Raw genomic sequence first — 57,671 nt, 5'->3', positions numbered from 1 at the left:
AGATAATACGGAGAGTACGGAAAAGGCGTTGTTAGAAATCTATGAACGTTTACGTCCAGGTGAACCTCCTACAGTAGAAAATGCAAAAAGTTTATTAATATCACGTTTCTTTGATCCAAAACGCTATGATTTAGCAAATGTTGGACGCTATAAAATTAATAAAAAGCTACATTTAAAAAATCGTCTTTTCGGTCAGAGATTAGCAGAAACGCTAGCGGATCCTGAAACAGGTGAAATTATCGCAGAAGAGGGAACTACTCTTGACCGCCGTACATTAGATAAAATCTTACCTAATTTGGAAAATGGAACTGGTTTTAAAGTCTACCCACAAGTTGGTGGTGTGGTAGAAGATGATATCGTTCTTCAATCCATAAAAATTTATGCTCCGATTGACGATGGAGAAAAGGTAATAAATGTAATAGGTAATGCTAACGTAGATGCAAGTGTAAAAAACATTACACCTGCAGATATTATTTCTTCCATTAGTTATTTCTTTAATTTACTACACGGGGTTGGTATTACTGATGATATTGACCATTTAGGAAACCGTCGACTACGCTCTGTTGGCGAATTGTTGCAAAATCAATTCCGTATCGGATTATCGCGTATGGAAAGAGTTGTTCGTGAAAGAATGTCCATCCAAGACATAAACACGATAACACCACAGCAATTAATTAACATTCGCCCAGTCATTGCTGCTATTAAAGAATTCTTTGGTAGCTCGCAGCTTTCACAGTTTATGGACCAAACCAATCCGCTAGCAGAATTAACGCATAAACGAAGACTTTCTGCATTAGGACCTGGTGGTTTAACTCGTGAACGTGCAGGAATGGAAGTACGTGACGTTCACTATTCGCATTATGGTCGTATGTGTCCGATTGAAACGCCAGAGGGTCCAAACATTGGGTTGATTAACTCACTTTCGTCATATGCGAAAGTAAATCCATATGGATTTATTGAAACACCTTATCGCCGCGTTGATCCTGAAACTGGTAAGTTAACAGATCAGATTGATTATTTGACTGCAGATGAAGAAGATAATTACGTTGTAGCACAGGCAAATTCTAGAATTGCTGAAGATGGTTCATTTGCCGATGAAGAAGTTATTGCTCGTTTTAGAGGTGAAAATACTGCGTTTAAGCGTGACCGCATCGACTATATGGATGTATCACCTAAGCAAGTAGTTTCTGCCGCAACTGCATGTATTCCATTCTTAGAAAATGACGATTCAAACCGTGCATTAATGGGAGCGAACATGCAACGTCAAGCAGTACCTCTAATGCAGCCGGAAGCTCCAATTGTTGGAACAGGTATGGAACATGTTTCAGCTAAAGACTCCGGAGCAGCGGTAATTTGTAAACATGATGGAATTGTTGAGCATGTTGAAGCGCGAGAAATTTGGGTGCGTCAAGTTAAAAATATTGATGGCCAAGAAGTTAAAGGTGATTTAAATAAATATCGCCTACAAAAATTTATTCGTTCAAACCAAGGAACATGCTACAATCAACGTCCAATTGTTAGTGTTGGCGATCGTGTTGTAAAAGGTGAAGTACTTGGTGATGGACCTTCCATGGAGAAAGCGGAACTAGCACTAGGTCGAAATGTACTAGTAGCATTTATGACTTGGGATGGCTATAACTATGAAGATGCCATTATTATGAGCGAAAGACTTGTTAAAGATGATGTTTACACATCTATCCATATAGAAGAATATGAATCGGAAGCCCGAGATACAAAACTAGGGCCAGAAGAAATGACACGTGATATCCCGAATGTTGGGGAAGATGCTCTACGTAACTTAGATGAGCGTGGAATAATCCGTGTTGGTGCAGAAGTAAAAGACGGAGATCTGCTTGTCGGTAAAGTAACGCCAAAAGGTGTGACAGAACTTACAGCTGAAGAACGTTTGTTGCATGCAATCTTTGGTGAAAAAGCGCGTGAAGTCCGTGATACTTCACTACGAGTACCACATGGCGGTGAAGGAATTGTCTTAGATGTTAAAGTCTTTAACCGTGAAGATGGAGATGAACTTCCGCCGGGTGTTAATCAACTCGTACGTGTATACATTGTGCAAAAACGTAAAATTCACCAAGGGGATAAAATGGCGGGACGCCACGGTAACAAAGGGGTAATTTCCCGTATTCTCCCTGAAGAAGATATGCCATTCTTACCTGATGGTACACCGGTAGATATTATGTTAAATCCACTAGGGGTTCCTTCTCGTATGAATATCGGTCAGGTTCTTGAATTACATTTAGGTATGGCAGCAAGGTATCTTGGTATACATGTAGCAACACCAGTTTTTGACGGTGCAACAGAAGAAGATGTTTGGGAAACAATTGAAGAAGCCGGTATGGCGAACGATGCGAAAACAATCCTCTATGATGGTCGTACAGGGGAACCGTTTGATAATCGTGTATCAGTTGGTATCATGTATATGATTAAATTGGCACACATGGTAGACGACAAGCTCCATGCTCGTTCAACAGGACCATACTCACTTGTAACTCAACAGCCGCTCGGTGGTAAAGCACAATTCGGTGGACAACGTTTTGGTGAGATGGAGGTATGGGCACTTGAAGCATATGGTGCTGCATATACACTACAAGAAATCCTAACAGTTAAGTCTGATGACGTTGTAGGACGTGTGAAAACTTATGAGGCTATTGTAAAAGGTGAAAATGTTCCTGAACCGGGTGTTCCTGAATCATTTAAAGTATTGATCAAGGAATTACAAAGTTTAGGTATGGATGTCAAGATTCTATCTAGCGATGATCAAGAAATTGAAATGCGAGACTTAGAAGATGAAGATGATGTAAATCAAGCTGACACTTTAAACATCGCACCTGAGTCTAGAGAAGAATCAGAAATTGTTGCCTCAAAGGAATAAGTCCTTTTAGACAGTTAGAAATATATATTCAATTGATTAATGTTGCTCTAGCGCCAAGCCCCTTAGGTTTCGTCTCATGGAGGTAGGCCTAAGCGAAAAGGCGCTAGTTGTATTTCTTCGGGTAAAACTTGTAGACGAAAAGGGAGGTAGACCCTTGATAGATGTAAATAATTTTGAGTATATGAAAATTGGTCTTGCTTCACCAGATAAAATCCGCTCTTGGTCTTTTGGCGAAGTAAAAAAACCAGAAACAATCAATTATAGAACTTTGAAGCCTGAAAAAGACGGTCTATTTTGTGAACGTATATTTGGTCCACAAAAGGACTGGGAATGTCATTGCGGAAAGTATAAACGTGTACGATATAAAGGCGTAGTATGTGACCGCTGTGGTGTTGAAGTTACTCGTTCAAAAGTCCGTCGTGAACGTATGGGTCATATTGAACTTGCTGCACCAGTTTCGCATATTTGGTATTTCAAAGGAATTCCAAGTCGTATGGGTCTTGTATTAGACATGTCCCCACGCGCATTAGAAGAAGTCATCTATTTCGCTTCCTATGTAGTAACTGAAACAGGAGATACACCATTAGAAAAGAAACAACTTCTTTCTGAAAAAGAATATCGTGCATATCGCGAAAAATACGGTAATAAGTTCCAAGCATCAATGGGTGCGGAGGCTGTGAAAAAACTACTCCAAGATATTGATGTAAACAAAGAAGTAGATATGCTAAAAGAGGAGCTTAAAACAGCTCAAGGACAACGTCGTACAAGAGCGATTAAACGACTAGAAGTTTTAGAAGCATTCCGTCACTCCGGAAACGAACCTGACTGGATGATTTTAGACGTTCTACCTGTTATTCCACCTGAATTAAGACCGATGGTTCAATTAGAAGGTGGACGTTTCGCTACTTCCGATTTAAATGATTTATATCGTCGAGTGATTAATCGTAATAATCGCTTAAAACGACTTTTAGATTTAGGTGCTCCTAGCATTATTGTGCAAAACGAAAAACGTATGCTTCAAGAAGCTGTAGATGCCTTAATTGATAATGGACGTCGTGGTCGTCCTGTAACAGGGCCGGGAAATCGCCCGCTTAAATCTCTTTCACATATGTTAAAAGGAAAGCAAGGACGTTTCCGTCAAAACCTTCTTGGTAAACGTGTAGATTACTCTGGTCGTTCTGTAATCGTCGTTGGACCAAGTTTGAAAATGTATCAATGTGGTCTTCCAAAAGAAATGGCCCTTGAATTATTCAAGCCTTTTGTAATGAAAGAGCTTGTTGAAAAAGGTTTGGCTCATAATATTAAAAGTGCAAAACGAAAAATTGAACGTGTTCAACCTGAAGTTTGGGACGTTTTAGAGGAAGTAATCAAAGAACACCCGGTATTATTGAACCGTGCACCAACTCTGCATAGATTAGGTATTCAAGCGTTTGAACCAACACTTGTTGAGGGTCGCGCAATTCGCCTGCATCCACTTGTTTGTACTGCATATAATGCAGACTTTGATGGAGACCAAATGGCGGTTCACGTACCTCTTTCTGCTGAAGCACAAGCAGAAGCACGACTATTAATGCTGGCTGCTCAAAACATTCTTAACCCGAAAGATGGTAAGCCGGTTGTAACACCTTCTCAAGATATGGTATTAGGTAACTACTATCTAACATTAGAACGTGAAGGTGCGGTTGGAGAAGGTAAAATCTTCAAAGATATAAATGAGGCTTTACTTGCTTATCAAAATGGGTACGTTCATTTGCATACGCGTATTGCCGTACATGCAAGTTCGGTGAATAATCAAACATTTACTGAAGAACAAAAATCGAAACTTCTTATCACAACTGTAGGTAAATTAATTTTCAATGAAATATTACCTGAGTCATTCCCTTATATGAATGAACCAACAAAAATGAATTTGGAAGAAAAAACTCCGGAGAAATACTTTGTTGATACAGATGTCGATGTGAAAGAACATATTAGTAAACAACCAATTATCAAGCCATTTATTAAAAAGTTTCTTGGAAATATCATCGCGGAAGTCTTTAAACGTTTCCAAATAACTGAAACATCAAAAATGCTTGACCGTATGAAGGATTTAGGATTTAAATATTCTACCAAAGCCGGGATCACGGTTGGTGTCGCTGATATCGTTGTATTAGGCGAAAAAGAGCATATTTTAGCAGATGCTCAAAGCAAAGTTGATAATGTTATGAAACAATTCAGACGTGGTCTAATTACTGAAGATGAACGTTATGATCGAGTTATCTCTATTTGGAGTGCTGCGAAGGATACTATTCAAGGAAAACTAATGGAATCACTCGATAAACGAAATCCAATCTTCATGATGAGTGACTCAGGTGCCCGTGGTAACGCATCTAACTTTACACAGTTAGCGGGTATGCGTGGATTGATGGCCAACCCGGCAGGTCGTATCATTGAGTTGCCAATTAAATCAAGTTTCCGTGAAGGATTAACTGTATTGGAATACTTTATCTCCACTCACGGTGCGCGTAAAGGTCTTGCTGATACAGCATTAAAAACAGCTGACTCAGGTTACTTAACACGTCGTCTTGTTGATGTTGCACAGGATGTAATTGTTCGTGAAGATGATTGTGGTACCGATAGGGGATTATTAGTTGGTTCACTAAAAGAAGGTACAGAAATAATCGAAACATTAGAAGAACGATTAATTGGTCGCTATGCAAGAAAAGCGATTAAACATCCTGAAACTGGGGAAGTACTTGTTGCTGAAAATGGTTTAATTACGGAAGACTTATCGAAAGAAATTGTTAATGCGGGAATTGAAGAAGTATGGATTCGTTCAGCATTTACATGTAATACACGTCACGGTGTTTGTAAAAAATGTTATGGACGTAACTTAGCGACTGGTCAGGAAGTTGAAGTAGGTGAAGCGGTTGGTATTATCGCCGCGCAATCGATCGGGGAACCAGGTACACAGTTAACGATGCGTACATTCCATACTGGTGGGGTTGCCGGAGACGATATTACACAAGGTCTGCCTCGTATTCAAGAGCTATTTGAAGCTCGTAATCCAAAAGGACAGTCGATTATTTCAGAAATTGATGGTGTTGTCGTTTCGATTACTGAAGGAAGAGACCGACAACAAGAAATTTCAGTTCAAGGTGATGTCGAAACGAGGACATACAATGCTCCATATACTTCACGCCTAAAAGTGGCTGTAAATAGTAAAGTAGAACGCGGACAAGAATTAACAGAAGGTTCAATTGATCCGAAAGAATTACTTAAAGTTCGTGATGTTAATTCTGTTCAAGAGTATCTCCTTAAAGAGGTACAGAAGGTTTATCGTATGCAAGGGGTAGAAATTGGCGATAAGCATATCGAAGTAATGGTTCGCCAAATGCTTCGTAAAGTAAGAGTAATCAACGCTGGAGATACAGATGTATTACCAGGATCATTACTTGATATCCATCAGTTTACCGATGCAAACGAAAAGGTTATTTTAGAAGGGAAATTACCAGCTACAGGTCGTCCTGTATTACTTGGTATTACGAAAGCATCGCTTGAAACGGATTCCTTCCTTTCAGCGGCGTCATTCCAAGAGACAACACGTGTACTAACAGATGCAGCGATTAAAGGAAAACGTGATGAACTACTTGGATTAAAGGAAAATGTTATTATCGGAAAACTTGTTCCTGCAGGTACTGGTATGCAACGTTACCGTAGAGCAGAACCCGTTGTTCCTTTAGAAGAAGATGAACATGCTATCGTAGAATAATAAAGGTAAGTAGGATGGCAAAATTGGAAGAAAGGTATATATTCCTGATATCTTTCAATAGTAGTAGTCCTTTCTATGAACTCAGATTGTGCTGCCGGTAGAAATTACCGGCGCACGTTTGATTTTTATTTTTTAACTGTGTTGACATTAATATTTGAAAATGATACTATATTCAAGGTGCTCCTATCATACACCTGTTGCTTTGGAGGATATGATAAATGTCTTATGAAAAAGTAAAGCAGGCTAAACAAATTGTTGTAGGAACAAAACAAACAGTAAAAGCTCTTAAAAATAACAACATGGATGAACTGCTTGTAGCTGAGGACGCTGATCCTGCAGTTGTTAAAAATGTAATTCAGGTTGCAAACGATATGAACGTACCGATTACGATGGTTGATTCAATGAAGAAACTCGGAAAGGTATGCGGAATAGAAGTTGGGGCTGCTGCTGTTGCGGTTATTTATTAAAACTGTTTTTGCAGAACAAACTGCAGAAACTTTGTTTTTGCTTTAAAATGAACCACCTGGATGTGTGGGCTTAAACAAAATCGGAAGGGAGGATATATTAATGCCTACTATTAATCAATTAGTACGTAAACCTCGTAAATCAAAAATTACAAAGTCTAAGTCTCCAGCACTTAATAAAGGTTATAATAGCTTTAAAAAAGTGAACACAGACATAACTTCACCACAAAAACGTGGTGTATGTACACGTGTCGGTACAATGACACCGAAAAAACCGAACTCAGCGCTTCGTAAATATGCCCGTGTTCGTTTAACAAACGGTATTGAGGTAACTGCTTATATTCCTGGTATTGGCCATAACTTACAAGAACACAGCGTTGTATTAATTCGCGGTGGACGTGTAAAAGACTTACCGGGGGTACGTTATCATATCGTACGTGGTGCGCTAGATACAGCTGGTGTTGACAGCCGTAGACAAGGCCGTTCAAAATACGGTACTAAGCGTCCGAAAGAGAAAAAATAATAACATTTAACTATAAACCTTTCTGAAAGGAGGAAATACAATGCCACGTAAAGGCCCTGTTGCAAAAAGAGATGTATTACCAGATCCGATTTATAAATCAAAATTAGTTACACGTTTAATTAACAAAATGATGGTAGATGGTAAGAGAGGTAAGTCTCAAACTATTCTTTATTCATCTTTTGATATCATTCGTGAACGTACTGGTAAAGATCCAATGGAAGTGTTTGATCAAGCACTTAAAAACATCATGCCTGTACTTGAAGTTAGAGCGCGTCGTGTAGGTGGTGCTAACTATCAAGTTCCTGTAGAAGTTCGTCCTGAACGTCGTACTACATTAGGTTTACGTTGGTTAGTAAACTACGCTCGTCTTCGTGGAGAAAAAACGATGGAAGAGCGTTTAGCTAACGAAATTTTAGATGCAGCTAATAATACTGGTGCTGCTGTTAAAAAGCGTGAAGATACTCATAAGATGGCAGAAGCAAACAAAGCGTTTGCTCACTATCGTTGGTAATCTAACCTTCAATCAAAAAATACTATTCTCATATTAGGAAGGAGAAAAAACCAATGGCAAGAGAGTTCTCCTTAGAAAATACTCGCAATATCGGTATCATGGCACACATCGATGCTGGTAAAACGACAACAACTGAGCGTGTCCTTTATTACACTGGTAAAATTCATAAAATCGGTGAAACACATGAAGGTGCATCTCAAATGGACTGGATGGAGCAAGAACAAGAACGTGGTATCACAATTACATCTGCTGCAACAACTGCACAATGGAAAGGTCACCGCGTAAACATTATCGATACACCAGGACACGTAGACTTCACAGTTGAAGTTGAACGTTCACTTCGTGTACTAGATGGTGCGGTAGCTGTTCTTGATGCCCAATCCGGGGTTGAACCTCAAACAGAAACTGTTTGGCGCCAAGCAACAACATATGGAGTACCACGTGTTGTATTCGTTAATAAAATGGATAAAATCGGTGCGGATTTCTTATATTCTGTAGGCACTTTACATGACCGTTTACAAGCAAACGCTCATGCGATCCAATTACCAATTGGAGCCGAAGATCAATTCGAAGGTATTATTGACCTCGTTGAAATGAAGGCTATTATGTATGGTAATGATTTAGGGACTGAGATTGAAGAAACTGAAATCCCTGCTGAATACAAGGATCAAGCTGAAGAATATCGTGAAAAATTAATCGAAGCGGTTGCTGAACTTGATGAAGAATTGATGGAAAAATACCTTGGCGGTGAAGAAATCACTGTTGAAGAGCTAAAAGCGGCTATTCGTAAAGGTACTGTTAATGTAGAATTCTACCCAGTTATCTGTGGATCAGCATTTAAAAACAAAGGTGTTCAATTAATGCTTGATGCGGTTATTGACTATCTTCCATCTCCGTTAGATGTGCCTGCTATTAAAGGTACTGCACCTGATTCAGATGAAGTAATCGAAAAGCATTCAAGCGATGATGAACCATTTGCGGCGTTAGCATTTAAAGTAATGACTGACCCTTATGTTGGTAAGTTAACGTTCTTCCGTGTATATTCTGGTACATTAAGCTCTGGTTCTTATGTACAGAACTCTACTAAAGGAAAACGTGAACGTGTTGGTCGTATTCTTCAAATGCACGCAAATCACCGTGCTGAAATTACTGAAGTTCATGCTGGGGATATCGCAGCTGCTGTTGGTCTTAAAGATACGACAACAGGGGACACTCTATGTGATGAAAAAGATCTAGTTATCTTAGAATCAATGGAATTCCCTGAACCAGTTATTCAATTATCTGTAGAGCCGAAATCTAAAGCTGACCAAGATAAAATGACGACAGCATTACAAAAACTTCAGGAGGAAGATCCTACATTCCGTGCACATACTGACCAAGAAACTGGACAAGTTATCATTGCGGGTATGGGTGAGCTTCACTTAGACATTCTAGTTGATCGTATGAAACGTGAATTCAAAGTTGAAGCGAATGTTGGTGCACCTCAAGTTGCTTACCGTGAAACTTTCCGTTCAAGCGCGCAAGTACAAGGTAAGTTTGCTCGTCAATCTGGTGGACGCGGTCAATATGGTGACGTTTGGATCGAATTCTCTCCAAACGAAGAAGGAAAAGGTTTTGAATTTGAAAACGCAATTGTTGGTGGTGTTGTTCCACGTGAATACATCCCGGCTGTTGAAGCTGGACTAGTAGACGCACTAGAACGCGGTGTACTAGCAGGCTATCCATTAGTTGATATCAAAGCAAAACTTTATGATGGTTCTTACCATGATGTTGACTCAAGTGAAATGGCGTTCAAAATTGCTGCATCTCTAGCACTTAAAAATGCAGCATCAAAATGTAACCCAGTAATCCTTGAACCGACTATGAGAGTTGAAGTTGTAATCCCTGAAGAATACCTAGGTGATATTATGGGTCAAATTACAGCTCGTCGTGGCCGTGTTGAAGGTATGGAAGCTCGCGGAAATGCACAAGTAGTTCGCGCGATGGTTCCACTTTCAGAAATGTTTGGTTATGCAACAGCACTTCGTTCTAGTACACAAGGTCGCGGTGTGTTCACAATGCACTTTGATCATTACGAAGAAGTACCAAAAGCAATTGCTGAAGAAATTATCAAAAAAAATAAAGGTGAATAATTGATTTCTGATCCTTTATAAAGTATAACTACATTATATGAAATGATTGCTTTAAAGATGAGCGCTCATCTTTAAAGCGTCATATATATACTTAAATAAAATTAAAAATTGAGGAGGATTTTCCTAATGGCTAAAGCTAAATTCGACCGTTCTAAAACACATGCTAACATTGGTACAATCGGACACGTTGACCATGGTAAAACAACTTTAACTGCTGCAATCACTACTGTTCTTGCAAAATCTGGTGGTGCTGAAGCACGTGGATATGATCAAATCGATGGTGCTCCAGAAGAACGTGAACGTGGTATTACAATCAATACTTCACACGTAGAATATGAAACTGCTACTCGTCACTATGCACACGTTGACTGCCCAGGACATGCTGACTATGTTAAAAACATGATCACTGGTGCTGCACAAATGGATGGCGGTATTTTAGTAGTATCTGCTGCTGATGGTCCAATGCCACAAACTCGTGAGCATATCCTACTTTCTCGTAACGTAGGTGTACCATACCTAGTTGTATTCTTAAACAAATGTGATATGGTAGATGACGAAGAATTATTAGAATTAGTAGAAATGGAAGTTCGTGACCTTCTTTCTGAATATGGTTACCCTGGAGACGATGTTCCAGTAATCAAAGGTTCTGCTCTTAAAGCACTTGAAGGAGACCCAGTTTGGGAAGAAAAAATCACTGAGTTAATGGCTGCAGTTGACGAATTCATTCCAACTCCAGAACGTGACAATGAAAAACCATTTATGATGCCTGTTGAGGATGTATTCTCAATCACAGGTCGTGGTACTGTTGCTACAGGCCGTGTAGAACGTGGCCAAGTTAAAGTTGGTGATGTAGTTGAAATCATCGGTTTAGCTGAAGAAGCAAAATCTACTACTGTAACAGGTGTTGAAATGTTCCGTAAGCTTCTTGACTATGCAGAAGCTGGAGATAACATCGGTGCACTTCTTCGTGGGGTTGCTCGTGAAGAAATTCAACGTGGTCAAGTTCTTGCTAAACCAGGAACAATTACACCACATACTGAGTTCAAAGCTGAAGTTTACGTTTTATCTAAAGAAGAAGGTGGACGTCACACTCCATTCTTTTCTAACTATCGCCCACAATTTTATTTCCGTACTACAGATGTAACTGGTATCGTTCATCTTAACGAAGGTACTGAAATGGTAATGCCTGGTGATAACACAGAAATGAACGTTGAACTTATCTCTCCAATCGCGATTGAAGAAGGAACTCGTTTCTCAATCCGTGAAGGTGGACGTACAGTTGGTTCAGGTGTTGTAACTACAATCATTAAATAATAATTTCAAAAGATAGATAAAGCAGGCGGTGACGATCGCCTGCTTTTTTCTGTGTTCTAGTGAATCGAAACAATCATTATTTTACAACAATTACAGATACACTTGAACAACATGAAATAAGTATGTATAATGTAAAAAGTGTTAAAAACCAAACAAATAACTATTATAGTATTGCATAGTTTCTATGTTTTATGTATAATAGAGAATGTTGGTCTTTGACTGCGATGATGTGGGAGGTTGCTGACACACCCGGCCGCTTTGCCATGGCGCGTGTGTGGGAAATTTCCACGGAGAATGTCTATTCTAAAAATAGGCGATAAAGGAGGGAAAATAATGGCAAAACAAAAAATTCGTATTCGTTTAAAGGCTTATGATCACAGAATCCTTGATCAATCTGCAGAGAAAATTGTTGAAACAGCGAAAAGATCTGGTGCTAGCGTATCTGGTCCGATTCCGCTTCCAACTGAAAAATCTGTATACACAATCTTACGTGCGGTGCACAAATATAAAGATTCTCGTGAACAATTCGAAATGCGCACACATAAGCGTCTAATCGACATCGTAAATCCTACTCCACAAACAGTAGATTCATTGATGCGTTTGGACTTGCCATCTGGTGTAGATATCGAAATTAAACTTTAATAAATAAAATAGTTAATTAATATTAGGAGGTGTGACTCATGACCAAAGGAATCTTAGGAAGAAAAATCGGTATGACGCAAATATTTGCTGAAAATGGTGATCTTATCCCAGTAACTGTTGTTGAAGCAACTCCAAACGTTGTTCTTCAAAAGAAAACAATTGAAAATGATGGCTACGAAGCGATCCAATTAGGTTTCGAAGACAAACGTGAACAGTTATCAAACAAACCGGAAAAAGGTCATGTATCAAAAGTAAATACTGCTCCTAAGCGCTTCATTCGCGAATTCGACGCAGTAAACTCTAATGAGTATGAAATTGGTCAAGAAGTCAAGGTTGATATTTTTGCAGAAGGTGACATCATTGATGTAACTGGAATTTCTAAAGGTAAAGGTTTCCAAGGTGTTATTAAACGCCACGGACAATCTCGTGGTCCAATGGCTCACGGTTCCCGTTATCATCGTCGCCCAGGATCAATGGGTCCTGTAGCTCCAAACCGCGTTTTCAAGCAAAAAGCGTTGCCTGGCCGTATGGGTGGAGAGCAAATTACGATTCAAAACCTAGAAGTTGTTAAAGTAGATGCAGAACGTAATCTTATCCTTATTAAGGGTAATGTTCCTGGTCCTAAAAAAGCATTGCTTAAAATCAAATCTGCGATTAAAGCAAAGTAATTTAATTAGAAAGAAAGGAGGAAACAGGAATGCCGAAAGTAGCTCTATATAACCAAAACGGATCTCAAGTTGGTGATATCGAACTTAATGACTCCGTATTTGGTATTGAACCAAATAACAATGTAATCTTTGACGCTGTAGTTATGCAAAGAGCATCATTACGTCAAGGAACAAGCAAAGTGAAAAATCGCTCCGAAGTACGCGGTGGTGGTCGTAAGCCATGGCGTCAAAAAGGTACTGGTCGTGCTCGTCAAGGTTCTATCCGTTCACCACAATGGCGTGGCGGTGGTACTGTATTTGGTCCGGTTCCACGTAGCTATAGCTATAAATTACCTAAGAAAGTTCGTCGCTTAGCAATTAAGTCAGCATTATCTAATAAAGTGCTTGAAGAGAAAATTCTAGTATTAGAAACTTTAACTTTCGATGCACCGAAAACAAAAGAATTTGCTGCTGTATTAAAAAACCTTTCTGTAGGCAAGAAAGCTCTTGTAGTTACAGATGGTTCAGACGTAAACGTTGCTCTATCTGCTCGTAATATCCCTGGTATTACTGTTGTAGATGCAAACGGAGTAAATGTATTAGATGTGGTTTCACATGATCAATTGATCATTACAAAAGCCGCTGTTGAAAAAGTAGAGGAGGTGCTTGGTTAATGGATGTACGTGATATCATTAAGCGCCCTGTCATCACTGAACGTTCAACGGACGTAATGGCTGATAAAAAATACACTTTTGAAGTTGACGTAAGAGCAAACAAAACGCAAGTTAAAGATGCTGTTGAAGAAATCTTTGATGTAAAAGTAGCGAAAGTAAATGTTATGAACTACAAAGGTAAATTCAAACGCATGGGTCGTCATGCTGGTTATACTAACAAGCGCCGTAAAGCTATTGTTACATTAACTGCTGACAGCAAAGAAATCGAATTCTTCGAAGTTTAATTCACAAAACTAACGTAAATTGAAGAGGAGGGAAAAAAATGGCGATCAAAAAATACAAACCTACCTCTAACGGACGTCGTGGTATGACTGTATCTGATTTTGCGGAAATCACAACTGATCAACCGGAAAAATCATTACTTGCACCAGTTAAAAGAAAAGGCGGCCGTAACAACCAAGGTAAGTTAACAGTTCGTCATCAAGGTGGCGGTCATAAGCGTCAATACCGCATTATCGACTTCAAACGCGACAAAGATGGTATACCAGGACGCGTTGCTACAATTGAGTATGATCCAAACCGTTCATCAAACATTGCTTTAATCAATTATGTTGATGGAGAAAAGCGCTATATCTTAGCACCGAAAAATTTAAAAGTTGGAATGGAAGTTGAATCTGGTCCTGAATCAGATATTAAAGTAGGTAATGCACTTCCTTTAGCTAACATTCCTGTAGGTACAGTTATCCACAATATCGAATTAAAACCTGGTAAAGGTGGACAATTAGTTCGTTCTGCTGGTACTTCTGCACAAGTACTTGGTAAAGAGGGTAAATATGTACTTGTTCGTTTGAACTCTGGTGAAGTTCGTATGATTCTTGCTACTTGCCGTGCTACTGTCGGTCAAGTTGGTAATGAACAACACGAATTAATCAATATCGGTAAAGCAGGTCGTTCTCGTTGGTTAGGCAAACGCCCAACTGTTCGTGGATCTGTAATGAACCCTAATGACCATCCACATGGTGGTGGTGAAGGACGCGCTCCAATCGGACGTAAATCACCAATGACTCCATGGGGTAAACCGACACTCGGTTACAAAACTCGTAAGAAGAATAATAAATCTGATAAATTTATTGTGCGTCGTCGCAAAAAATAACGCGGTTGAACTACGGTTCACGTTAAGGGCCGTAGCACAATCACGAAAGGAGGTTCGACCATGGGTCGCAGCTTAAAAAAAGGACCTTTTGTTGATGAACATTTAATGAAAAAGGTTGAAGTTCAAAACGAGTCTGAAAAAAAACAAGTAATTAAAACTTGGTCTCGCCGTTCTACAATCTTCCCAGCATTTATCGGAAATACGATTGCTGTTTATGATGGACGTAAACACGTGCCTGTATACATTACAGAAGATATGGTAGGTCACAAGCTTGGTGAATTTGCACCAACTCGTACTTATAAAGGTCACGCTAGTGATGACAAGAAAACAAGACGTTAATGAGAGGAGGGCATCCTGATGCAAGCTAAAGCTGTTGCAAGAACAGTTCGTATTGCTCCTCGTAAAGTACGCCTAGTTGTCGATCTAATACGAGGTAAGCAAGCAGGAGAAGCAGTAGCAATTTTAAACTTAACACCAAAAGCTGCTTCACCAGTTGTAGAAAAAGTTTTAAAATCTGCCATTGCTAATGCAGAACATAATTATGATATGGATATTAATAACTTAGTTGTAACTGAGGCTTATGTGAACGAAGGACCAACACTTAAACGTTTCCGTCCTCGTGCGCAAGGACGTGCAAGCCAAATCCTTAAACGTACTAGCCACATTACAATCGTGGTATCAGAAAAGAAGGAGGGATAATTCGTGGGTCAAAAAGTACATCCAATAGGTTTACGTATCGGAGTTATTCGTGACTGGGAATCTAAATGGTACGCTGAAAAAGACTATGCAGATCTTTTACACGAAGACTTAAAAGTACGTGAATACATCGCAAAGCGCCTTATTGATGCATCTGTATCTGGCGTAGAAATCGAACGTGCTGCGAATCGCATCAACATTACTATCCGTACTGCAAAACCAGGAATGGTTATCGGTAAAGGTGGTACTGAAGTTGAAGCACTACGCAAAGCATTGAATTCTTTAACAGGCAAACGCGTACACATCAATATTGTTGAAATTAAAAAAGCTGATATCGATGCGAAGTTAGTAGCTGAAAACATTGCTCGTCAATTAGAAAATCGTGTATCTTTCCGTCGTGCACAAAAACAAGCGATCCAACGTGCTATGCGTGCAGGTGCAAAAGGTATTAAAACACAAGTTTCTGGACGTCTAGGCGGAGCAGATATTGCCCGTGCTGAACACTATAGTGAAGGAACAGTTCCGCTTCATACTTTGCGTGCAGATATCGATTATGCTCATGCAGAAGCAGATACAACTTACGGTAAACTTGGCGTAAAAGTATGGATTTACCGTGGAGAGGTTCTTCCAGCGAAGAAAAAATCTGAGGAAGGAGGAAAATAATCATGTTATTACCTAAACGCGTTAAATATCGCCGTGAACATCGCGGAAAAATGCGTGGACGTGCAAAAGGTGGCACTGAAGTTGCATTTGGTGAATACGGTTTACAAGCTGTTGAGGCATCTTGGATTACAAACCGTCAGATCGAAGCTGCACGTATCGCCATGACACGTTATATGAAACGTGGTGGTAAAGTGTGGATTAAAATCTTCCCTCACAAGCCATATACTGCTAAGCCATTAGAAGTACGGATGGGTTCCGGTAAAGGGGCGCCAGAAGGTTGGGTAGCAGTTGTAAAACCTGGTAAAATTATGTTTGAAATTGCTGGTGTGTCTGAAGAAGTAGCACGTGAAGCACTTCGTCTTGCAGCACATAAACTTCCAATCAAATGTAAATTTGTAAAACGAGAAGAAATTGGTGGTGAAACAAATGAAGGCTAATGAAATTCGTGATTTAACCACTGCCGAAATTGAACAAAAAGTAAAGTCTTTAAAAGAAGAATTATTTAACCTACGTTTCCAGTTAGCTACTGGACAACTTGAAAATACAGCTCGCATCCGTGAAGTACGTAAAGCGATTGCTCGTATGAAAACGGTGATCCGTGAAAGAGAGATCGGCGTAAATAATCGATAACGATAGGAGGTCTTGCGAAAATGAGTGAACGGAACCAACGTAAAGTTTATACAGGACGTGTTGTTTCAGACAAAATGGATAAAACAGTTACAGTTCTTGTAGAAACATATAAAAAACACTCACTTTACGGCAAACGCGTGAAATACTCTAAGAAGTTTAAAGCACACGATGAGCAGAATGAAGCAAAAATCGGCGATATCGTTCGCATTATGGAAACACGCCCATTATCAGCGACAAAACGTTTCCGTCTTGTTGAAGTCGTTGAAAAGGCCGTTATTATCTAATAGAATGTTTCGGATTAGTTTTTCCGAAGGGAGGTAAACCATAATGATTCAACAAGAATCTCGTTTAAAAGTTGCTGACAACTCTGGTGCAAGAGAAGTTTTAACAATTAAAGTTTTAGGTGGATCTGGTCGTAAAACAGCTAACATCGGTGATGTTATCGTTTGTACAGTGAAACAAGCAACACCAGGAGGCGTTGTTAAAAAAGGTGAAGTTGTTAAAGCTGTAGTTGTTCGTACTAAGAGTGGTGTCCGCCGTCCGGATGGATCATATATTCGTTTTGATGAGAATGCATGTGTAATTATCCGTGATGATAAGAGCCCTCGTGGAACTCGTATCTTCGGACCAGTTGCTCGTGAACTTCGTAATAACAATTTTATGAAAATCGTATCCTTAGCTCCGGAAGTTCTTTAATTATAATTGATTCGTAAACCAAGGAGGTGCGATTAAGATGCATGTTAAAAAAGGCGATAAAGTAATGGTTATCACTGGTAAAGATAAAGGGAAAACAGGTGTTATTTTAGCAGCTTTTCCTAAAAAAGACCGTGTAATCGTTGAAGGTGTTAACATCGTGAAAAAACACTCAAAGCCATCACAAGCTAATCCACAAGGTGGAATTGTTAACTTTGAAGCAGCTATTCACGTATCTAATGTTATGTTATTAGATCCTAAAACAAACGAACCGACTCGTGTTGGTTATCAAGAAGTTAATGGTAAAAAAGTACGTGTAGCAAAAAAATCTGGTGAAGTTTTAGATAAATAGTTTTTAGAAGAAGGGAGGTACACGACATGAACCGCCTAAAGGAAAAATTTGAAAAAGAATTAGCTCCTGCATTAGTGAGCAAATTCAATTATAAATCTGTAATGCAAGTACCAAAAATTGAAAAAATTGTTATCAACATGGGTGTTGGTGATGCTGTTCAAAATGCTAAAGTTTTAGACAATGCGGTTGAAGAACTAGCAATCATCACTGGACAAAAACCGGTTGTAACAAAAGCGAAAAATTCTATTGCAGGATTCCGTCTTCGTGAAGGAATGCCTATCGGTGCGAAAGTTACACTTCGCGGCGAACGCATGTATCAATTCTTAGATAAACTAATTTCAGTTTCTCTTCCACGTGTACGTGACTTCCGCGGTATTTCAAAGAAAGCATTTGATGGTCGTGGAAACTATACACTTGGTGTAAAAGAACAGCTTATCTTCCCTGAAATTGATTACGATAAAGTGAGCAAAGTACGTGGTATGGATATCGTTATCGTAACAACTGCAAACACAGACGAAGAAGCTCGTGAATTATTAACTCAACTCGGAATGCCATTCCAAAAGTAATCGCTAAAAAAGGGAGGCGAAAACGTGGCTAAAAAATCTATGATCGTGAAACAAAAGCGCACACCAAAGTTTGAAGTGCAAGCTTATACACGTTGCGAACGTTGTGGCCGTCCACATTCAGTCATTCGCAAATTCAAACTTTGCCGTATTTGTTTCCGTGAACTTGCATATAAGGGTCAAATTCCTGGCGTTAAAAAAGCTAGCTGGTAAACCCCGAAATTGGGAAGGAGGTTAATATAATGGTAATGACAGATCCAATTGCAGATTTGCTTACTCGTATTCGTAATGCAAACATGGTGCGTCACGAAAAACTAGAAGTTCCTGCTTCTAAAATCAAGAAAGAAGTTGCTGAAATTCTTAAGCGCGAAGGTTTTATTCGTGATGTTGAATTCATCGAAGATAATAAACAAGGTATCATTCGGATCTTTTTGAAATATGGTGCGAACAATGAACGTGTAATCACTGGTATTAAACGTATTAGTAAACCAGGTTTACGTGTATATGCAAAAGCAAACGAAGTTCCAAAAGTATTAAACGGTCTTGGAATCGCAATCGTTTCTACTTCTCAAGGCGTTCTTACTGATAAAGACGCTCGTAACAAACAAGTTGGCGGAGAAGTACTAGCGTACGTTTGGTAATACTAAGGTATGAATGGAGGTGCAATAGAATGTCACGTGTAGGTAAAAAACCTATTGAAATTCCTTCTGGTGTAACTGTTACATTAGATGGAAACAACGTTACTGTTAAGGGACCTAAAGGCGAACTTACTCGCAGCTTCAGCCCTGACATTACAATTAATATTGAAGAGAACGTAATTAACATCACTCGTCCATCTGATGCAAAAGAACACCGTGCGTTACACGGTACAACTCGTGCATTATTAGCTAATATGGTTGAAGGTGTTTCTAAAGGATTTGAAAAATCTCTAGAATTAATCGGGGTTGGATATCGTGCTCAAAAACAAGGAAGCAAACTTGTTCTTAACGTAGGTTATTCACATCCGGTTGAATTCGAAGCAGAAGAAGGACTTGAAATCGAAGTTCCTTCAAATACAAAAGTTATTGTAAAAGGTACTAGCAAAGAGCGCGTTGGTGCATTAGCTGCCAATATTCGTGGTGTTCGTCCACCTGAACCTTATAAAGGTAAAGGGATTCGTTATGAAGGCGAATATGTACGTAGAAAAGAAGGTAAAACTGGTAAATAATGCGGCTTAAGGCTAATAGAAAGGAGTGACCTCGGGTGATCACTAAGCCAGATAAAAATAAAGTACGTAAAAAAAGACATGCTCGTGTACGTGCTAAATTAAGTGGTACAACGACACGTCCTCGTTTAAACGTATATCGTTCTAATAAAAACATTTATGCTCAGTTGATCGATGATTTAAATGGTGTAACTTTAGCTAGTGCTTCTACATTAGATAAAGAACTTAACCTTGAATCAAACAGCAACATTGATGCAGCGCAAAAAGTTGGCGAATTAATCGCAAAACGTGCGGTCGAAAAAGGCATTAAAGCTGTAGTATTTGACCGTGGTGGATATCTTTACCATGGACGTATTAAAGCACTTGCTGATGCTGCCCGTGAAAACGGCTTAGAATTTTAATAAAAAAGGAGGGACATATACATGCGTCACATTGATCCTAACAAACTTGAATTAGAAGAACGCGTTGTTACTGTTAACCGTGTTGCGAAGGTTGTTAAAGGTGGACGTCGTTTCCGTTTCTCTGCACTTGTAGTTGTAGGTGATAGAAATGGTCATGTTGGCTTCGGTACTGGTAAAGCTCAAGAGGTACCTGATGCGATCCGCAAAGCAGTAGAAGATGCGAAGAAAAACTTAGTAGAAATAGCGATTGTCGGAACTACAATTCCACATGAAGTAATTGGTCGATTCGGAGCTGGCCAAATTCTTATGAAGCCAGGTTCTCCAGGTACTGGAGTAATTGCCGGTGGTCCTGTACGTGCGGTACTAGAATTAGGTGGAGTAGCTGATATTACATCTAAATCACTTGGTTCTAATACACCAATTAATATGATTCGTGCAACTATCGATGGTATTAAGCAATTAAAGCGTGCGGAAGATGTTGCTAAATTACGTAATAAATCAGTAGAAGAACTGTTAGGATAAGGAGGGAATTTTAATGGCAAACAAATTAGCAATTACCCTCACTCGCAGTTTGATTGGACGTCCGGAAAATCAACGTGAAACAGTTAAAGCTCTTGGTTTGCGTAAAGTGAATCAAACTGTTGAGCATGAAGATAATGCTGCAATCCGTGGTATGGTCAATAAAGTTGCTCATCTCGTAACAGTAAAAGAACAGTAATAGAACTTACTAATACAAGGAGGTGCCGACAATGAAACTTCATGAATTAAAACCTGCTGAAGGATCACGAAAAGAACGAAATCGTGTAGGTCGTGGTATTGGTTCCGGTAACGGTAAAACTGCTGGTAAAGGTCATAAAGGTCAAAACGCTCGTTCTGGCGGTGGCGTACGACCTGGTTTTGAAGGTGGTCAAACACCTTTATTCCGTCGTCTACCAAAACGCGGTTTTACAAACATTAACCGTAAAGACTATGCGATCGTAAATCTTGATGCATTAAATCGTTTTGAAGATGGTACTGAAATTACTCCGGTCCTTCTTATTGAAACAGGAGTAATTAGCAAAGAGAAAGCAGGAATTAAAGTTCTTGCAAAAGGTAAGCTTGAGAAAAAATTATCTGTCAAAGCTCACAAATTCTCCTCTGCTGCTAAAGAAGCTATCGAAGCTGCTGGCGGATCTATTGAGGTGATTTAATGATTAAGACAATCTCCAATTTTATGCGTGTGGGTGATATAAGAAAAAAGATTATATTCACCCTATTAATGTTAATTGTGTTTAGAATAGGAGCTTACATTCCTGTTCCTGGCGTTGATGCTCGTGCATTAGAAGCAAATGATCAATCTGGTTTCTTTAGTATTCTAAATACATTTGGTGGTGGCGCACTTTATCAATTCTCTATTTTTGCAATGGGAATTATGCCTTATATCACCGCATCAATTATTATCCAGTTATTGCAAATGGATGTAGTTCCGAAATTCACAGAATGGTCGAAGCAAGGTGAAGTTGGTCGACGTAAGTTAGCACAATTTACTAGATACTTCACAATCGTTCTTGGTTTTATAGAAGCGATTGGAATGTCATATGGTTTTAACTCAATGACACAAGGTCAGCTGATACAAAATCCAGGGATCGGTACTTATTTAACCATTGCTATCGTGTTGACAGCAGGTACCGCATTTTTAATGTGGGTTGGTGAAGAAATTACTGCTAAAGGTGTAGGAAACGGTATCTCAATTCTTATCATGGCTGGGATTGTTGCTCGAATTCCAACGATCGTTGGACAAATTTTTGAACAACAATTAAAAAATGCGGGTCAACAATTATTTATTAAAATTGTTATCTTATTACTGATTGTATTAGTGGTAATTGCAATTGTTGTTGCTGTCGTATTTATTCAACAAGCATTAAGAAAAATTCCTATTCAATATGCACAACGTTTAGCAGGAAAAAATCCTGTTGGCGGCCAATCAACACACTTACCATTAAAAGTAAATGCAGCAGGTGTTATTCCGGTTATCTTTGCTGTATCGTTTATTATCGCTCCAAGAACAATTGCATCCTTCTTTGGATCAAATAGTGTCACAGACACGATCACTTGGATCTTTGATTATACGAAACCAGTTGGAATGATCATTTATGTTGCATTAATTATAGCTTTCACATATTTCTATGCGTTTGTACAAGTAAATCCCGAACAAATGGCTGATAACCTCAAGAAACAAGGTGGTTATATTCCTGGAATTCGACCTGGTAAAAATACTAAGGAATACTTAACATCTGTTCTGTATCGATTAACATTTGTTGGTTCAATTTTCTTAGCCGTTATTTCTATTCTTCCAGTGTTGTTTACGAATTTAGCTGGGTTACCACCATCTGCACAAATTGGTGGAACTAGCTTGCTAGTTGTTGTGGGGGTTGCACTTGATACGATGAAACAATTAGAATCACAACTTGTGAAACGTCATTATAAAGGTTTTATTAAATAATTGTTAGTTTTAGGGACAGTCAATTTGTTCCTAAAACTAAAATGAGTCTTGAGGGGGAAGTACTAATGAATTTAGTCTTAATGGGCCTTCCCGGTGCCGGTAAAGGAACACAAGCCGAACGAATCGTAGATAAGTATGCAATCCCTCATATCTCAACTGGAGATATGTTCCGTGCTGCTATGAAAGAAGGAACAGAACTCGGCTTAAAGGCGAAATCGTTTATGGATAAAGGCGAACTTGTCCCTGATGAAGTGACAATTGGTATTGTTCGTGAACGTTTAAGCAAAGACGATTGCGAGAAGGGGTTCTTATTGGACGGTTTCCCAAGAACAGTTCCACAAGCAGAAGCGCTTGAAGCAATCCTTAGCGATCTGAATAAAAAAATTGACTACTGTATAAACATTAATGTGGATAAAGAAATTTTGATGGGAAGACTTACTGGACGCCGCATTTGTAAAAATTGTGGGGCAACGTATCATCTCGTATTTAATCCACCTAAAGAAGCCGGTACTTGTGATCGATGTGGCGGTGAGCTATATCAACGTGCCGATGATAATGAAGAAACGGTTCAAAATCGTTTAGATGTTAACATCAAACAAACAAAACCCCTTCTTGATTTTTATGCAGGAAAAGGCTATTTACAAACGATTGATGGTGAACAAGATATTAACAAAGTGTTTGCTGATATCGATAAATTGCTTGCTACAATCAAGCACTAATTGAAATTACTTCTAATACTCTTAAGAATTGGATGTAATTACTGAAAAATTTATTCGCAAGTTTGATGCAATTCCTTCATATTAAGGGTATAATGGATTTCGTGGCTTTTGTCATTAAAGTAATTCTCGGAAATCTACCATAAGATGAAGGGAACATTTTAACAATAGATATTTATATTTTATTGTTAAAATATATGAAGAGACGCGAAAAGGCTCGCGGATGTGAAAGAGATCTCTCTCTATCATGGCTGAAATGATTGAAGGCCTGGTGTGCGTCTTTCGAACATCTCTCATGCGATTCAAATCTTTGAAAAAAATCATGGCTTTTCTATCGTTCGCGAGTATGCAGGACATGGGATTGGTCAAGAATTACATGAAGACCCACTAATATCTCATTATGGACCGCCTACCATAGGCACTCGCGTAAAAGTGGTATAAGTTTGTAGTCCATAAATGTAAGAAGAAGGGAGATGGGTACAGGTGGCGAAAGACGATGTTATCGAGGTTGAAGGTACTGTTAGTGAAACATTGCCTAATGCAATGTTTAAGGTAGAATTAGAGAATGGCCATACTGTTCTTGCACATGTTTCCGGAAAAATTAGAATGCATTTCATTCGTATTTTACCGGGGGATAAAGTAACAGTTGAACTTTCTCCATATGATTTAACGCGCGGAAGAATTACGTATCGTTTCAAATAATAATGCACTCCGTACTATTAAGGAGGTAAAAGAGATGAAAGTCAGACCATCAGTAAAACCAATTTGTGAGAAATGCAAAATCATTCGCAGAAATGGTAAAGTAATGGTTATTTGTGAAAACCCAAAACATAAACAAAAACAAGGATAATCTTTAAAGGAGGTGCGCTCTTAATATGGCACGTATTGCAGGTGTAGACATTCCACGTGATAAACGTGTAGTGATCTCTTTAACATATATCTTTGGGATTGGAAAGCCAACAGCCCAAAAGATTTTAGCTGAAGCAGGCGTATCTGAAGATACTCGTGTTCGCGACTTAACTGAGGATGAATTAAATAAAATCCGTGATATCATTGACAAATTAAAGGTTGAAGGTGACCTTCGCCGTGAAGTTTCTTTAAACATTAAACGTTTAATGGAAATTGGATCATTCCGTGGTCTTCGTCATCGTCGTGGTTTACCAGTTCGCGGTCAAAATACAAAGAACAATGCTCGTACACGCAAAGGTCCTCGTAAGACTGTAGCAGGTAAAAAGAAATAATTAGTAAAGGAGGTTTCATAGTAGTATGGCACGTAAAACAAACACTCGTAAACGTCGTGTGAAAAAGAATATAGAAACAGGTATTGCACACATTCGTTCTACATTCAATAATACAATTGTAACGATTACAGATTCTCATGGTAATGCTCTTGCATGGTCTAGTGCCGGTGCTCTTGGTTTCAAAGGCTCACGTAAATCTACTCCATTTGCAGCGCAAATGGCGGCAGAAACTGCAGCTAAAGCATCTATGGAACATGGAATGAAAACTCTTGAAGTAACTGTTAAAGGACCTGGTGCAGGTCGTGAAGCTGCTATTCGTGCGCTTCAAGCTGCTGGTCTAGAAGTAACAGCTATTAAAGATGTTACACCGGTACCACATAATGGTTGCCGCCCACCTAAACGCCGTCGTGTTTAATTTTTTCTGTATAGAATTTGTATCCATGTCAATAATGGGATATGATATGACAACAAATACAAGACAGAAATGATTAATCCAGTTGTTGTGCACAAATGGGAATGTAAACATGGGGAATTTCGGTTAGATCGATTAAATTTTCTACCGGGGTTTCGACGTTTTGAAGGAGGGTAAATTTGAATGATTGAAATCGAAAAGCCAAAAATTGAAACGGTTGAGGTCAACGATGACGCAAGTTTCGGAAAGTTCGTCGTAGAACCACTAGAGCGTGGATATGGTACAACTTTGGGTAACTCCTTACGTCGTATCCTATTATCCTCACTTCCAGGTGCAGCTGTCACTTCTATACAAATAGATGGGGTCATGCATGAGTTCTCAACAATTGAAGGCGTCGTAGAAGATGTAACATCAATTATTCTTAATATTAAAAAGCTAGCATTGAAAATCTACTCTGACGAAGAAAAAACGTTAGAAATTGATGTGCAAGGAGAAGGAGTTGTCACTGCTGCTGACATAACACATGACAGCGACGTGGAAATTCTTAATCCAGATCTTTACATCGCAACATTAGGGAAAAATGCTCACTTCCGTATGCGTATGTCAGCTGTAACAGGTCGTGGCTATACACCTGCTGAACAGAATAAACGTGAAGATCTTCCGATTGGGGTTATTCCAATTGATTCTATTTATACACCGGTTCAACGTGTAAACTATCAAGTTGAAAATACTCGTGTTGGTCAAGTATCAAACTTTGATAAGCTATCACTAGATGTATGGACTGATGGAAGTATTGGACCAAAGGAAGCTATTTCTCTAGGTGCAAAGATTCTAACAGAGCACTTAAATATATTCGTAGGTTTAACTGATGAAGCACAAAATGCTGAAATCATGGTTGAAAAAGAAGAAGATCAGAAGGAAAAAGTTCTTGAAATGACGATTGAAGAACTAGATCTCTCCGTTCGTTCTTATAATTGCCTAAAACGTGCCGGAATCAACACTGTTCAGGAATTAGCGAATAAGACTGAAGAAGATATGATGAAAGTTCGTAATTTAGGTCGTAAGTCTTTAGAAGAAGTTAAAGCGAAGTTAGAAGAACTTGGCTTAGGCTTAAGAAAAGACGATTGATTATAAAACTTAATAATATTCAACAAGGGAGGGAAACTTCATGGGATACAGAAAACTAGGACGTACTAGTGCCCAACGTAAAGCGTTGCTTCGTGACTTAGCAACTGACCTTATCATCAATGAGCGCATCGAAACTACTGAAGCTCGTGCGAAAGAGTTACGTTCAGTTGTTGAAAAAATGATCACTCTAGGTAAACGTGGTGATTTACACGCACGTCGTCAAGCAGCTGCATTCATCCGTCATGAAATTGCTGATGCTGAAACGAAACAAGATGCTGTTCAAAAATTATTCTCTGACATCGCTACTCGTTATCAAGAGCGCCAAGGTGGATATACTCGTATCATGAAACTTGGACCTCGTCGTGGTGACGGTGCACCGGTAGTAATTATTGAATTAGTTTAATAGGTATTTACAATGAGGGCAGGACAGTTAGTTATAACTGCTTCTATGCCCTTTTTTTGTAAATACAGGCCATCATTTATAAATGTAAGGCCAGCGTAAGCGCAATTGAAATTTTTATATATGTGATGTATTGAAGCTAATAGAGTGTTACGATGGGTAGTATATTATTATCTATCCCGTCTAGCTCCTTGCATCCCTCTCCAACTCTAATGACTAGAGGATTTTGTGACCAGGGAACGTACTTACTTCCCCAGGAGAGGGGTGCAGGCTTTTTTGTTTTATACGTTTGTTGAAAAGTAGCATGATTACTCGCTTTGCATAGAGGAGGCTTGGAGATGCCGGAGGAGATTATTTCGATAGAGCATGTATATTTTCGTTATCCGGGACAAGATCCATATGTCTTAAATGATATTTCGTTATCGGTTCAAAAAGGGGAGTGGCTTGCCATTGTTGGTCACAATGGTTCAGGGAAATCCACTTTAGCAAAAATGTTAAATGGTCTACATTATCCGGAAAAGGGGAATGTAACGGTTGACCAACTTCCATTATCGGAAGAGACTGTTTGGGAGATTAGAAAAAGAATAGGAATGGTCTTCCAAAACCCTGATAATCAGTTTGTAGGAACAACCGTACAAGATGATGTGGCTTTTGGTTTGGAAAATAGCGGAGTCCCACAAGAAATTATGGCTGAGCGTGTGAAAGATGCCTTGGAAAGAGTGAATATGCTCTCGTTTCTCGATCAAGAGCCGCACCATTTATCCGGAGGTCAAAAGCAAAGAGTTGCCATCGCGGGTATAATTGCAATCATGCCGAAAGTTATTATTTTGGATGAGGCAACATCAATGTTAGATCCAAAAGGTCGTCAAGAGGTTTTAGAAACAATAAGAGAATTAAAAGATAAACTTGGTTTGACCGTGATTTCTATTACTCATGATTTAGAAGAAGCATCAAGAGCAGATCGAATGATTGTATTAAATAAAGGCGAAGTTTTCAAAAAAGGTAAGCCCATTGAGATTTTTCAATTGGAAGATGAATTAGTTGAACTAGGTCTAGATATTCCTTTTACGATAAAAATGACGAAAAAACTTACACAATTAGGGTTTAATTTTCCAAATACGTACATAACAGAAGAAGAATTGGTGGATGCATTATGGACATTACACTTAAACAAGTAGAATATCGATACCAGGCAAATACCCCTTTTGAAAGATTAGCTATACAAAATATTGATTTAATCATTCCTTCGGGGAAATTTATTGCTATTATAGGTCATACGGGTTCAGGGAAATCCACATTGCTCCAACACCTAAATGCCTTGCTTCAGCCGACAAAAGGGCAAGTTCATATTGGCGATTTTACAATTGATTCAGATAAAAAGGAAAAGAATTTACGAAAAGTTCGTCAGAAGGTAGGAATTGTTTTTCAATTTCCTGAGCATCAGCTTTTTGAGGAAACGGTTGAGAAAGATGTATGCTTTGGGCCGATGAACTTTGGCGTCAATAAGGAAGAAGCAAAGAAACGTGCAAAAGAACTCGTACTTCAAGTAGGTTTATCAGAAGAGGTATTGGACAAGTCACCATTTGATTTATCCGGTGGACAGATGAGACGGGTAGCTATTGCTGGCGTATTAGCAATGGAACCAGAGGTGCTCGTTTTAGACGAACCGACCGCTGGATTGGATCCTAGAGGACGAAGAGAAGTGATGGATATGTTTTATCGTCTTCATAAAGAAAAAGGCTTAACAACGATTCTTGTCACACATAGTATGGAAGATGCTGCGATATATGCTGATGAAATTATTATCATGCATGAAGGTGAGATTAAGAGGAAGGGTACGCCAAGGGAAATCTTTTCGGAGCCGAAAGAACTACTTGAACTAGGATTAAATGTTCCCGATGTCGTGAATTTTCAATATTTATTGGAAGAAAAAATGGGTGAACCGATTGGGAAAACATGTTTAACGATTGATGAACTTTCAGAAGCTATAATGGAACTGCAGACAGTGGGTGAAGGGACATGATGGAGAAAATGATTTTTGGACGATATGTTCCGACTGATTCTGTTATACATCGGTTAGACCCGCGTTCAAAGCTAATATTCGTCTTTGCTTTTATTTGTATTGTCTTTTTGGCTAATAATACAATTACTTATGGTATATTAGCGATTTTCACCTTATCACTAGTGTTCATTTCGAAAATCCCTTTTCGCTTTTTTATAAATGGTTTAAAACCGATTTTATGGTTAATTTTATTTACATTAGTTTTACATTTGTTTTTTACGAAACAAGGGAGTTTAATATTCCATTTAGGTTTTGTGAAAATATATGAAGAGGGACTAAGACAAGGAATTTTTATATCGTTAAGATTTCTATTGCTTATTTTTGTGACATCCCTTATGACATTAACAACGACACCTATTTCATTAACGGATGGCTTAGAAACATTATTAAAGCCGTTAATGAAACTTAAATTTCCTGTCCATGAATTAGCTTTGATGATGTCGATTTCCTTGCGTTTTATTCCTACCTTAATGGATGAGACGGATAAAATTATGAAGGCTCAGATGGCTAGAGGGGTCGATTTTTCCGGTGGTCCGATTAAAGATCGAATCAAGGCAATTATCCCTTTACTTATCCCTTTGTTTATTAGCTCATTTAAACGGGCGGAAGAACTAGCCATTGCGATGGAAGCGAGAGGCTACCGCGGGGGAGAAGGAAGGACGAAATATCGACTATTAGATTGGAAAACGGCTGATACGATTGCACTCATTTTTTTATTATGTATAACCATTCTTTTAATACTTTTTAAAGCGTGAGGGACTAAACATGTTTCGATATAAATGCGTCGTCGCATACGATGGCTCAAACTTTTCCGGTTATCAGGTACAGCCGAATGGCCGAACAGTACAAGGAGAACTTGAAGCTGCTCTTAAAAAGATACACAAAGGTGAGGAAGTGAAAGTTGTAGGGTCGGGAAGAACAGACGCAGGTGTACATGCGACAGGACAGGTCATCCATTTCGATACACCACTACATATTCCACTTAACCGCTGGCCGATTGTTTTAAATAGCATGCTGCCAAATGATATATCTATTAAACAAACTGAACTAGTCGATGCAAACTTTCATGCGCGTTTTTCTGTTGTGAAAAAGGAGTATCGTTACAAGGTATATACGAGTCCATATCGAGATCCCTTTAAACATGTTTATGCTTATCACTACCCATACCCATTGAACCTAGACGAGATGGAGAAAGCAAGCAAACATTTCATCGGGACACATGACTTTACCAGTTTTTGTTCTGCGAAAACAGAAGTAGCAGACAAAGTTCGTACGATTGAGGATATTCGTTTTGTGAAAAGCAATGATGAACTAGAAGTTCAGTTTATTGGAAACGGATTTTTATATAATATGGTTCGCATTTTAATGGGGACATTATTAGAGGTAGGTATTGGAAAAAGGAAATCCGAGGAGATCCCTTCGATTTTGGAACAAAGAAATCGTATAAATGCTGGAAAAACAGCTCCTGCTGAAGGGTTGTATTTATGGAAGGTATATTATGACTAGTGTATTTTGTATTGTCAGAGTGAACTTGTCGCTTTATTTTTATCATAACAACTAATCCAGGTGTAACATTGTCTTGACATTGACGTCATAAAAAGATATTATTACCTATGGTATGTTATTTAACCCCACAAATAAGCCCCGGAAACTTATTCGTGATAATAATAAATACGTAACAATTGAATTTTTTATTTATAGGAGGGTAACTAATGCGTACTACGTATATGGCTAATGCAAATAATATAGAACGTAAATGGTACGTTGTGGATGCTGAAGGTAAAACTTTAGGTCGTTTATCAAGTGAAGTAGCATCTATTCTACGCGGTAAACACAAACCAACATTCACACCACATGTTGATACAGGTGACTATGTCATCATCATTAATGCATCTAAGATTGAATTAACTGGTAAGAAATTAACTGACAAAATTTACTACCGTCATACACAATATGCAGGTGGTTTAAAAACTCGTACAGCAAACGAAATGCGTACAAAATATCCTGAAAGAATGTTAGAACTTGCTATTAAAGGCATGCTTCCAAAAGGTTCTTTAGGACGTCAAATGTTTAAAAAATTACATGTTTATGCTGGAGCAGAACATAAACATGAAGCACAAAAACCAGAAGTGTATGAACTTCGCGGATAATCATTAAGGGAGGGTATTATTTTGACACAAGTTCAATATTACGGAACAGGACGTCGTAAAAGCTCTGTAGCTCGTGTACGCTTAGTTCCTGGTAACGGTCGTATCGTTATTAATGGTCGTGAAGTAGAAGACTATATTCCATTTGCGGCTTTAATCGAAGTAATTAAACAACCATTAAACGCTACTGAAACTCTTGGTAACTATGATGTTTTAGTAAACGTTAATGGTGGTGGTTTCACAGGTCAAGCTGGAGCAATCCGTCATGGTATCGCTCGTGCATTATTGCTAGCTGATCCTGAATACCGTACAACTTTAAAACGTGCAGGACTATTAACTCGTGACGCTCGTATGAAAGAACGTAAGAAATACGGTCTTAAAGGCGCTCGTCGTGCACCTCAGTTCTCAAAACGTTAATATTATTTATATATCAACGTCTAAAACCCCTTCTCGACTTCTCGGGAAGGGGTTTTTTAATGTGTAACGGGTGGTGCTCACTCCCTTTTGATTTAAAGGAAAGGGGGTGAGGGAATTACGGTTTTCGAAAGCTTAGTCATATGTATTTCTTTTGGTTCTTTTTAACAAAAAAATTAGTCATTTATTTACGGATGTGTATCAACCTTATTTCCTGCCTTTTTAACCATTTTTAGTATACTTTTTCAAACATCACATATTCCTTCCGAATAACTTCCCTTTCTTCCCACTGATTAAACATTCACATACCGCATTTTGCTTTCATTTGGAATTCTCATCTGGTTGTGGCAGTACATCCTGGTCATCGTATCTTTATCAATACCGGCTTTATAAAAGGAAAATAATCACCTGAAGAAGTTGCGAATGGAATTGCTGTAGCAATCAGATTAATAAGATCGTCCATACATTTTCATACAACAAGGGAAATTACTTTAAGTGATTTCCTTTCTCCTTGTATACCCTATTCCTGATTTGGAATAAAAAATTATTACTTTGCTCCTAGTAGTTATTTAGTAGTTAATACCCATTCCTTCCAACACTGCCCATTGTATAATGAATTTGTAAAAATTAATTGAAATATAGGGAAAAAGGGGGAATTTTATGGGTAAGAGGATAATTATGTCGGTAGCAGTTGTGATAGTTGTCGTTTCTAGCATTTTAGGATGGGGGGTGTTCAACCAGACTGTTTGGGCAGCGAATTCTGTATCTAACACCCAAGTTAGCACTTCCCCAACACTAGAAGATACGTTCATAAGTAGTCAAAGCCCATCAACGAATTATTCTAAAAGCCAGTATCTAGTTACAGGTAATCATAATACATTTGGTACTACTTGTAGTTTTCTGAAATTTCAGTTACCTAACATTCCCAAAAACGCTATTATTAGTTCTGCAAAAATAAGTTTATACCAATATTACAATACTACGAATCAAGTCACCATTGATATAAGGCCTATAAACAGTCCATGGAATGCTGCAACACTTACATGGAATAATAAACCTCTGGTAGGCAGCAGTGTTTCCAATCAAACAGTCCAAAAGCCCGGATGGTATGAGTTTTATATTACGAATCTAGTAAAGAGCTGGTATAACGGTTCTGAAAATAATGGAGTAGTCGTTCAATTTCGGGATGAAACCAATGCAACGAAGATCTTTTATTCGAATGATCATCTGACATATGAAGAGTTGAAACCCAAGTTAACGATTACCTATTCGATTCCGGAAGAAGCGCCGAAAGAATACCGAGCATACTGGGTAGATATGTTTCATGATGGTGCGAAATCACCTGCTCAAGTCGATCAATTGATAAAAGATGTTAAAAGAAGTAACGCAAACACCATCTTTCTTCAGATAAGGAGGCGTGGGGATGCATTTTACTCCAATTCAATTGAACCAAAAACGGAGGATCCATACCTTCAAAGTGGATACGATCCACTTAAAGATTTAATTCAAAAAGCACATGCAGCAAATCCAAAAATTCAAGTTCATGCCTGGTTCGCAATGATGCCAATCTGGAATAAAACAACGCCGCCAAAAGATCCTAATCACATTTTTAATGCACACGGTATGACACAGCCGAGTGAAGCTAACTGGTTAAGTAAGACTTATACGGGGAGTTATGTAAGTGGTTCGGATTATGTCATTGATCCCGGCCATCCAGATGCGGTGAATTATACAAGGGACGTCATTAAGCATGTTGCCCGTAATTATGATGTGGACGGTGTCCATATGGATCTTGTCCGTTATATGGGAGAAGATTGGGGCTATAACGATATTAGTGTGCAACGTTACAACCGAGCTTATGACAAAACGGGATTGCCTCAACCTTCCGATCCAACCTGGAAACAATGGAGAAGAGACCAAGTAAGTAATATGGTCCGAAAAATCTATACAGCGGTTCAAACTGTTAATCCGTCCATTACGGTTTCTGCTGCAACAATTGCATGGGGGGATGGTCCGAAAACTGTGGACGATTGGAATCAATCTTCAACGATGAATAGTGCCTTTCAGGATTGGAAGAGCTGGTTAGAAGAAGGTTCTATCGATTTGGCCGTCCCCATGAATTATTTCAGAGAATATGATGCTAATCAAAAAAGCTATTATGAACATTGGATTGAATGGCAGAAAAATAACCAAGGGAAAAGAATGACGCTTTCTGGGGTGGGTGTTTATTTAAACTCTATTCAAGATAGTGTGGCTCAAATTCGAAAGGCCCAGGAGACTTCATTAACTGGAAATAAACTGGGCGGTATTAGCATTTACAGCTACGCAGTGACGAACAAGGACAATGCTTCCAACAGCGAGTTTTATCAATCTTTAAGCTCTGCTTCTGCACACAGTCAAAATCCTGTCTTTCCATCATATGTATCGGTATCGGAACTACCATGGAAAACAGCTCCGACTAAGGGACATTTATCTGCAACTTCAAATGCAATAGATCATCAACTTGTTGAAGTCAGCGGACCGGAAGTTCGGAAGGTTTATACAGATGGCAGCGGGGATTTTCAATTACTTGATCTCACACCGGGAAGTTATAACGTCAAGATCCATAACAAATCTTATAACGTCACCATCGAAGCAGGAAAAGTTAGTACCATCATTCTTAATTAATTAGGGGGAAGAAACCATTGAAAAAAATAAAGAGACGAAGAAAAATCCTGTTTATTAAATCTGTTATTTGGACCATAGTCTTTACGTTAATCTTTACACTGATTCCTCCTTTAAAGGGGAACACAGCCTTTGCCGAGAAAAAACAGGAACCGAAAAATGTAAAAGAATTAAAAGAATTGACGGACTTGAGGACAGAAAAGTCAAAAACATATCTAGATACCAAGACACGTGAATATGTATTGGAAGAATACACAGAACCGATTCATTTTAAGAAAAACAAAAAATGGGAAAATATTGTGAATACGATTGTGAATGGAGAAGCGGGAAGCGATGATCCTGATCTTTCGCTCGAAAATAAAGCAAATAAATTCAAGGTGAAATTTTCGAAGAAAAGTAAGGAAAAGCGGACCATCCGCCTAAAATGGAAGGAGAAGCAGATTGATTTAGGACTAGTTGGAGCGAACAAGGTACTTGGTACAACTGAAAAGAATCGTGTTACCTATCCAGGGGTATTTCCAAATACCGACTTGATTTTTTATTCCGATAATAATGCCGTAAAAGAAGAGCTTGTCTTTCATAAACAACCGGAACAAAGCCAGTTTTCTTACCAAATAGAGACAAAAGGACTTAAAGCAAAGGAAACAAAAAACAGTGAAATCGTCTTTGAGGACGAAAAAGGAAAATCATTTTTCATCCTGACAAAACCCTTCCTCTATGATGCATCTGAAGCTGTATCTCATGATGTAACGATGAAGCTTCGTGAAGAAAAAGGAAAAACGTTCGTAGATGTTGAAGTAGATGAAGAATGGCTAAAATCAGCCGATCGTAAATATCCGGTTGTCCTGGATCCTAGTGTCGTCATTCACGATGCCACCACGGAAGACAACATGATTTCTTCGGCTTATCCAACTTCAAATTATTGGCTGGATCCTTCCCTTTATACAGGGAAGCAGGTGTACTATGGAACGACCCGTACACTCATGAAATTTAATTTGAAGAACCTGTTAAGCGGAGCCAAAATTACCTCAGCCAATTTTAGATTAAGTTCACATTCCAATACAAATGGATATGATCATTCTGCCAGTATTGGAGTTTATCCAATATCCAAAGCTTGGAATACCAAAACGGTGAATTGGAACAACCAACCAACTATAGAATCACAAGTTTCAAGTCTAAAAGTAACAAAAGACGGTGACTATACGTTCTATATTACTAATCTCGTTAAAGATTGGTATAGCGGTAAAAAAGCCAATTATGGTTTCATGTTAAAACATACGGACGAAACTGTGAACCGGAAAATGTTCTGGTCTAGTGATTACTCCTCTGATCCATTAAAAAAGCCAAAATTTACTGTTGTATACACGATTGAACCGATTGGGGTTGAAAGTTTCTGGACCTCTGCTAGTTCTAACGTCAATACGTATAATGGAAACTTCTATACTCAGGAAACGGATTTTACGATTAACGGAAGAGGCTTGCCGATCACGGTTAATCGGACGTACAATAGCCGTTCAGCTGATTCAGGGATCTTTGGATACGGTTGGAGTTCCAATCTCGATGAAAAACTGACATTTGCTACAGATGAACTAGTCGTTTACCGTGATGCAGATGGTACCGAACATTATTTCTCCAAAAATACATCAGGGGGATATGAATCTCCTAGCGGGGTGTATTTAGAGTTAGAGAAAAATGCAGACGGAACATTTAAATTAATTGATAAAGATCAGTCATTTACAACCTTTGATGCCGCCGGGAAGGTGGTTTCGGAAACCGATTCAAATAATAATAAAACTGTCTACGCCTACACAGGAGGGAAGCTCACCTCTGTAGCGGATCCATCCGGGCGAAAACTGACAATCAGCTACGGCACAAATGGGAAAGTAAGCTCCATTGTAGACCCTGCAAACCGAGAATATAAGTATTCTTATGATTCAAACGAAAACTTGACCGGCCTTGCAGAAACAGACAAAAACCGTGCCGTAATCCAAAACACAGCCTATGGTTATGATACCAAACATCAAATGACATCTTATACCGACGAAAAAGGGAAAAAGATGTTTATGGCCTATAGCACGGATAATCGCTTAATCAAATACGAACAGCCGGTTACATTGCAGGGAAAAATCCAAACTGACTACTATACGATGGCTTACAATACGACAACGGGTGTTACGACAATGACCGATTCAAGGGGTGTAAAAACTGAGTACACCCATAATTCCTATGGTAATGTCATCAAGCTTATATCTGATGTAGGTGGTCTTAATTATACGAGGACTTTTAACTATGATGACCAAAACAATCTCATCCAGGAAAAAGACGAAAATGCCAACAAAAGCGGAAGTACGGCCACCTATGATTATGCATATGACGAGAATGGGAACTTAACAAGTTATAACAACACACTAAATGAACAGGAAAAAATTGCGTACGATGAAAACAACAATCCTATTCAATTTACGGATGCCAAAGGGAATGTTTCCACTGAGGAATACGACAGTAAAAACAATAATGTCGCTTCTACAGATGCAGCAACTAAATCATCTGCTACCAAATATGATGCGAATGGGAATGCAACCGAAGAAACATCTTCCGTCAGCATCGGCGAAAGCCTGTTATTGAATGGAAGTTTTGAAAATGATGCGAACAACGACAATTGGCCTGATAACTGGAAAAAGATCGGTACGGCCACTTTCACATATGACAAAAGTGGAGCAGCTGTACAAAAAGCCAAATTAGGCACAAAGCAAATCAAAATTTCGAACCCGTCCACAGCTGCTGCTGTAGAAAGTGATCGGGTTACCTATGATCCGAAAAAGAAGTATGTAGTGAGTGGTTATATCAAAACCACAAACGCCAATTCTAATGCCAAGCTTGTCATCACAGGCGGCAATTCAAGCGGTCAGATGACCCAAACAGTTAGCAGTGCCATGCTCAAAGGGACTACGGGTGTAGAAAGAATGCACTTTGTTATAAACCCGGGAGACCTTCCTGCCGACACCACGTTCATGACGTTAAAAGCGTACGTTAATGCTGGAACTGGCGATTATTTCTTTGATGGCTTGCAAATCGAAGAGGAATACTACGGTGCTTTTAATTTAATTGAAAACAGTAATTTCGAATTGGATGCAGATAAAAATGGAGTCCCTGATGGTTGGTATTTCCCTGGAACCCTCACTACTTCCGATGGTGTCGATACTAAAACAGCTTATACAGGTAGCAAATCGATCAAATTAACAGGCAAACGTGGAGTCGATAAGTTTGTCCGTCAGGAAGTGAAAGTGAATGGTAAATCCGGCCAAGAAATTACTGTATCCGGATTTTCTAAAGTCGATGCTCCGACGGCTTCCGCCGGTCCTTATCAGATGAATGTAGCAATCAATCATACGGATGGTACGATCCAGTGGGTGAATGGCGATTTTGATAAAACGAAATCCCATGACTGGCAGCACGTTTCTTTACGATTTGCGGCAATAAAGGATTTTAAGTCCTTAACGGTTTATTACCAGTATAAAGATCAAACAGGAACAGCCTGGTTCGATGCAGCCAAAGCTCAAATAGGTTCAATCCGAACAAAGTCTGCTTACGATTCACTTGGCAACTACGTGATCAATAGTACCGATCCGAATGGAAATAATGTATGGAAGACGTATGATTCAATTGGCAATGTCACAGGGGAAACCGTTGGCGGTGATACTCGCCAATATGAGTATAATGCGAATGACAACCTAACAAAGGTAATTGATGAAAATGGCCGTACGACAACGTACGAGTACGATAAATCCGGAAACCATACAGGAACTATAAATGCAAATGGCAAAAAGACCACATCCACTTATAATGAAAGAGATGATATCACATCATTTACGGATGCCCTTAGTCGCAGCATTTCATATGAATACGACCTTGTCGGAAATGAAACAAAAACTATTTCCCCGAATGGAAGTGTGATTGAACATACGTATAACAGTGTAAATCGGAAAACAGCCACCTTCCATAATGGAGTAAAGCGTTTCGAGTTTTCGTATGATGCCAACGGCAATCTATTGACGGAAAAAGATCTTCTCACCGGTGTAACGACGACATTTGTGTATGATGCCGATGACAAATTGAAAGAAAAGAGAGATTCAACAGGCAAGAAAAATACGTACACGTATGACAAGAACGGTAATCCGCTTACTAGTACGTTTGCATCAGGGACAACAACTCTTACTGTGACCCGAGGTGTGGATAAAAACGACCAGACGACTAAAATTACAAGTGGGAAAACGGATGTTACGTTTACATTTACCGAGAATGATCAGCTCGCTGGACTGAAAAATAAAAACGGTACATTCTCACTTTACAATTACGATGGAGCTGGCCAGCTGACTCGCCTTCTGACGACGAATTCTCAAGGAGCAACAATCGAATCCTTCGATTATAAGTACGATGCGAAAGGGAATCGGGTTTCGGAAAAATCAACCAAAGGCACGTCTCAGTTTACCTATGATAAGAGCGGCCAACTGACCAAAGAAGTTCGTCCGAATGGGGATACTTTAGAATATACGTATGATGCTGTCGGCAACCGCCTGACAAAAAAAGTGACAAAAGGAACCACTGTCACCACCGACATATATACGTATGATGCAGCAAACCAGCTTTCTACTATTAACGGCAAGGCTGTGACTCATGACAAATCAGGAAACATGACGAACGATGGAAAGAAAACTTTCATCTATGATGCAGATGACCGATTGGTCGAAGTAAAGGAAGGAACGACTTCACTAGGAAAATACCAGTACAATTCCGAGGGACTTCGTGTTAGCAAAACAACGGGCTCCATCACTGTTTATTATACGTACGATGAAAACAATAATGTGGTATTGGAGACCGACTCTGCTGGCAATGTTCTCGCGTCTTATGTATATGACAATGCCAACCGTCCACTTACGATGACAAAAGGCGGAAAGACGTATACGTTCCATGTGAATGCAAGGGGAGATATTACCTCTGTAACGGATGAGGCAGGTACAGTTGTTGCAAGCTTTGAATATGATTCATGGGGTAACACTGTAAAAGAATCTGGAACATTTGCTTCAAGCGTTCCGTTCAGGTATGCAGGGTATCGTTATGATCCAGAGACGAAGCTTTATTACCTGCAGCAGCGTTACTACAATCCCGAGATTGGAAGATTCTTAACTTTAGACCCTGTTTTGGGTGATAAGGAAAATCCAATCACTCAGAATGGGTATGCTTATGCAGATAATAATCCCATAATGTTAGTTGATCCGGACGGGGAATGGGCATGGATGGCTGTAGGTGCAGTACTAGGAGGAATTAGTGCCTATAAATCAGCAAATAAGAAAAGCCTAAAAGGTTGGAAAAAATGGGGATATGTTGCTGGGGGTACAGCATTAGGGGCTGTTGGAGGAGTCGGTGCTGGTGCTTACCGTGCATCTCGGGTTGCAAGGGCTGCATACAAAACAACAAAAGGTGCAGCTCGTTTTAAAGGAACAGCTGCACATAATGCTTGGACAAAAGCCATGAAAAAAGTTGTCCCAGGGGGTAAATATAATAAAGCTATTAGGGGAACAAAAGGAAGACCTGATGCCCAGTTTCTCCGAGGAAGGTTGGTACTTGAATTATCAACACGAAATCAGTTCAAAACTAAACGGAAAATTCAACAAATCAAAAAATATAAGAAAGCCGGAGCTTGGATAGTTTTAAAAGTTAAATATTAATGGTATATGGGGGAAACTTGTATTTATGGAGTTTCTCCCATATACTACCCTTACATGAGGATAATCGTTAAAAAAGGGGGGATTTTTGCTGATGCAAAGTCTTGATGATTTAAGAAATATTTTTAATAAAAAAGAAGTTAACGAAGAAATAATAGAAGAACTAGCCTCCTATGGCAAAAACATAACACATAAGCTAATTGAATGCTTTGAAACAGCCAATATATCGGGGAAGAGGGGAATAATTGAAACATTAAGTTTAATAGGTGACCCTCTGTCAATTTCCTTTCTTAAAAAGGTCACGGACAACCAAAACGAAAATTATCTTATTAAAGCAAGTGCAGAAGGAGCACTTGACAAGCTTCAAAAACAAGAAGAATCTGTAAAACGAAAAATAGCAAAAATAACAAAGCAAGTAATTAGTAATAAAAAATTGAATTCTATTGAAGTAACAAATTTAGTATCTGATATAGCGATGTTAGGTTCTATGGGAAGCTCTTCATCTATTAATCAATTGTTTGAATTAAGCCATTCAATACCTAGAGTTAATGAGCAAGTAAAAGTAGCAAAACTTCATGTTCAAAAAGGTATTGAAGCTATTATTAGTGAGTATAAGAAAAAAGATTCTATATATAGTAAGGACGCTTTATTGGAAGCAATTTACTGTTCTTATGAAACAAAAGAAAGAAAAATAGTTATTCCAACAATTATTGAGGACCTCAGTTCTTCCGAATATGTACCTTTATTTAATTCGTTATTAAGGTTTTGTGATAAGGATTTCCCGAAGGATGTCATTAACAATGATATCAAAGAACGGTTATTTTCTATTTTAAAGGGCAACTACAAAGCAAACTTAAAAGATTATGCGGCTCAGGCCCTTGGTAATGTTCTTACAAGAAAAGATCAAAAATATGTTCAAAGGTTAGAATCAATTCTAAAAGAATTAAACTCAAAAAATAAATTTTTAACTTTGTTTGATTTTAATGGTAACTATCTTAAGGAGACACTTGAAAATTCGTTAAGAAAAATAAAAAGAAATTAATCGCGTCATGAATTGAATATGTATTTAGGTTCGTAGTTTTTGAGGAATAGTTATTATTATCACAATGTTGTATTAAAATGGTTTCTTGTAAAAATAATTAATCTTGGTCTCCTTAAAATATCCCTGTTTAAATAGAGTATTTTAAAAATGATAACCTAAAAATTTTAATGGCTCCTTGTTTATAAACCTAGAATATATTATTTGAAGCATTCGATGCGCTAGATGCAAAGAGTGTTTTTTACTATTTCTAGCCATTATCAAGTATTGCTGGTATAAGGTTCTGACATTCTAAAACTGCTTTTGTGCTTTATGCAAAGTGGTTTTAATAAAAGGTAGAACCCAACCATGATGCCAACGGTAATTTGTTAAAGAGTGATTCAATAGACAAGAAATATACGTACACGAATAATAAAAACGGTACTTCCTCACCCTACAATTGCGATGCAGCATGACAGATGACCCGTCTTCTAACGATAAATTCACAGGGAGCAACAATCGAATCCTTCGATATAAGTATGATGAGAAAGGGAACAGGGTTTCCGAGGAAAACAAACAGTGGAACAGCCCATTTCACCTATGACAAGAGCGGCCAGTTAACCAAGGAAGTCCGTTCTAACGGGGACATTTTGGAATATACGTATGATACAACGAACCAGCTTTCTACCATTAACGGCAAGGCTATGACTCATGATGAATCCGGCAACATGACGAACGATGGAGTATGATGCATATGACCGATTGGTTGAAGTAAAGGAAGGAACGACTTCACTAGGAAAATACCAGTACAATTCCCAGGGTCTCCGCATTAGCAAAACAACAGGATCTAACACAACTCATTATACGTACGAGCAGCACGAGTCGTTAAAAGAAATATTTACGGAAGACAAAAAGTTTTGAACTATGAAAAAGGAAGAGCTTACGCCGTTAGAAATGCTGGAGGAAATATGTATCGTCATAGTAGGCCATAATATAATTAAGAATAAGAGGGTTTTAAATGATATTAAAAAAGTTTTTAATATTTGGTGAGGAAGGAGTCTCTGATGTTAAGAGGAGCTTTTCCTTTCAAACAAGATGTATAACAAATTTATTTGAAAAACAATTTGAGAAATATAATACATCTGATTGCAAACAGCTAAATATGCATTGTGGAAATTACTCCAAATTAATGTTACAAGAATGTGTTGATGGATTTTGTGAAATTACTGTTCCATACGATATCAAAGCATTGGGTGTGTCAATAATTTTGTGTAAATAACCCTATTTCCGGTAGAAAAGTTAGCCTGCTTATTTTAGTTGATAAAACTTCTATCTCTAGGTTAAACACAGAGCCACAGCGGTAGCTGCTTGTCCTTGACCTTGTGCCTTTTCTTAGTTCTTGCTGGTTGGGTTCAGGGACCCGGCCAGCGAGAACTTAGAAAAGATCGGTCGTGGTACGCTAGGTGTGCGGATAAAGTCCCCACATAGGGCTTTATTTTTCCCATCCGACAACCTACACACCACCACGACCGCAAACAAGGTCAAGGATGGCGGATCAGTGCTAGAGCTTAATCTTCCAGTGCTTCAAACATGTGTATCAATTCTGATTTGGCCTTTTCAAAGCCTCGATGACAACGCATGCCAAACTTGTGATTATAGTCTAGAAACCGTGTCACGAGAAAGCGTTCTAAGGATTCTTCATTCGGGAATTGTTCTTTGCGTTTGACATATCGTTTGATTTCTTTGTTAAAAGCTTCAATTAAGTTTGTCGAGTAGATACTGCGACGTATGGAAGCTGGAAAATCAAAAAACGTTAAGATCCGTTTGTTGTTCATCACTGATTCAATGACACGTGGATAAGGCTTTTCCCACTTGCTTTGCATCTGTTCTAAGGCTTCTAAAGCTTCTTCACGGTCTTTCGCTTGATAGACGGCCTTAAAATCATCGAGAATGGCTGCGCGATCCTTTACACGTACTTTGCTGGAAATGTTTCGAGCGACATGTACACAGCACACTTGATGTTTCGCCTTTGGATAGACACGGTGAATGCTATCTGTCATCCCTGGCAATCCATCGGAAATGAAGAGAAGAACGTTTTCTACTCCTCGCTCATGTAGGCATTGGAGGAGTTCTTCCCATACGTGCGAAGACTCAGTTGGTGCAATGGTAAAGTCTAAAACTTCTTTGTTTCCTTCTTCCGTAATACCAATAGCGATGTAGACAGCTTCTTTTTCAACCGTTTGACGTCGAATCGGAATATGAGTGGCATCCAAGTAAATGCACACATAGCGTTCTTCCAGCTTTCGTTCATGGAAAGCCTTCACGTCTTCAGAAACAAGTTGCGTTAGGTTCGAAACCGTTTGTTTGGAATAGTGATGTCCATACATTCGCTCAATGAGATGAGCGATTTCATTTGTCGTAATCCCTTTTTCATAAAGGTGAATGACAAACTGTTCCAGCGTATCATTGGAACGCTTATAGGGAGCTATTGTTTGTTGTTGGAACTGGCCATTACGGTCTCTAGGGATACGAAGGTGTAGTTCTCCGTATTCGGTTTTAAAGGTACGATCGTAGTAGCCATTACGGGAATTGCCGGAATGAAAACCTTCTCGATCATAAGGCTCATAGTCTAAAAAGACAGTTAATTCATGTTTTAACAGCTGATTGATGGCTGTTTCCAAATGATGACGAAAAACTTCTTCAATATCTTGTTTTTGTGCTAGTGCTTCGATTAAATCTGTAGTAAGATGAATCATAGGGAAGACCTCTTTTCTGTGAATTTTGTCGGCTAACTTTATTCTACAGAAAGGGTCTTCCTTTTTCTATGAACATTATTTAGTGCATTTCTATTTACACAAAATATTTTACACTCTCAGTTTGGCAGTTAACACATTTACCTGCAAATTCATATTTATAAATCCTTTAGTTACCTTAAATATTTTTTTCAAAAGAAATGGGTGGGCAAATGGGGTCATGGAAGAATCCTATTCTGTTAATTTCAGGAATAGGCATTTCATATTTGGGAAATTGGATATACTTAATTGCACTGAATATTTCAATCTTAAATTTAACCGGATCTGCAGCCGCAGTTGCTGGCCTTTATATTATTCGACCTATAGCTGTTTTAATCACTAATTTTTGGTCTGGTAGTATCATAGATCGAATCAATAAAAGAAAATTGATGATTTCTATTGATATTATAAGAGGTGTTTTGGTATTTTCCATTCCTTTTATAGGATCTCTATGGACAATATATTTGATACTCCTAATCATTAGTATGGTTGGATCTTTCTTTGGCCCAAGTTCTTCGGTATATATAACAAAGTTGGTTCCATCTGATAATCGTAAAAGATTTAATTCTATTATGAGTATGACCAATTCGGGTGCTTTCCTGCTAGGGCCAGCCATTGCAGGTTTTCTTATCATGTACTTCGATACTGATATATGTATTATCATTAATGCAATAACCTTCTTTGTTTGCGGGTTTTTCATCTATCTGCTGCCTAATGTAGACGATAAAGTAGATAAAGCACGAGAACCAATACATTGGAAAACCCTTCTTAATGATTGGAATGAAGTAAAGAAGTTTTCTGTACAAGCAAAGTTTTTTATAACTGTTTACGCATTATTTCAGAGTGCAATGTTAATTGGGTTTGCATTGGATTCTCAAGAGGTTACATTTATCAAACAACATCTTGATCTAACTGATCGGGATTATGGCTTACTTGTAAGCATAACTGGGATTGGTGCCTTGGCAGGTGCATTTGTTTCAGCAGTGGCGGCGAAAAAGATACAATTAAGGCTATATTTGGGTGCTGGAATGTTCCTAACTTCAATCGGGTACATCCTGTTTTATTCATCCTTTAACTTTATAACTGCGACTTTAGCATTCGTCTTTTTAGGCTTCTTCATGGCATTTGCGAATGCAGGTTATGCAACATTTTTTCAAAGTAAAGTTCCAGTTAATATCATGGGTAGGTTTGGAAGTATAGCAGACATGGTACAAGGTACTATTCAAATTGGATTCACACTCATACTTGGCTATTTTGCAGAGTGGTTCCCATTGCAATTAGTTTGTATAATATTTTGCATTATCGGTGCAATACTTTCTGTATCCCTTTTCATAACAACAATGCTGCCTTCTAAAGCTAAAAATTTTGAAGAAGATACTAAAGCGGTAAATAGTTAAGTTAAACAAAGCGGAGGTTCTCATGGATAGAAAATATCACGATCCTTTTCATATCATTCCATAGAAATCATTAAACAGAGGAACAAGAGAACGTAAAAAATCCGGTCTTAAAGGCGCTCGTCGTGCACCACAGTTCTCAAAGGTTTACGCCTGTTTGGAAGACAATTCCAAACAGGCTTTTTATATAAAAAATAGAAAGATAACTTAATCTCCTTAGAACAGCCTTTAACCTAGCCAGAATAATTCATTTAGGTAGGAAAAGATTTAAAGTCCATGTAATACCATACTTACGTTATTATTTGTGTGCGCAAGTCTCTAAAATTTCCTTGTAACCTTAAAATCTTCAATAGCTTATGAGAGGATACGCGTATTCAAACATCTAAGGTGTTTAGAGTAGAAATATCAAAAATCTAAAAAATTACTTATAAAGGAGTTGACAAAAGATAAGGTATCGTGATAAATTTATCTTGAATTAAAGATATATGAATTCAAACTAAATGCTACAACTTTTATTTTTTTGTTATATATCTCGAATTCGAGATAAAGTCGATACTAAACAAATTGGAGGAAATTAAAATGGCAAAATGGGTATTAGATCAATCACATTCATCCGTAGGGTTTGAAGTAAAACATATGATGGTATCAAAAGTAAAAGGTCAGTTCGATTCTTATACTGCTGATGTAGAGGCTGAGGACTTAACAGATTTAACAACAGCTACAATCGCATTCAAATTTGATGTCACTAGTATTAACACCAAAAATGAAGATCGTGATAATCATTTGGTATCAGCTGATTTCTTTGACGTTGAAAATTACCCATCAATTGATTTTAAATCAACAAGCATTACTAAAGATGGTGATGACTACAAAGTGACTGGTGACTTATTAATTAAAGATGTGACTAAGCCAGTAACATTTAATGTTGAATTTGGTGGTAAAGGAGTAAATCCATGGGGTGTTGAAGTTTACGGTTTTGAAGCAGAAGCAAAAATTAACCGTGAAGAATTTGGTCTTACATGGAACGCAGCGCTTGAAACAGGTGGAGTACTTGTAGGAAAAGATATCAAAATCAAAGTTGAATTAGAGGTAAACCCAGCAGCATAGTGGGATCAAGATAGAGGATGTAGCTGAATTTATGTAAGTTAAGTTTGGAAAATATCTTCTTGTTGTTAAGGAGTGATGTGAATGGAAGTCATTAGTGATGAGTTGAAAGGTGTAACTGTAATACTTCGAGCCTCACAAGCCATTCAAGAAGTCATTCGAAAAGATGTAGCTAATTATGGATTAAATCCAACGGAATTTTCCGTTTTAGAACTGCTGTATCATAAGGGTGACCAACCAATCCAAATGATTGGAAAGAAGGTCCTTATTTCAAGTGGAAGTATCACCTATGTAGTAGATAAACTTGAGCAAAAAAAATATGTAAGGCGTCAAGGATGCCCAGAAGATCGACGAGTTATCTATACAGTGTTAACAAATGAGGGAAAAGCTTTAATGGATAAAATTTTCCCGCAACATGTAATGAAAATAAGACAAGTATTCGATGATTTGAATGCAGAAGAGCTTGATCAAACAATTGGCCTATTAAAACGAATTGGTTATAGAGCAGAAAATATCTGATTTTTTTTATACTGTTACCTCGAATTCGAGATATTTCCGTGGAGTGATCCTTCATAAAACACTTAATATCCTACATTCACTTATAGATAACTTAGTAAGACCAAATTGATACACTACGAGGTCGTTAAAATTGGACAAGGAACACTTGTATGGAGGTGAAGAAGGAAATGGGATTTTTAAATAAACTATTTGGCGTTAAACAAGAGGAGGAAGAGACAATGACAAAATTAAACATTGGAATAATTTTAGGATCTACACGTGAAGGACGCTTAAGTCCACAAGTAGCTTCATGGGTAAAAGAAATAGCCGACAAACGCGGTGATGCAAACTATACAATTATTGATATTGCAGACTACAAACTACCTTTACTTGGTGAGCCTGGCGCAGACGCTTCAGGGGCTGCAGCATGGTCAGAAGCTATAGCGGCTCAAGATGGATTTGTATTTATTGTTCAAGAATACAACCATTCTATTACAGGGGCATTAAAAAATGCCTTGGACTATTTACGTGAAGAGTGGAACAACAAGGCAGCCGGAATCGTTTCTTATGGTTCAGTAGGTGGAGCTCGTGCAACTGAGCATTTACGTGGCATACTAGGTGAATTGTTAGTAGCTGACGTACGTGTACATCCAGCTCTATCTTTATTTACTGATTTTGAAAATGGAACTGAATTTAAACCAAAAGCAGTACAAGAGGATTCGGTTAATCAAATGCTAGATCAATTAGTTCTTTGGTCAAAAGCATTGTTCACAATCCGATAATTCTTCGGAATCCTAATGTGAATTTTCATGATTGCCTAAAGAAGATAGAAACCAATTAATGTTTCTCAAAACGTTAATTTGTGTTCAAAGCCCCGTTCCAAAATTGGACACGGGGCTTTTTACATTGTCGGAAAAAGATATAGGGGACTCGGTAAAATCCCTTTTGAACGATACAACAACTCAGAAACCGTAACACATTCATATCCTTCCTTTTTTAATGTAGCCAGTATTTTATCTAAAGCTTGCACCGTTTGAGTGCGATCCCCACCGGAGTCATGCATTAAAACGATGTCCCCCGGCTGTGTGTCCGAAGTCACGCTATGGGCAATTTTGTTTGCCCCAGGTCGACTCCAATCTTTTGTATCTTGATGCCATGACCACATAATGATTTGATATCCCTTCTTAATGGCGGTGTTTATAATCGTTTCATCGTAATACCCGCCTACTGGTCGAAAGAGAGAAGGATAATAACCTGTAATACTGAAAATAGTATTTGCCGTTTGTTTTAATTCTCTTTTTAGATTTGCGGGGTTAACTGTTAAATCATAATGATGATTATATGTGTGGTTCGCTATTTCATGTCCCTCTTCCGCTTGTCGCTTAATAATTTCTGGATATTTTTCAGCATGCTCTCCAATCACAAAAAACGTCGCTTTTGCCTGATACTTTGCTAACGTATCTAAGATTTGTGGTGTAAAGGTTGGGCTTGGACCATCGTCAAACGTTAAAGCGACTATTTTTTCATTTGTTTTTACATCCCAGAATACTTTCCCTGTTTTTTCATAAAACATTCGCCCTTTCGTTGAGGCGAAGGAATTATTTGCAAGAAGGAAAAAGAAAGTTGTGACTAATAGCAAATTTAATGAAAGCCTCATAAATAATGAACTCCTATAAGTAAATTTAACATTAGTTTATGTTATTTCTTCATATTTATAATGAAAGGAAGGTAAGGGGAGGGTTTTCTTGAATTGGTAATGTTTTATCAATGGCCTGTTGAATTAGAAAGGAGTGTTCGTTGAAAAATATTGCTAGGAGGAGTGGGAATTATGAATGTGATTACAACATTTAACGCGAAAAGGCGCGAAAGACAGATAAAATATGAACGTAAACTACTGAAAGAGTTATCTATACAAAATTTAAAGAAAAGTGTACAGGAGCATTTCGGCTCTGAGCGAATAGAAGGTGGAATATGGATTCAACAAGGGGTGGAAGAGGGTTGCTATGATGTAGCGATCGAAGCGTATTTACTTGGTGGACAATTTAGCCGTTTTAGTCATTTTGGCGAGTCCATCGAAGAAATTAAAAAACGTTGTCATAATGAAATTAGACATTTAACAGATACACTTTATAATTTTTGGTTATATTGGAAGTTTGGTGATGAAGGATTTATTCAAGAGTCCATTTATTATTCATGTGAACAATTCGTTGATAAATGGTGGATGGAAGGGTTTATTAAAGGAGAACAGAGAAGAAAGTTAAGACTGCATTAGGCTACTTTATAATATAAGTTCTAAAACTGTACCTTGTCCCATAAGTATGGAATAGAAGAATGGGAAGGGAAGGTTTTGAATGAGCCGGAAGGTCAAACTCATTAGCTTTATATTAGGTGCACTTCTTTTATTTTTGCTCTTTCAATTTCAATTTTTTCAAAAAGATACGTGGGATTCCTGGAATCTTCCTTTATCAGGGAAAGTGATTATTTTAGACCCCGGTCATGGAGGTCCTGATGGGGGGGCTGGTGATTCTGATGCCCTTGAAAAAGAAATTGCTCTCAAAGTATCCCTTTTTATTAGGGATTATCTTCAAGAGCAAGGAGCTCTCGTCTTGATGACGAGGGAAGATGATTCGGATTTGGCAGATCCTAACACAAAAGGAATAGGCCGAAGAAAGGTAGAAGATTTGAAAAATAGACTCAATATGATTAATGAATCAGATGCAGATCTCTATTTAAGTATTCATCTAAATGCAATTCCTTCCCCACGATGGAGCGGGGCTCAAACATTCTACTCGCCGCATTTAATTGAAAATAAACGGTTAGCAAAGTTCATTCAAAGTGAGCTTATTAGAAATCTTGAAAATACGGATAGAGAAGCGAAAATCCTTAAAAATATATATGTCGTTAAAAATGCAAACAAACCAGGCGCATTAGTTGAAATAGGATTTTTATCGAATCCAACGGAAAGACAAAATCTAATGAGTGAGAAGTACCAAAAGAAAGTATCAGCTTCAATTTACAATGGAATCATGAGATATTTTACAAATGAAAAGGATTTAAAGTAAAAGGTAATCGAGACGATAACGATTGCCTTTTTTATACACGAAAGCAGTTTCCCTTCTTGAAGAAAGAAATTATGTTATACTTGTGGGTGTAATCGAATTCACATCGAGGATGGTGTATGAAGTGATAACTGAACAGGAAGTAGTCAATTTATTAAAAGGAATTAAAGATCCTTTCCTACATAAAACGCTAGAAGAAACAAATGGAATTTTAGAAGTAAAAGTGAAAGAAGAAAAAGAACATGTAAGTGTGAAGATTGCGATTGCGAAAACAGGGACAAGCGAACAACTTCAACTTCAAACACAAGTAGTCAATACATTAAAAGAAGCGGGTGCAAACACTGTTGGTATTCGTTTTGCTGAACTGCCAGAAGAAGTTTTACAAAAATTTAGAGGTTCAGAGCCTGCAGAACAAGGAAACAATCTTTTATCACCTACAAGCAAAACAACCTTTATTGCGATTGCAAGCGGAAAAGGTGGGGTAGGAAAATCAACGGTTTCAGTTAATTTGGCTGTATCATTAGCTCGTCAAGGCAAAAAGGTTGGCTTAATTGATGCGGATATTTATGGATTTAGTGTGCCGGATATGATGGGTGTTACGAATCGTCCAGTCGTTCGTGGCGAACGAATCATTCCTGTCGAAAGACTCGGAGTTAAAGTCATCTCTATGGGCTTTTTCGTTGAAGATAACGCTCCTGTTATTTGGCGTGGTCCAATGCTAGGAAAAATGCTAAATAACTTCTTTACTGAAGTAGAGTGGGGAGATTTGGATTATTTATTATTAGATTTACCTCCAGGTACTGGGGATGTCGCATTAGATTTACATACGATGCTACCACATTGTAAAGAAATTATCGTCACTACTCCACATCCAACAGCTGCCTTTGTTGCTGCTCGCGCTGGTGCAATGGCGTTAAAAACAGAACATGAGCTGTTAGGTGTCGTCGAAAACATGTCCTACTTTGAAAGCAAAGTAACAGGTGAAAAGGAATATGTTTTTGGACGTGGCGGTGGAAAGAAACTTGCTGAGGAACTAAGAACAGAACTTCTAGGACAGCTTCCATTACAACAACCAGATTGGGATGAGGATGACTTTGCTCCTTCTATCTATGCTGAAGATCATCCGTTAGGGAAAATATATGGAGACATAGCAAGAAAGGTAGTAGAACTTTTAAATAAATAATTGTCGCTGAGCTCGACAGTAAGAAAAAAGGCTACTTTTATTAGTAAGTAGGTCCGTTTTTATGGAGGACATAATTAGAGACCAAATCGCATATGATTTGGTCTCTAATTTTGCTTTTGAAAAATTATTTACAATTGTTGTTAACATGCTATTACTAGGATAATTGATATGATTTGGCATTTCTTACTAAAGCACGATAATCAAATAAGCGGAGATTTTCCGGGTAAACAGCAGAATAGAGCTCGGTTCGGGGTATTTAAACGGAAATTTTCCGATTAAGCAAAGCAAAATTACTTAATTTCACGTTTTTTGATCTAATAGTCGGAATTCCTCCGCCTATTTCTTACGATTAGTCAAGTGTATTTCAGTTAATTCATTTATGTTTTTTGTTTAGCTGTATTTGGGAGGGGTACCCCTTCCAAATACAGCTAAATTTTTCCCATGACGAAAAAACCTCACGATATTCTTTTTTTCGAAAGGTCAGTGTGCTATAGTGAATATAAACTTTGCTACGATTTCTGAGCTGGTAGTGCGGAATCATAATCGTAAAGTATGCCGTGTGTCAGTAACTGAAACGTCACTTTCAAAAACTTATTGATACACGCCACAATCGCGACCTTATGAGGCTTTCTCTGAGGTTGCGTTTTTAATTTGTAATAATAGTCTACTAAATGATTGGGTTTTCCTTTTGCCATAATCATTGTACACATCATAAAAAATAAAATCTTCCGTAGCTTCTTATTTCCTCGTTTATTAATTCGATCTCGGTATTGTGTATTGCCAGATTGATAGCGCATAATATCGATTCCAACGTATGCGTTCAGTTGTTTCGCATTTTTAAATCGGCGAATGTCACCTAGTTCGCCAATAAGTCTGCACGCTGTTGTATCACCAATCCCCGGAAAAGAGCGTAATACGGTATATTCCTTTCTTCCTTCAGACATCACAACCATTTGTTTCACAAGCTGGTCTTTCTTCTCCATTAAATCCGCAATACGTCGGGCGTAATCGCGTACTTGATTACAACGAATATCCGTTGGCTCAATGGCAGGGTATGAATTTTTCGCAGCTTCTAATAACACGATGGCTTTTTTCTCTGCACGTTCTAGTGAAAGTCTTTTACGTGTATTGCTTTTCAAACGATTTTTAATAATTGTCTTTGAATGAGCTAATAATAGTGCTGGATGTGGATACAGTTGCACAAAATTTAGAAATAGCGCTGAACTCGGTGTAATAAGTCGTTCCAACTCTGGAAATGAAATATGTAAAATGGCATGCATACGATTGCGTAAAAGAATAAGTTCTTCTTCAATTTCGTCATAATAACGAGTAATTGCCCGCATCTGTTCATAATAATCATTCTGCACATACGTCGTTTCACGTTCCAATTTAAAGTGGGTTTTCGCTAACTCATGGGCATCGCTAATATCAGTTTTGTGTCGACGCATTGAAGCCATTTGTAGGTTCGCTTCAAGCGGGTTCATGCGATAGTATGTATGTCCGTGATCCCGTAGAAACTTTTCAACGGATTTTGAATAGACACCCGTCGCCTCAAATACGATTTCAGGGGCTTGCCCATCAATAGCTGTTATTTCCTTAATACGTAGGTGTAGCTGCTCAAAATCAATGCGTGTATGATACAATTCCCCTTCAAATTCACATTGTCCATAACCATCATAAATGGCAATGGTACTTTTCCCTTTACTTACATCAAGAGCGATAACATGTTTCATATAAATATTCTCCTTTTATAACCAATCATAGAAGTCTTCACAGTGCCTTATCGATTCCATTTTCTTATACACGATCTCTAGGACCCAACATACTAAACTGATTCAAACAAGGGTGTGAAGTTGGCCTGTTTAAGATACGGACTCTTACATGGTCCCATAGACGGATCGACCTTTCTTCACTTCTACTATAAAAAAATAGTAGCACAAACCATGGCCTTGGTTTGTGCTACTAATGTTAGTATGTTTAAGGTGTTTTCAGTGCTATTTTCTTAATTAAGGGGAATTTTTCCGCTTATTTATCAAACTCGATTTTAGCGTCACAAAAGCTTGGGGAAATTCCCAAGCCTTTGTGTACAATGCTACGACATCTTTACTTGTCGGACCAAAGCGCTTGAGCATTTTTTATCCACCTTGATTTGCGCCACCTGTACCTTGTTGAGCTCCACCTCCGCCGCCACTAGTTTGCCCTCCTTGTTTTTGGGCATTTTGGTTATTGCTTATTTCTTGAGCGGCCTTCATTAGAGTGTCTTGAATTTTTGCCTTAAAGATGGGGCTATCAAAAGTTTCGACGATAATGGTTTGAATATGTTTTCTGAAATCCTTACTTTTAAGTAAATCCTGCATTTCCTTTTGATATTCCGGATCCTTTAATATGTCAAGCATCATACTTTGATAATCAGGATCTTTCATTAATCTTTTTAATAAAGCTTCATTTTCTTTCTTCATTCCTGTTGCATATGCTTTGGCAAATTCGGGATCTTTAAAAGCATTCTTCCAAAATTCAGTACTTTTGTTCGATACAAGTGTTTTTTGAATCGTTTCAGAGACGGTTGCTTGGTCCATAATAAGTTCTTGCTTCATTTTCTTATCTGTCATAATATCCTGAATGGCCTTTTTTCCTTCGTCTGTTTTTAGAATATCAACGATCATTTTCTTCGTTTGGTCATAATCCATTTTTTCAGTACTTGGATTACTTGAACAAGCTGAAAGGAAAATGCTAAATAGGAGCAACACAACTATTTTTTTCATTTGAATAGCTCACCCCTATACGGATGTGTTTTATAGGGTTAATATGCTGTATTTGTGAAAGTTTTATGCACCAATAGTGTAATTTCTAGATTTTTCATACTGTGCTTGGTAAAATCAGAAAAGATGAGTTTTTATGTATAATTTATGAAACGATGGAGGATATCATATTGACAAGCCGAAATTGGGTTCGATTATTTTTTACAACTTTATTAATAGGTGGTATTACAACAGGTGTATTGGGTTTTATTATTCGTTGGGGTGAATTTCAATCCTATTTTTTAGATTTTAAAATTGGTCCTATACTATCTACATTTATTTGGCTTATAGGTGTTGGGTTAATATTTAGTGTGATTAGCCAAGTCGGCTACTTTGCTTATTTAACCATCCACCAATTTGGTTTAGGGATATTTCGTTCTACAAGATTATGGAATGGAGTTCAATTGGTATTAACAATTTTTGCTTTATTTGATTTAACTTATTTCCGTTTTGAAAAGTTTGCTAAGCCAAATGAAAGTCTTACCCCTTACATAGCACTAGCTATATTTATTTTAATAGCGGGATTAATCGTTGCCTATTTTAAATCGCGGCAAGGGAAGAAAAGCACATTCATACCCGCTTTGTTTTTTATGGTAGTTGTAACAATATTAGAATGGATTCCGGTATTGAGGGTAAATGAAAAGAGCTGGGTCTATTTAATGCTGTTCCCTCTTGTCATCTGTAATGCGTATCAAATATTAATACTACCAAAATATTTGAAGCGGTCGGAAGAAGAAAGAGCTAAATTACAAGCTAAAAAGGGAAATCAAGTACCAACTATTAATAAAAAGAAAAAATAAATGGCGAAAAACACTCCAAATAGGAGTGTTTTTAAGTTGTGTATGAAATTATTTTATTAAAGTGGTCTTAACCTTTCCGTTTGCAATCATGTCGGAAACATTTGTAAAGGAGCCTCTACTTTTTAATTTAGAAATAATTGAAGGTAATGCGCTTTTCGTTTGCTTAGCTGCATCAGAGGCATGTAATAATATGATATCTCCATTTTTAGCTTTATCAATATTATTAATAATCTGCTTAACCCCAGGATTTGTCCAATCCTCTGAATTGACACTCCAATGAACAACGGTTAATCCAAGATCTTCTGCAATTTTTAAAGTTTTTTTATCAAAATGGCCGGTTGGAGCTCGAAGTAATTTAACGTTTTTGACATTCAGCTTTTTAAAAACTTCTTGTGCTTTTACTATATCTTTTCTTATTTGTTCAGACTCTAAATCTGTATAGTCTTCGTATGCATACCCTAGGTTCCCAATTTCATATCCGCTTTTAACGATCTTTTCGACAATATCTGGATGGCGTTCAGCCCATGAACCGGACAAAAAGAAAGTTGCTGATTTTACTTCATTCTTTACTAAAGTATCTATAATCGGTTCTGCCTTTTGATCTCCCCATCCAATATTAAACGTTAGCGCAATTCCTTTTTCTCCTTTGTATATTGCTTTTGGCCCTTCTTTCGTTGAAAAAACTGCAACTTGAGCAGTCGTTTGGGAATAGATAAAAAGTGCCGTAAATAGCGAAAGTACCATAATAAACAAAAAGTGTTTTAGTTTCTTTCCACTTAAAATCATAAAAAAATTCATTGTAATCCCCCTTACAACGGCAATAAAAAATTAATAGTAATAGACAAGTCCTTATTTCATTGTATGCTCGACTACAAAATTTATATGTCAAAAATTTTCTCGTAATATTTTCTGTTTTATTGGAAAAAACTAGATTTACTGCAGTCATCCACCTTCTAGAAGGTGACCTCAGCAATCATTTGTTCTTAATCTTATGTAAAAGGGTGAATCAATTGTTAGGAATTTTAATTCATGAAAAGGAAAGGCTAGAAATTCAATATCTTTTAAAAAGGGAAATGGATGAGATATTATATGATTTACAGGATTCAAGGATTGATCAAGTAGTTAAAAGAGCAATGAAAGAACGATATCAAATATTGTTTTCACTATTAACTCGTGTGGCTCCACACAATGAATGTGTGAATTACATTATATCTTCCAAAAAGAAAGAAGGGATTTAGAAAAGAACTTAGGGAGAGTGAGAAAAAAGGGTTGACTTTATTCTCTGTAATTGATATATTAATACATGTCGCTGCGAGAGATTGAAAAAACAGTCGACAAAATGGTTTTGAAAATAGTATAATATAAAAGTTGTTTCAAAAATTGATCTTTGAAAACTGAACAAAACGAAACGTCAATTAATTTATTTTTTAACTAGAGCTAGTCGTATTCTAACGAATTCGATATATCAAACATCTTTTTGGAGAGTTTGATCCTGGCTCAGGACGAACGCTGGCGGCGTGCCTAATACATGCAAGTCGAGCGAACTTGATGGGAGCTTGCTCCCTGATAGTTAGCGGCGGACGGGTGAGTAACACGTGGGTAACCTGCCTGTAAGACTGGGATAACTCCGGGAAACCGGGGCTAATACCGGATAACTTTTTTCTTCGCATGAAGGAGAATTGAAAGGTGGCTTTAAGCTACCACTTACAGATGGACCCGCGGCGCATTAGCTAGTTGGTGAGGTAACGGCTCACCAAGGCGACGATGCGTAGCCGACTTGAGAGGGTGATCGGCCACACTGGGACTGAGACACGGCCCAGACTCCTACGGGAGGCAGCAGTAGGGAATCTTCCGCAATGGACGAAAGTCTGACGGAGCAACGCCGCGTGAGTGATGAAGGTTTTCGGATCGTAAAACTCTGTTGTTAGGGAAGAACAAGTATCGTTCGAATAGGGCGGTACCTTGACGGTACCTAACCAGAAAGCCACGGCTAACTACGTGCCAGCAGCCGCGGTAATACGTAGGTGGCAAGCGTTGTCCGGAATTATTGGGCGTAAAGCGCGCGCAGGCGGTTTCTTAAGTCTGATGTGAAAGCCCACGGCTCAACCGTGGAGGGTCATTGGAAACTGGGAGACTTGAGTGCAGAAGAGAAGAGCGGAATTCCACGTGTAGCGGTGAAATGCGTAGAGATGTGGAGGAACACCAGTGGCGAAGGCGGCTCTTTGGTCTGTAACTGACGCTGAGGCGCGAAAGCGTGGGGAGCGAACAGGATTAGATACCCTGGTAGTCCACGCCGTAAACGATGAGTGCTAAGTGTTAGAGGGTTTCCGCCCTTTAGTGCTGCAGCTAACGCATTAAGCACTCCGCCTGGGGAGTACGGCCGCAAGGCTGAAACTCAAAGGAATTGACGGGGGCCCGCACAAGCGGTGGAGCATGTGGTTTAATTCGAAGCAACGCGAAGAACCTTACCAGGTCTTGACATCCTCTTGCCCTCCCTAGAGATAGGGATTTCCCTTCGGGGACAAGAGTGACAGGTGGTGCATGGTTGTCGTCAGCTCGTGTCGTGAGATGTTGGGTTAAGTCCCGCAACGAGCGCAACCCTTGACCTTAGTTGCCAGCATTCAGTTGGGCACTCTAAGGTGACTGCCGGTGACAAACCGGAGGAAGGTGGGGATGACGTCAAATCATCATGCCCCTTATGACCTGGGCTACACACGTGCTACAATGGATGGTACAAAGGGTTGCTAGACCGCGAGGTTACGCCAATCCCATAAAACCATTCTCAGTTCGGATTGTAGGCTGCAACTCGCCTACATGAAGCCGGAATCGCTAGTAATCGCGGATCAGCATGCCGCGGTGAATACGTTCCCGGGCCTTGTACACACCGCCCGTCACACCACGAGAGTTTGTAACACCCGAAGTCGGTGAGGTAACCTTTTGGAGCCAGCCGCCGAAGGTGGGACAGATGATTGGGGTGAAGTCGTAACAAGGTAGCCGTATCGGAAGGTGCGGCTGGATCACCTCCTTTCTAAGGAATATGGAAGACCACTGACGTGGTTACAAAAAAGGCGTTTTCGTTTTGTTCAGTTTTGAGAGGTTAATTCCTTTCAGTATATCTTAGGGAATTAGAGATTACTTATACAGTGACTCTAATGTTACCTAAATAGAATTGCTCCTGCGGCAATGCTTATTCGAGGAAGATTAGGTTCACCTCGGAGCAAGGCAGCATGAAGCAAATGCTACGATGATTAATCATGATGTGATTGAAATCAGTAGCCTTGTTCTTTGAAAACTAGATAATATGAGAAATAACCAAGTAATAACCGAGAATCGCCACTTTATGGATTACAATCCATTTAAGTAGTTTTAAAAACAAACCTTATTTTAGGTTAAGTTGTTAAGGGCGCACGGTGAATGCCTTGGCACTAGGAGCCGATGAAGGACGGGACTAACACCGATATGCTTCGGGGAGCTGTAAGCAAGCTTTGATCCGGAGATTTCCGAATGGGGGAACCCACTGCCCGTAATGGGGTAGTATCCTTACTTGAATACATAGAGTAAGGAAGGCAGACCCGGGGAACTGAAACATCTAAGTACCCGGAGGAAGAGAAAGCAAACGCGATTTCCTGAGTAGCGGCGAGCGAAACGGAAGAAGCCCAAACCAAGAGGCTTGCCTCTTGGGGTTGTAGGACACTCTATACGGAGTTACAAAGGAACGAAGTAAATGAAGAGG

Annotated in this window: 61 protein-coding genes, 2 rRNA genes and 1 pseudogene (2 of these 64 only partly in view); 59 read left to right on the top strand and 5 right to left on the bottom strand. The window is 38.5% G+C overall.

Features of this window, described 5'->3' with window-relative positions; all coding sequences use genetic code 11:
- The 48 genes and pseudogenes from rpoB to MKY81_RS03835 form a co-directional block, all read left to right on the top strand.
- On the top strand, positions 1 to 2,890 hold the 3' portion of the coding sequence (gene rpoB / locus MKY81_RS04070; RefSeq protein ID WP_066226657.1) for a DNA-directed RNA polymerase subunit beta. 668 nt of this gene lie to the left of the window's left edge; only the last 2,890 of its 3,558 coding nucleotides appear in the window; the start codon falls outside the window, past its left edge; its stop codon occupies positions 2,888 to 2,890.
- Positions 2,891 to 3,044: 154 nt separating this feature from the next.
- Positions 3,045 to 6,641 (top strand): DNA-directed RNA polymerase subunit beta', encoded by a 3,597-nt coding sequence (rpoC, locus tag MKY81_RS04065; RefSeq protein ID WP_325948195.1) that lies wholly within the window; start codon positions 3,045 to 3,047, stop codon positions 6,639 to 6,641.
- Positions 6,642 to 6,859: 218 nt separating this feature from the next.
- On the top strand, positions 6,860 to 7,108 hold the full coding sequence (locus tag MKY81_RS04060; RefSeq protein WP_066226661.1) for a 50S ribosomal protein L7ae-like protein: 249 nt from the start codon (positions 6,860 to 6,862) through the stop codon (positions 7,106 to 7,108).
- Between the two features lie 100 nt (positions 7,109 to 7,208).
- Positions 7,209 to 7,628 (top strand): 30S ribosomal protein S12, encoded by a 420-nt coding sequence (gene rpsL, locus MKY81_RS04055; RefSeq protein WP_066226663.1) that lies wholly within the window; start codon positions 7,209 to 7,211, stop codon positions 7,626 to 7,628.
- A gap of 40 nt (positions 7,629 to 7,668) precedes the next feature.
- On the top strand, positions 7,669 to 8,139 hold the full coding sequence (rpsG, locus tag MKY81_RS04050) for a 30S ribosomal protein S7 (protein ID WP_066226665.1): 471 nt from the start codon (positions 7,669 to 7,671) through the stop codon (positions 8,137 to 8,139).
- A gap of 53 nt (positions 8,140 to 8,192) precedes the next feature.
- A complete protein-coding gene (gene fusA / locus MKY81_RS04045) occupies positions 8,193 to 10,271 on the top strand; it encodes an elongation factor G (RefSeq protein WP_108072413.1) in 2,079 nt (692 codons plus the stop codon).
- A 126-nt stretch (positions 10,272 to 10,397) separates the two neighbouring features.
- The gene (gene tuf, locus MKY81_RS04040) at positions 10,398 to 11,585 is read left to right on the top strand and encodes an elongation factor Tu (RefSeq protein ID WP_108072414.1); all 1,188 of its coding nucleotides are present in this window, start codon (positions 10,398 to 10,400) and stop codon (positions 11,583 to 11,585) included.
- Positions 11,586 to 11,918: 333 nt separating this feature from the next.
- Positions 11,919 to 12,227 carry a 30S ribosomal protein S10 gene (gene rpsJ, locus MKY81_RS04035; RefSeq protein WP_025729837.1) on the top strand — a complete coding sequence of 103 codons (309 nt, stop codon included), beginning with the start codon at positions 11,919 to 11,921 and terminating at the stop codon, positions 12,225 to 12,227.
- A gap of 38 nt (positions 12,228 to 12,265) precedes the next feature.
- Positions 12,266 to 12,895 (top strand): 50S ribosomal protein L3, encoded by a 630-nt coding sequence (gene rplC, locus MKY81_RS04030; protein WP_341116855.1) that lies wholly within the window; start codon positions 12,266 to 12,268, stop codon positions 12,893 to 12,895.
- Positions 12,896 to 12,924: 29 nt separating this feature from the next.
- Positions 12,925 to 13,548: a 50S ribosomal protein L4 gene (gene rplD / locus MKY81_RS04025; protein ID WP_066226675.1), complete on the top strand. Its 624-nt coding sequence runs from the start codon at positions 12,925 to 12,927 to the stop codon at positions 13,546 to 13,548.
- Complete coding sequence (gene rplW / locus MKY81_RS04020; protein WP_107919876.1) at positions 13,548 to 13,832, top strand: 50S ribosomal protein L23; 285 nt, start codon at positions 13,548 to 13,550, stop codon at positions 13,830 to 13,832. Before rplD ends, rplW begins: the two co-directional genes overlap by 1 nt.
- Before the next feature lie 38 nt (positions 13,833 to 13,870).
- A complete protein-coding gene (rplB, locus tag MKY81_RS04015; protein ID WP_066226678.1) occupies positions 13,871 to 14,701 on the top strand; it encodes a 50S ribosomal protein L2 in 831 nt (276 codons plus the stop codon).
- A gap of 60 nt (positions 14,702 to 14,761) precedes the next feature.
- A complete protein-coding gene (gene rpsS, locus MKY81_RS04010) occupies positions 14,762 to 15,040 on the top strand; it encodes a 30S ribosomal protein S19 (RefSeq protein ID WP_066226680.1) in 279 nt (92 codons plus the stop codon).
- Positions 15,041 to 15,058: 18 nt separating this feature from the next.
- Positions 15,059 to 15,400 (top strand): 50S ribosomal protein L22, encoded by a 342-nt coding sequence (gene rplV, locus MKY81_RS04005; RefSeq protein WP_066226682.1) that lies wholly within the window; start codon positions 15,059 to 15,061, stop codon positions 15,398 to 15,400.
- 3 nt (positions 15,401 to 15,403) lie between these two features.
- A complete protein-coding gene (rpsC, locus tag MKY81_RS04000) occupies positions 15,404 to 16,060 on the top strand; it encodes a 30S ribosomal protein S3 (RefSeq protein ID WP_066226684.1) in 657 nt (218 codons plus the stop codon).
- Between the two features lie 2 nt (positions 16,061 to 16,062).
- The gene (gene rplP / locus MKY81_RS03995) at positions 16,063 to 16,497 is read left to right on the top strand and encodes a 50S ribosomal protein L16 (protein ID WP_066226686.1); all 435 of its coding nucleotides are present in this window, start codon (positions 16,063 to 16,065) and stop codon (positions 16,495 to 16,497) included.
- Positions 16,487 to 16,690 (top strand): 50S ribosomal protein L29, encoded by a 204-nt coding sequence (rpmC, locus tag MKY81_RS03990; RefSeq protein ID WP_003351417.1) that lies wholly within the window; start codon positions 16,487 to 16,489, stop codon positions 16,688 to 16,690. The genes rplP and rpmC overlap by 11 nt, the downstream gene beginning before the upstream one ends.
- Positions 16,691 to 16,710: 20 nt before the next feature.
- Positions 16,711 to 16,974 carry a 30S ribosomal protein S17 gene (rpsQ, locus tag MKY81_RS03985; protein ID WP_066226688.1) on the top strand — a complete coding sequence of 88 codons (264 nt, stop codon included), beginning with the start codon at positions 16,711 to 16,713 and terminating at the stop codon, positions 16,972 to 16,974.
- A 43-nt stretch (positions 16,975 to 17,017) separates the two neighbouring features.
- Positions 17,018 to 17,386, top strand: a complete 369-nt coding sequence (rplN, locus tag MKY81_RS03980; RefSeq protein WP_066226690.1) for a 50S ribosomal protein L14 — start codon at positions 17,018 to 17,020, stop codon at positions 17,384 to 17,386.
- Between the two features lie 37 nt (positions 17,387 to 17,423).
- Positions 17,424 to 17,735, top strand: coding sequence for a 50S ribosomal protein L24 (gene rplX, locus MKY81_RS03975; RefSeq protein WP_058005974.1), 312 nt, complete (start codon positions 17,424 to 17,426; stop codon positions 17,733 to 17,735).
- Between the two features lie 26 nt (positions 17,736 to 17,761).
- Positions 17,762 to 18,301: a 50S ribosomal protein L5 gene (gene rplE / locus MKY81_RS03970; RefSeq protein ID WP_066226691.1), complete on the top strand. Its 540-nt coding sequence runs from the start codon at positions 17,762 to 17,764 to the stop codon at positions 18,299 to 18,301.
- Between the two features lie 24 nt (positions 18,302 to 18,325).
- Positions 18,326 to 18,511 carry a type Z 30S ribosomal protein S14 gene (locus MKY81_RS03965; RefSeq protein WP_055737812.1) on the top strand — a complete coding sequence of 62 codons (186 nt, stop codon included), beginning with the start codon at positions 18,326 to 18,328 and terminating at the stop codon, positions 18,509 to 18,511.
- A 29-nt stretch (positions 18,512 to 18,540) separates the two neighbouring features.
- Positions 18,541 to 18,939: a 30S ribosomal protein S8 gene (gene rpsH / locus MKY81_RS03960; RefSeq protein WP_066226694.1), complete on the top strand. Its 399-nt coding sequence runs from the start codon at positions 18,541 to 18,543 to the stop codon at positions 18,937 to 18,939.
- A gap of 29 nt (positions 18,940 to 18,968) precedes the next feature.
- The gene (gene rplF / locus MKY81_RS03955; RefSeq protein ID WP_066226696.1) at positions 18,969 to 19,505 is read left to right on the top strand and encodes a 50S ribosomal protein L6; all 537 of its coding nucleotides are present in this window, start codon (positions 18,969 to 18,971) and stop codon (positions 19,503 to 19,505) included.
- A 35-nt stretch (positions 19,506 to 19,540) separates the two neighbouring features.
- Positions 19,541 to 19,903 carry a 50S ribosomal protein L18 gene (rplR, locus tag MKY81_RS03950; protein ID WP_066226698.1) on the top strand — a complete coding sequence of 121 codons (363 nt, stop codon included), beginning with the start codon at positions 19,541 to 19,543 and terminating at the stop codon, positions 19,901 to 19,903.
- Positions 19,904 to 19,924: 21 nt separating this feature from the next.
- Complete coding sequence (gene rpsE / locus MKY81_RS03945; RefSeq protein WP_066226700.1) at positions 19,925 to 20,425, top strand: 30S ribosomal protein S5; 501 nt, start codon at positions 19,925 to 19,927, stop codon at positions 20,423 to 20,425.
- A gap of 13 nt (positions 20,426 to 20,438) precedes the next feature.
- On the top strand, positions 20,439 to 20,621 hold the full coding sequence (gene rpmD / locus MKY81_RS03940) for a 50S ribosomal protein L30 (protein WP_066226703.1): 183 nt from the start codon (positions 20,439 to 20,441) through the stop codon (positions 20,619 to 20,621).
- Positions 20,622 to 20,652: 31 nt separating this feature from the next.
- Positions 20,653 to 21,093 (top strand): 50S ribosomal protein L15, encoded by a 441-nt coding sequence (gene rplO, locus MKY81_RS03935; RefSeq protein WP_066226705.1) that lies wholly within the window; start codon positions 20,653 to 20,655, stop codon positions 21,091 to 21,093.
- Positions 21,093 to 22,385, top strand: coding sequence for a preprotein translocase subunit SecY (gene secY, locus MKY81_RS03930; protein ID WP_066226708.1), 1,293 nt, complete (start codon positions 21,093 to 21,095; stop codon positions 22,383 to 22,385). Before rplO ends, secY begins: the two co-directional genes overlap by 1 nt.
- A gap of 65 nt (positions 22,386 to 22,450) precedes the next feature.
- Positions 22,451 to 23,104 carry an adenylate kinase gene (locus MKY81_RS03925; RefSeq protein ID WP_066226710.1) on the top strand — a complete coding sequence of 218 codons (654 nt, stop codon included), beginning with the start codon at positions 22,451 to 22,453 and terminating at the stop codon, positions 23,102 to 23,104.
- A gap of 25 nt (positions 23,105 to 23,129) precedes the next feature.
- Positions 23,130 to 23,533: pseudogene (locus MKY81_RS21070) on the top strand (M24 family metallopeptidase); the annotation flags it as partial.
- 51 nt (positions 23,534 to 23,584) lie between these two features.
- A complete protein-coding gene (gene infA / locus MKY81_RS03915; protein WP_058005984.1) occupies positions 23,585 to 23,803 on the top strand; it encodes a translation initiation factor IF-1 in 219 nt (72 codons plus the stop codon).
- A gap of 34 nt (positions 23,804 to 23,837) precedes the next feature.
- On the top strand, positions 23,838 to 23,951 hold the full coding sequence (gene rpmJ, locus MKY81_RS03910; RefSeq protein WP_058005985.1) for a 50S ribosomal protein L36: 114 nt from the start codon (positions 23,838 to 23,840) through the stop codon (positions 23,949 to 23,951).
- A 25-nt stretch (positions 23,952 to 23,976) separates the two neighbouring features.
- Entirely contained in the window at positions 23,977 to 24,342 is a 366-nt protein-coding gene (gene rpsM / locus MKY81_RS03905) for a 30S ribosomal protein S13 (RefSeq protein ID WP_066226712.1), read from the top strand.
- A gap of 25 nt (positions 24,343 to 24,367) precedes the next feature.
- Positions 24,368 to 24,757, top strand: coding sequence for a 30S ribosomal protein S11 (gene rpsK, locus MKY81_RS03900; RefSeq protein ID WP_066226714.1), 390 nt, complete (start codon positions 24,368 to 24,370; stop codon positions 24,755 to 24,757).
- Positions 24,758 to 24,937: 180 nt separating this feature from the next.
- Positions 24,938 to 25,882 carry a DNA-directed RNA polymerase subunit alpha gene (locus MKY81_RS03895; protein WP_066226716.1) on the top strand — a complete coding sequence of 315 codons (945 nt, stop codon included), beginning with the start codon at positions 24,938 to 24,940 and terminating at the stop codon, positions 25,880 to 25,882.
- Between the two features lie 40 nt (positions 25,883 to 25,922).
- The gene (rplQ, locus tag MKY81_RS03890) at positions 25,923 to 26,285 is read left to right on the top strand and encodes a 50S ribosomal protein L17 (RefSeq protein WP_066226718.1); all 363 of its coding nucleotides are present in this window, start codon (positions 25,923 to 25,925) and stop codon (positions 26,283 to 26,285) included.
- 335 nt (positions 26,286 to 26,620) lie between these two features.
- Positions 26,621 to 27,460, top strand: coding sequence for an energy-coupling factor ABC transporter ATP-binding protein (locus MKY81_RS03885; protein WP_107919875.1), 840 nt, complete (start codon positions 26,621 to 26,623; stop codon positions 27,458 to 27,460).
- Positions 27,436 to 28,305, top strand: a complete 870-nt coding sequence (locus MKY81_RS03880; RefSeq protein ID WP_066226724.1) for an energy-coupling factor ABC transporter ATP-binding protein — start codon at positions 27,436 to 27,438, stop codon at positions 28,303 to 28,305. The genes MKY81_RS03885 and MKY81_RS03880 overlap by 25 nt, the downstream gene beginning before the upstream one ends.
- A complete protein-coding gene (locus MKY81_RS03875) occupies positions 28,302 to 29,099 on the top strand; it encodes an energy-coupling factor transporter transmembrane component T family protein (protein WP_066226726.1) in 798 nt (265 codons plus the stop codon). Before MKY81_RS03880 ends, MKY81_RS03875 begins: the two co-directional genes overlap by 4 nt.
- Positions 29,100 to 29,109: 10 nt before the next feature.
- Positions 29,110 to 29,850 (top strand): tRNA pseudouridine(38-40) synthase TruA, encoded by a 741-nt coding sequence (truA, locus tag MKY81_RS03870; protein WP_108072418.1) that lies wholly within the window; start codon positions 29,110 to 29,112, stop codon positions 29,848 to 29,850.
- A 206-nt stretch (positions 29,851 to 30,056) separates the two neighbouring features.
- Positions 30,057 to 30,494 carry a 50S ribosomal protein L13 gene (gene rplM / locus MKY81_RS03865; protein ID WP_066226732.1) on the top strand — a complete coding sequence of 146 codons (438 nt, stop codon included), beginning with the start codon at positions 30,057 to 30,059 and terminating at the stop codon, positions 30,492 to 30,494.
- Positions 30,495 to 30,515: 21 nt separating this feature from the next.
- Positions 30,516 to 30,908 (top strand): 30S ribosomal protein S9, encoded by a 393-nt coding sequence (gene rpsI, locus MKY81_RS03860; protein ID WP_066226734.1) that lies wholly within the window; start codon positions 30,516 to 30,518, stop codon positions 30,906 to 30,908.
- 657 nt (positions 30,909 to 31,565) lie between these two features.
- The gene (locus MKY81_RS03855) at positions 31,566 to 33,572 is read left to right on the top strand and encodes a family 10 glycosylhydrolase (RefSeq protein ID WP_341116830.1); all 2,007 of its coding nucleotides are present in this window, start codon (positions 31,566 to 31,568) and stop codon (positions 33,570 to 33,572) included.
- Positions 33,573 to 33,589: 17 nt separating this feature from the next.
- The gene (locus tag MKY81_RS03850) at positions 33,590 to 39,295 is read left to right on the top strand and encodes a DNRLRE domain-containing protein (RefSeq protein WP_341116828.1); all 5,706 of its coding nucleotides are present in this window, start codon (positions 33,590 to 33,592) and stop codon (positions 39,293 to 39,295) included.
- Positions 39,296 to 39,386: 91 nt separating this feature from the next.
- Positions 39,387 to 40,334: a hypothetical protein gene (locus MKY81_RS03845; protein WP_108072422.1), complete on the top strand. Its 948-nt coding sequence runs from the start codon at positions 39,387 to 39,389 to the stop codon at positions 40,332 to 40,334.
- Positions 40,335 to 40,849: 515 nt separating this feature from the next.
- A complete protein-coding gene (locus tag MKY81_RS03840) occupies positions 40,850 to 41,059 on the top strand; it encodes a hypothetical protein (RefSeq protein WP_341116827.1) in 210 nt (69 codons plus the stop codon).
- 269 nt (positions 41,060 to 41,328) lie between these two features.
- Positions 41,329 to 41,589, top strand: coding sequence for a hypothetical protein (locus MKY81_RS03835; protein WP_341116825.1), 261 nt, complete (start codon positions 41,329 to 41,331; stop codon positions 41,587 to 41,589).
- A 289-nt stretch (positions 41,590 to 41,878) separates the two neighbouring features.
- On the opposite strand, the gene MKY81_RS03830 is transcribed toward MKY81_RS03835, so the two are convergent.
- Positions 41,879 to 43,066, bottom strand: a complete 1,188-nt coding sequence (locus MKY81_RS03830; RefSeq protein ID WP_341116480.1) for an IS256 family transposase — start codon at positions 43,064 to 43,066, stop codon at positions 41,879 to 41,881.
- 209 nt (positions 43,067 to 43,275) lie between these two features.
- Here MKY81_RS03830 and MKY81_RS03825 point away from each other — a divergent pair, with 209 nt between their 5' ends.
- The 4 genes from MKY81_RS03825 to MKY81_RS03810 all read left to right on the top strand — a co-directional run bounded on the left by MKY81_RS03825 (position 43,276) and on the right by MKY81_RS03810 (position 46,880).
- A complete protein-coding gene (locus MKY81_RS03825) occupies positions 43,276 to 44,499 on the top strand; it encodes an MFS transporter (RefSeq protein ID WP_108072432.1) in 1,224 nt (407 codons plus the stop codon).
- A 576-nt stretch (positions 44,500 to 45,075) separates the two neighbouring features.
- Positions 45,076 to 45,603 (top strand): YceI family protein, encoded by a 528-nt coding sequence (locus tag MKY81_RS03820; RefSeq protein WP_108072433.1) that lies wholly within the window; start codon positions 45,076 to 45,078, stop codon positions 45,601 to 45,603.
- An 81-nt stretch (positions 45,604 to 45,684) separates the two neighbouring features.
- Positions 45,685 to 46,119 (top strand): MarR family winged helix-turn-helix transcriptional regulator, encoded by a 435-nt coding sequence (locus MKY81_RS03815; protein ID WP_108072435.1) that lies wholly within the window; start codon positions 45,685 to 45,687, stop codon positions 46,117 to 46,119.
- Between the two features lie 167 nt (positions 46,120 to 46,286).
- Entirely contained in the window at positions 46,287 to 46,880 is a 594-nt protein-coding gene (locus MKY81_RS03810) for an NADPH-dependent FMN reductase (RefSeq protein WP_341116821.1), read from the top strand.
- 119 nt (positions 46,881 to 46,999) lie between these two features.
- Here MKY81_RS03810 and MKY81_RS03805 read toward each other — a convergent pair whose 3' ends face one another.
- Complete coding sequence (locus MKY81_RS03805) at positions 47,000 to 47,755, bottom strand: polysaccharide deacetylase family protein (protein WP_108072438.1); 756 nt, start codon at positions 47,753 to 47,755, stop codon at positions 47,000 to 47,002.
- Positions 47,756 to 47,926: 171 nt separating this feature from the next.
- Here MKY81_RS03805 and MKY81_RS03800 point away from each other — a divergent pair, with 171 nt between their 5' ends.
- The 3 genes from MKY81_RS03800 (at position 47,927) to MKY81_RS03790 (ending at position 50,340) form a co-directional block, all read left to right on the top strand.
- On the top strand, positions 47,927 to 48,370 hold the full coding sequence (locus MKY81_RS03800; protein WP_066226770.1) for a YbaK family protein: 444 nt from the start codon (positions 47,927 to 47,929) through the stop codon (positions 48,368 to 48,370).
- Positions 48,371 to 48,449: 79 nt separating this feature from the next.
- On the top strand, positions 48,450 to 49,160 hold the full coding sequence (cwlD, locus tag MKY81_RS03795; protein ID WP_066226773.1) for an N-acetylmuramoyl-L-alanine amidase CwlD: 711 nt from the start codon (positions 48,450 to 48,452) through the stop codon (positions 49,158 to 49,160).
- A 121-nt stretch (positions 49,161 to 49,281) separates the two neighbouring features.
- The gene (locus MKY81_RS03790; RefSeq protein WP_066226790.1) at positions 49,282 to 50,340 is read left to right on the top strand and encodes an Mrp/NBP35 family ATP-binding protein; all 1,059 of its coding nucleotides are present in this window, start codon (positions 49,282 to 49,284) and stop codon (positions 50,338 to 50,340) included.
- A 509-nt stretch (positions 50,341 to 50,849) separates the two neighbouring features.
- On the opposite strand, the gene MKY81_RS03785 is transcribed toward MKY81_RS03790, so the two are convergent.
- Together MKY81_RS03785 and gerD are read right to left on the bottom strand one after the other, a co-directional pair.
- Positions 50,850 to 52,073, bottom strand: coding sequence for an IS110 family transposase (locus tag MKY81_RS03785; protein WP_341116818.1), 1,224 nt, complete (start codon positions 52,071 to 52,073; stop codon positions 50,850 to 50,852).
- Positions 52,074 to 52,475: 402 nt separating this feature from the next.
- A complete protein-coding gene (gene gerD / locus MKY81_RS03780; protein ID WP_066226776.1) occupies positions 52,476 to 53,102 on the bottom strand; it encodes a spore germination lipoprotein GerD in 627 nt (208 codons plus the stop codon).
- 167 nt (positions 53,103 to 53,269) lie between these two features.
- Here gerD and MKY81_RS03775 point away from each other — a divergent pair, with 167 nt between their 5' ends.
- On the top strand, positions 53,270 to 53,938 hold the full coding sequence (locus MKY81_RS03775) for a KinB-signaling pathway activation protein (protein ID WP_066226779.1): 669 nt from the start codon (positions 53,270 to 53,272) through the stop codon (positions 53,936 to 53,938).
- A 48-nt stretch (positions 53,939 to 53,986) separates the two neighbouring features.
- Here MKY81_RS03775 and pdaB read toward each other — a convergent pair whose 3' ends face one another.
- Positions 53,987 to 54,736 carry a polysaccharide deacetylase family sporulation protein PdaB gene (pdaB, locus tag MKY81_RS03770; protein WP_066226782.1) on the bottom strand — a complete coding sequence of 250 codons (750 nt, stop codon included), beginning with the start codon at positions 54,734 to 54,736 and terminating at the stop codon, positions 53,987 to 53,989.
- Between the two features lie 212 nt (positions 54,737 to 54,948).
- Between pdaB and MKY81_RS03765 the strand changes: the two genes are divergently transcribed.
- The 3 genes from MKY81_RS03765 to MKY81_RS03755 all read left to right on the top strand — a co-directional run.
- Positions 54,949 to 55,176, top strand: coding sequence for a hypothetical protein (locus tag MKY81_RS03765; RefSeq protein ID WP_066226785.1), 228 nt, complete (start codon positions 54,949 to 54,951; stop codon positions 55,174 to 55,176).
- Positions 55,177 to 55,412: 236 nt separating this feature from the next.
- A 16S ribosomal RNA gene (locus tag MKY81_RS03760) occupies positions 55,413 to 56,966 on the top strand.
- Between the two features lie 359 nt (positions 56,967 to 57,325).
- Positions 57,326 to 57,671 (top strand): 23S ribosomal RNA (locus tag MKY81_RS03755) (it continues 2,610 nt past the right edge of the window).
- The 16S and 23S rRNA genes sit together here, the layout of an rRNA operon.

This window comes from Heyndrickxia sp. FSL W8-0423, from assembly GCF_038009395.1.
Classification (GTDB): Bacteria; Bacillota; Bacilli; order Bacillales; family Bacillaceae_C; genus Heyndrickxia; species Heyndrickxia sporothermodurans.
This window is presented reverse-complemented; position numbering and strand designations above follow the sequence as displayed.

Bases quoted from the DNA above. Each gene is read 5' to 3' on its own strand.
- MKY81_RS04060 (WP_066226661.1), top strand. From the start codon at position 6,860: ATGTCTTATGAAAAAGTAAAGCAGGCTAAACAAATTGTTGTAGGAACA.
- rpsL (WP_066226663.1), top strand. From the start codon at position 7,209: ATGCCTACTATTAATCAATTAGTACGTAAACCTCGTAAATCAAAAATT.
- rpsG (WP_066226665.1), top strand. From the start codon at position 7,669: ATGCCACGTAAAGGCCCTGTTGCAAAAAGAGATGTATTACCAGATCCG.
- fusA (WP_108072413.1), top strand. From the start codon at position 8,193: ATGGCAAGAGAGTTCTCCTTAGAAAATACTCGCAATATCGGTATCATG.
- tuf (WP_108072414.1), top strand. From the start codon at position 10,398: ATGGCTAAAGCTAAATTCGACCGTTCTAAAACACATGCTAACATTGGT.
- rpsJ (WP_025729837.1), top strand. From the start codon at position 11,919: ATGGCAAAACAAAAAATTCGTATTCGTTTAAAGGCTTATGATCACAGA.
- rplC (WP_341116855.1), top strand. From the start codon at position 12,266: ATGACCAAAGGAATCTTAGGAAGAAAAATCGGTATGACGCAAATATTT.
- rplD (WP_066226675.1), top strand. From the start codon at position 12,925: ATGCCGAAAGTAGCTCTATATAACCAAAACGGATCTCAAGTTGGTGAT.
- rplW (WP_107919876.1), top strand. From the start codon at position 13,548: ATGGATGTACGTGATATCATTAAGCGCCCTGTCATCACTGAACGTTCA.
- rplB (WP_066226678.1), top strand. From the start codon at position 13,871: ATGGCGATCAAAAAATACAAACCTACCTCTAACGGACGTCGTGGTATG.
- rpsS (WP_066226680.1), top strand. From the start codon at position 14,762: ATGGGTCGCAGCTTAAAAAAAGGACCTTTTGTTGATGAACATTTAATG.
- rplV (WP_066226682.1), top strand. From the start codon at position 15,059: ATGCAAGCTAAAGCTGTTGCAAGAACAGTTCGTATTGCTCCTCGTAAA.
- rplP (WP_066226686.1), top strand. From the start codon at position 16,063: ATGTTATTACCTAAACGCGTTAAATATCGCCGTGAACATCGCGGAAAA.
- rpmC (WP_003351417.1), top strand. From the start codon at position 16,487: ATGAAGGCTAATGAAATTCGTGATTTAACCACTGCCGAAATTGAACAA.
- rpsQ (WP_066226688.1), top strand. From the start codon at position 16,711: ATGAGTGAACGGAACCAACGTAAAGTTTATACAGGACGTGTTGTTTCA.
- rplN (WP_066226690.1), top strand. From the start codon at position 17,018: ATGATTCAACAAGAATCTCGTTTAAAAGTTGCTGACAACTCTGGTGCA.
- rplX (WP_058005974.1), top strand. From the start codon at position 17,424: ATGCATGTTAAAAAAGGCGATAAAGTAATGGTTATCACTGGTAAAGAT.
- rplE (WP_066226691.1), top strand. From the start codon at position 17,762: ATGAACCGCCTAAAGGAAAAATTTGAAAAAGAATTAGCTCCTGCATTA.
- rpsH (WP_066226694.1), top strand. From the start codon at position 18,541: ATGGTAATGACAGATCCAATTGCAGATTTGCTTACTCGTATTCGTAAT.
- rplF (WP_066226696.1), top strand. From the start codon at position 18,969: ATGTCACGTGTAGGTAAAAAACCTATTGAAATTCCTTCTGGTGTAACT.
- rpsE (WP_066226700.1), top strand. From the start codon at position 19,925: ATGCGTCACATTGATCCTAACAAACTTGAATTAGAAGAACGCGTTGTT.
- rpmD (WP_066226703.1), top strand. From the start codon at position 20,439: ATGGCAAACAAATTAGCAATTACCCTCACTCGCAGTTTGATTGGACGT.
- rplO (WP_066226705.1), top strand. From the start codon at position 20,653: ATGAAACTTCATGAATTAAAACCTGCTGAAGGATCACGAAAAGAACGA.
- secY (WP_066226708.1), top strand. From the start codon at position 21,093: ATGATTAAGACAATCTCCAATTTTATGCGTGTGGGTGATATAAGAAAA.
- MKY81_RS03925 (WP_066226710.1), top strand. From the start codon at position 22,451: ATGAATTTAGTCTTAATGGGCCTTCCCGGTGCCGGTAAAGGAACACAA.
- rpmJ (WP_058005985.1), top strand. From the start codon at position 23,838: ATGAAAGTCAGACCATCAGTAAAACCAATTTGTGAGAAATGCAAAATC.
- rpsM (WP_066226712.1), top strand. From the start codon at position 23,977: ATGGCACGTATTGCAGGTGTAGACATTCCACGTGATAAACGTGTAGTG.
- rpsK (WP_066226714.1), top strand. From the start codon at position 24,368: ATGGCACGTAAAACAAACACTCGTAAACGTCGTGTGAAAAAGAATATA.
- MKY81_RS03895 (WP_066226716.1), top strand. From the start codon at position 24,938: ATGATTGAAATCGAAAAGCCAAAAATTGAAACGGTTGAGGTCAACGAT.
- rplQ (WP_066226718.1), top strand. From the start codon at position 25,923: ATGGGATACAGAAAACTAGGACGTACTAGTGCCCAACGTAAAGCGTTG.
- MKY81_RS03885 (WP_107919875.1), top strand. From the start codon at position 26,621: ATGCCGGAGGAGATTATTTCGATAGAGCATGTATATTTTCGTTATCCG.
- MKY81_RS03880 (WP_066226724.1), top strand. From the start codon at position 27,436: ATGGACATTACACTTAAACAAGTAGAATATCGATACCAGGCAAATACC.
- MKY81_RS03875 (WP_066226726.1), top strand. From the start codon at position 28,302: ATGATGGAGAAAATGATTTTTGGACGATATGTTCCGACTGATTCTGTT.
- truA (WP_108072418.1), top strand. From the start codon at position 29,110: ATGTTTCGATATAAATGCGTCGTCGCATACGATGGCTCAAACTTTTCC.
- rplM (WP_066226732.1), top strand. From the start codon at position 30,057: ATGCGTACTACGTATATGGCTAATGCAAATAATATAGAACGTAAATGG.
- MKY81_RS03855 (WP_341116830.1), top strand. From the start codon at position 31,566: ATGGGTAAGAGGATAATTATGTCGGTAGCAGTTGTGATAGTTGTCGTT.
- MKY81_RS03845 (WP_108072422.1), top strand. From the start codon at position 39,387: ATGCAAAGTCTTGATGATTTAAGAAATATTTTTAATAAAAAAGAAGTT.
- MKY81_RS03840 (WP_341116827.1), top strand. From the start codon at position 40,850: ATGATGAGAAAGGGAACAGGGTTTCCGAGGAAAACAAACAGTGGAACA.
- MKY81_RS03835 (WP_341116825.1), top strand. From the start codon at position 41,329: ATGATATTAAAAAAGTTTTTAATATTTGGTGAGGAAGGAGTCTCTGAT.
- MKY81_RS03830 (WP_341116480.1), bottom strand. From the start codon at position 43,066: ATGATTCATCTTACTACAGATTTAATCGAAGCACTAGCACAAAAACAA.
- MKY81_RS03825 (WP_108072432.1), top strand. From the start codon at position 43,276: ATGGGGTCATGGAAGAATCCTATTCTGTTAATTTCAGGAATAGGCATT.
- MKY81_RS03820 (WP_108072433.1), top strand. From the start codon at position 45,076: ATGGCAAAATGGGTATTAGATCAATCACATTCATCCGTAGGGTTTGAA.
- MKY81_RS03815 (WP_108072435.1), top strand. From the start codon at position 45,685: ATGGAAGTCATTAGTGATGAGTTGAAAGGTGTAACTGTAATACTTCGA.
- MKY81_RS03810 (WP_341116821.1), top strand. From the start codon at position 46,287: ATGGGATTTTTAAATAAACTATTTGGCGTTAAACAAGAGGAGGAAGAG.
- MKY81_RS03805 (WP_108072438.1), bottom strand. From the start codon at position 47,755: ATGAGGCTTTCATTAAATTTGCTATTAGTCACAACTTTCTTTTTCCTT.
- MKY81_RS03800 (WP_066226770.1), top strand. From the start codon at position 47,927: ATGAATGTGATTACAACATTTAACGCGAAAAGGCGCGAAAGACAGATA.
- cwlD (WP_066226773.1), top strand. From the start codon at position 48,450: ATGAGCCGGAAGGTCAAACTCATTAGCTTTATATTAGGTGCACTTCTT.
- MKY81_RS03785 (WP_341116818.1), bottom strand. From the start codon at position 52,073: ATGAAACATGTTATCGCTCTTGATGTAAGTAAAGGGAAAAGTACCATT.
- gerD (WP_066226776.1), bottom strand. From the start codon at position 53,102: ATGAAAAAAATAGTTGTGTTGCTCCTATTTAGCATTTTCCTTTCAGCT.
- pdaB (WP_066226782.1), bottom strand. From the start codon at position 54,736: ATGAATTTTTTTATGATTTTAAGTGGAAAGAAACTAAAACACTTTTTG.